51 protein-coding genes and 1 riboswitch (2 of these 52 cut by a window edge) are annotated in these 57,671 nt (G+C 39.2%); of the genes, 28 read left to right on the top strand and 23 right to left on the bottom strand.

Annotated features, from left to right (window positions below):
* The 5 genes from E2H97_RS06670 to E2H97_RS06650 all read left to right on the top strand — a co-directional run.
* Nucleotides 1-283, top strand: partial view of a DUF3360 family protein gene (locus E2H97_RS06670; protein WP_133406419.1) — the 3' end only. 1,247 nt of this gene lie to the left of the window's left edge; only the last 283 of its 1,530 coding nucleotides appear in the window; its start codon lies off the left edge, out of view; its stop codon occupies nt 281-283.
* A gap of 166 nt (nt 284-449) precedes the next feature.
* Nucleotides 450-554: riboswitch (TPP riboswitch) on the top strand.
* Between the two features lie 99 nt (nt 555-653).
* Nucleotides 654-2,786, top strand: a complete 2,133-nt coding sequence (locus tag E2H97_RS06665; RefSeq protein ID WP_133406418.1) for a TonB-dependent receptor — start codon at nt 654-656, stop codon at nt 2,784-2,786.
* A gap of 164 nt (nt 2,787-2,950) precedes the next feature.
* Nucleotides 2,951-3,211, top strand: coding sequence for a hypothetical protein (locus E2H97_RS06660; protein ID WP_133406417.1), 261 nt, complete (start codon nt 2,951-2,953; stop codon nt 3,209-3,211).
* Between the two features lie 94 nt (nt 3,212-3,305).
* Nucleotides 3,306-3,935 (top strand): nicotinamide riboside transporter PnuC, encoded by a 630-nt coding sequence (pnuC, locus tag E2H97_RS06655; protein ID WP_133406416.1) that lies wholly within the window; start codon nt 3,306-3,308, stop codon nt 3,933-3,935.
* Entirely contained in the window at nt 3,935-4,876 is a 942-nt protein-coding gene (locus tag E2H97_RS06650) for a phosphotransferase (RefSeq protein ID WP_133406415.1), read from the top strand. Before pnuC ends, E2H97_RS06650 begins: the two co-directional genes overlap by 1 nt.
* A gap of 218 nt (nt 4,877-5,094) precedes the next feature.
* Here E2H97_RS06650 and E2H97_RS06645 read toward each other — a convergent pair whose 3' ends face one another.
* The 6 genes from E2H97_RS06645 to E2H97_RS06620 form a co-directional block, all read right to left on the bottom strand.
* Entirely contained in the window at nt 5,095-5,676 is a 582-nt protein-coding gene (locus E2H97_RS06645; RefSeq protein ID WP_133406414.1) for a thymidine kinase, read from the bottom strand.
* Between the two features lie 57 nt (nt 5,677-5,733).
* Complete coding sequence (locus E2H97_RS06640) at nt 5,734-7,296, bottom strand: Na+/H+ antiporter NhaC family protein (protein WP_133406413.1); 1,563 nt, start codon at nt 7,294-7,296, stop codon at nt 5,734-5,736.
* Between the two features lie 146 nt (nt 7,297-7,442).
* Nucleotides 7,443-8,366 carry an electron transfer flavoprotein subunit alpha/FixB family protein gene (locus tag E2H97_RS06635; RefSeq protein ID WP_133406412.1) on the bottom strand — a complete coding sequence of 308 codons (924 nt, stop codon included), beginning with the start codon at nt 8,364-8,366 and terminating at the stop codon, nt 7,443-7,445.
* Nucleotides 8,367-9,116, bottom strand: a complete 750-nt coding sequence (locus tag E2H97_RS06630; protein ID WP_133406411.1) for an electron transfer flavoprotein subunit beta/FixA family protein — start codon at nt 9,114-9,116, stop codon at nt 8,367-8,369.
* A 166-nt stretch (nt 9,117-9,282) separates the two neighbouring features.
* Nucleotides 9,283-11,703 (bottom strand): hypothetical protein, encoded by a 2,421-nt coding sequence (locus E2H97_RS06625; protein ID WP_133406410.1) that lies wholly within the window; start codon nt 11,701-11,703, stop codon nt 9,283-9,285.
* A 196-nt stretch (nt 11,704-11,899) separates the two neighbouring features.
* Entirely contained in the window at nt 11,900-14,305 is a 2,406-nt protein-coding gene (locus E2H97_RS06620; protein WP_133406409.1) for a hypothetical protein, read from the bottom strand.
* 289 nt (nt 14,306-14,594) lie between these two features.
* Between E2H97_RS06620 and E2H97_RS06615 the strand changes: the two genes are divergently transcribed.
* From E2H97_RS06615 to tsaA, 5 genes are all read left to right on the top strand, one after another.
* Nucleotides 14,595-14,984: an H-NS histone family protein gene (locus tag E2H97_RS06615; protein WP_133406408.1), complete on the top strand. Its 390-nt coding sequence runs from the start codon at nt 14,595-14,597 to the stop codon at nt 14,982-14,984.
* 341 nt (nt 14,985-15,325) lie between these two features.
* Complete coding sequence (locus tag E2H97_RS06610) at nt 15,326-18,397, top strand: amidohydrolase family protein (RefSeq protein WP_133406407.1); 3,072 nt, start codon at nt 15,326-15,328, stop codon at nt 18,395-18,397.
* Nucleotides 18,398-18,408: 11 nt separating this feature from the next.
* Nucleotides 18,409-19,689, top strand: coding sequence for an amidohydrolase family protein (locus E2H97_RS06605; RefSeq protein ID WP_133406406.1), 1,281 nt, complete (start codon nt 18,409-18,411; stop codon nt 19,687-19,689).
* Between the two features lie 72 nt (nt 19,690-19,761).
* A complete protein-coding gene (gene rcsF / locus E2H97_RS06600) occupies nt 19,762-20,130 on the top strand; it encodes an Rcs stress response system protein RcsF (RefSeq protein WP_170308255.1) in 369 nt (122 codons plus the stop codon).
* A gap of 53 nt (nt 20,131-20,183) precedes the next feature.
* Nucleotides 20,184-20,888, top strand: coding sequence for a tRNA (N6-threonylcarbamoyladenosine(37)-N6)-methyltransferase TrmO (gene tsaA / locus E2H97_RS06595; RefSeq protein ID WP_133406404.1), 705 nt, complete (start codon nt 20,184-20,186; stop codon nt 20,886-20,888).
* Between the two features lie 78 nt (nt 20,889-20,966).
* Here tsaA and E2H97_RS06590 read toward each other — a convergent pair whose 3' ends face one another.
* Complete coding sequence (locus E2H97_RS06590; protein ID WP_133406403.1) at nt 20,967-23,477, bottom strand: ubiquitin carboxyl-terminal hydrolase; 2,511 nt, start codon at nt 23,475-23,477, stop codon at nt 20,967-20,969.
* Between the two features lie 105 nt (nt 23,478-23,582).
* Here E2H97_RS06590 and E2H97_RS06585 point away from each other — a divergent pair, with 105 nt between their 5' ends.
* Nucleotides 23,583-24,191 carry an acyltransferase gene (locus tag E2H97_RS06585; protein ID WP_133406402.1) on the top strand — a complete coding sequence of 203 codons (609 nt, stop codon included), beginning with the start codon at nt 23,583-23,585 and terminating at the stop codon, nt 24,189-24,191.
* 11 nt (nt 24,192-24,202) lie between these two features.
* On the opposite strand, the gene E2H97_RS06580 is transcribed toward E2H97_RS06585, so the two are convergent.
* Nucleotides 24,203-25,795, bottom strand: a complete 1,593-nt coding sequence (locus E2H97_RS06580; protein WP_133406401.1) for an ankyrin repeat domain-containing protein — start codon at nt 25,793-25,795, stop codon at nt 24,203-24,205.
* Between the two features lie 154 nt (nt 25,796-25,949).
* On the opposite strand from E2H97_RS06580, the gene E2H97_RS06575 reads away from it, so the two are divergent.
* Nucleotides 25,950-27,653 (top strand): proline--tRNA ligase, encoded by a 1,704-nt coding sequence (locus E2H97_RS06575; protein WP_133406400.1) that lies wholly within the window; start codon nt 25,950-25,952, stop codon nt 27,651-27,653.
* Between the two features lie 32 nt (nt 27,654-27,685).
* Here the strand turns inward: E2H97_RS06575 and E2H97_RS06570 are convergent, their stop codons facing one another.
* A complete protein-coding gene (locus E2H97_RS06570) occupies nt 27,686-28,255 on the bottom strand; it encodes a hypothetical protein (RefSeq protein WP_133406399.1) in 570 nt (189 codons plus the stop codon).
* Between the two features lie 102 nt (nt 28,256-28,357).
* Here E2H97_RS06570 and E2H97_RS06565 point away from each other — a divergent pair, with 102 nt between their 5' ends.
* The 3 genes from E2H97_RS06565 to E2H97_RS06555 all read left to right on the top strand — a co-directional run bounded on the left by E2H97_RS06565 (nt 28,358) and on the right by E2H97_RS06555 (nt 30,929).
* Complete coding sequence (locus E2H97_RS06565; protein WP_133406398.1) at nt 28,358-29,485, top strand: patatin-like phospholipase family protein; 1,128 nt, start codon at nt 28,358-28,360, stop codon at nt 29,483-29,485.
* Nucleotides 29,486-29,565: 80 nt separating this feature from the next.
* A complete protein-coding gene (locus tag E2H97_RS06560; RefSeq protein WP_133406397.1) occupies nt 29,566-30,435 on the top strand; it encodes a GGDEF domain-containing protein in 870 nt (289 codons plus the stop codon).
* A 194-nt stretch (nt 30,436-30,629) separates the two neighbouring features.
* The gene (locus tag E2H97_RS06555) at nt 30,630-30,929 is read left to right on the top strand and encodes an ArsR/SmtB family transcription factor (protein ID WP_133406396.1); all 300 of its coding nucleotides are present in this window, start codon (nt 30,630-30,632) and stop codon (nt 30,927-30,929) included.
* Between the two features lie 37 nt (nt 30,930-30,966).
* Here the strand turns inward: E2H97_RS06555 and E2H97_RS06550 are convergent, their stop codons facing one another.
* Nucleotides 30,967-32,160 (bottom strand): MFS transporter, encoded by a 1,194-nt coding sequence (locus E2H97_RS06550; RefSeq protein WP_133406395.1) that lies wholly within the window; start codon nt 32,158-32,160, stop codon nt 30,967-30,969.
* Nucleotides 32,161-32,264: 104 nt separating this feature from the next.
* Here E2H97_RS06550 and E2H97_RS06545 point away from each other — a divergent pair, with 104 nt between their 5' ends.
* Entirely contained in the window at nt 32,265-33,038 is a 774-nt protein-coding gene (locus E2H97_RS06545) for an AraC family transcriptional regulator (RefSeq protein ID WP_133406394.1), read from the top strand.
* A gap of 23 nt (nt 33,039-33,061) precedes the next feature.
* Here E2H97_RS06545 and ligA read toward each other — a convergent pair whose 3' ends face one another.
* From ligA to E2H97_RS06530, 3 genes are all read right to left on the bottom strand, one after another.
* Nucleotides 33,062-35,065, bottom strand: coding sequence for an NAD-dependent DNA ligase LigA (gene ligA, locus E2H97_RS06540; RefSeq protein WP_133406393.1), 2,004 nt, complete (start codon nt 35,063-35,065; stop codon nt 33,062-33,064).
* Between the two features lie 68 nt (nt 35,066-35,133).
* Nucleotides 35,134-35,994, bottom strand: a complete 861-nt coding sequence (zipA, locus tag E2H97_RS06535) for a cell division protein ZipA (RefSeq protein WP_133406392.1) — start codon at nt 35,992-35,994, stop codon at nt 35,134-35,136.
* A gap of 67 nt (nt 35,995-36,061) precedes the next feature.
* Nucleotides 36,062-39,457: a chromosome segregation protein SMC gene (locus E2H97_RS06530; protein WP_133406391.1), complete on the bottom strand. Its 3,396-nt coding sequence runs from the start codon at nt 39,455-39,457 to the stop codon at nt 36,062-36,064.
* Between the two features lie 170 nt (nt 39,458-39,627).
* Between E2H97_RS06530 and cysZ the strand changes: the two genes are divergently transcribed.
* The gene (gene cysZ, locus E2H97_RS06525; RefSeq protein ID WP_133406390.1) at nt 39,628-40,398 is read left to right on the top strand and encodes a sulfate transporter CysZ; all 771 of its coding nucleotides are present in this window, start codon (nt 39,628-39,630) and stop codon (nt 40,396-40,398) included.
* 5 nt (nt 40,399-40,403) lie between these two features.
* Here cysZ and E2H97_RS06520 read toward each other — a convergent pair whose 3' ends face one another.
* The gene (locus E2H97_RS06520; RefSeq protein ID WP_133406389.1) at nt 40,404-41,072 is read right to left on the bottom strand and encodes a hypothetical protein; all 669 of its coding nucleotides are present in this window, start codon (nt 41,070-41,072) and stop codon (nt 40,404-40,406) included.
* A 255-nt stretch (nt 41,073-41,327) separates the two neighbouring features.
* Here E2H97_RS06520 and E2H97_RS06515 point away from each other — a divergent pair, with 255 nt between their 5' ends.
* Nucleotides 41,328-42,308, top strand: a complete 981-nt coding sequence (locus E2H97_RS06515; RefSeq protein ID WP_133406388.1) for a helix-turn-helix domain-containing protein — start codon at nt 41,328-41,330, stop codon at nt 42,306-42,308.
* Between the two features lie 67 nt (nt 42,309-42,375).
* Here E2H97_RS06515 and E2H97_RS06510 read toward each other — a convergent pair whose 3' ends face one another.
* Nucleotides 42,376-43,125, bottom strand: a complete 750-nt coding sequence (locus E2H97_RS06510; protein ID WP_133406387.1) for a zinc-dependent metalloprotease family protein — start codon at nt 43,123-43,125, stop codon at nt 42,376-42,378.
* 42 nt (nt 43,126-43,167) lie between these two features.
* On the bottom strand, nt 43,168-43,872 hold the full coding sequence (locus E2H97_RS06505; RefSeq protein ID WP_133406386.1) for a hypothetical protein: 705 nt from the start codon (nt 43,870-43,872) through the stop codon (nt 43,168-43,170).
* A gap of 470 nt (nt 43,873-44,342) precedes the next feature.
* Here E2H97_RS06505 and E2H97_RS06500 point away from each other — a divergent pair, with 470 nt between their 5' ends.
* Nucleotides 44,343-44,954: a YrbL family protein gene (locus E2H97_RS06500; protein ID WP_133406385.1), complete on the top strand. Its 612-nt coding sequence runs from the start codon at nt 44,343-44,345 to the stop codon at nt 44,952-44,954.
* A gap of 195 nt (nt 44,955-45,149) precedes the next feature.
* On the opposite strand, the gene dbpA is transcribed toward E2H97_RS06500, so the two are convergent.
* Together dbpA and E2H97_RS06490 are read right to left on the bottom strand one after the other, a co-directional pair.
* The gene (gene dbpA / locus E2H97_RS06495) at nt 45,150-46,553 is read right to left on the bottom strand and encodes an ATP-dependent RNA helicase DbpA (RefSeq protein ID WP_133406384.1); all 1,404 of its coding nucleotides are present in this window, start codon (nt 46,551-46,553) and stop codon (nt 45,150-45,152) included.
* A gap of 95 nt (nt 46,554-46,648) precedes the next feature.
* Nucleotides 46,649-48,004: a DEAD/DEAH box helicase gene (locus tag E2H97_RS06490; RefSeq protein ID WP_133406383.1), complete on the bottom strand. Its 1,356-nt coding sequence runs from the start codon at nt 48,002-48,004 to the stop codon at nt 46,649-46,651.
* A gap of 371 nt (nt 48,005-48,375) precedes the next feature.
* Here E2H97_RS06490 and E2H97_RS06485 point away from each other — a divergent pair, with 371 nt between their 5' ends.
* From E2H97_RS06485 to E2H97_RS06470, 4 genes are all read left to right on the top strand, one after another.
* Complete coding sequence (locus tag E2H97_RS06485; RefSeq protein WP_133406382.1) at nt 48,376-48,585, top strand: hypothetical protein; 210 nt, start codon at nt 48,376-48,378, stop codon at nt 48,583-48,585.
* A gap of 279 nt (nt 48,586-48,864) precedes the next feature.
* Nucleotides 48,865-51,183 carry a carbohydrate binding family 9 domain-containing protein gene (locus E2H97_RS06480; RefSeq protein WP_133406381.1) on the top strand — a complete coding sequence of 773 codons (2,319 nt, stop codon included), beginning with the start codon at nt 48,865-48,867 and terminating at the stop codon, nt 51,181-51,183.
* Nucleotides 51,184-51,351: 168 nt separating this feature from the next.
* Nucleotides 51,352-51,807 carry a membrane lipoprotein lipid attachment site-containing protein gene (locus E2H97_RS06475; RefSeq protein WP_133406380.1) on the top strand — a complete coding sequence of 152 codons (456 nt, stop codon included), beginning with the start codon at nt 51,352-51,354 and terminating at the stop codon, nt 51,805-51,807.
* A gap of 16 nt (nt 51,808-51,823) precedes the next feature.
* Nucleotides 51,824-52,177: a DUF4870 family protein gene (locus tag E2H97_RS06470; RefSeq protein WP_133406379.1), complete on the top strand. Its 354-nt coding sequence runs from the start codon at nt 51,824-51,826 to the stop codon at nt 52,175-52,177.
* Nucleotides 52,178-52,215: 38 nt separating this feature from the next.
* Here E2H97_RS06470 and E2H97_RS06465 read toward each other — a convergent pair whose 3' ends face one another.
* The 3 genes from E2H97_RS06465 to E2H97_RS06455 are packed head-to-tail and all read right to left on the bottom strand — an operon-like array spanning nt 52,216 to nt 53,799.
* Complete coding sequence (locus tag E2H97_RS06465) at nt 52,216-52,665, bottom strand: flavodoxin (RefSeq protein ID WP_133406378.1); 450 nt, start codon at nt 52,663-52,665, stop codon at nt 52,216-52,218.
* 23 nt (nt 52,666-52,688) lie between these two features.
* On the bottom strand, nt 52,689-53,495 hold the full coding sequence (gene truC / locus E2H97_RS06460; RefSeq protein WP_133406377.1) for a tRNA pseudouridine(65) synthase TruC: 807 nt from the start codon (nt 53,493-53,495) through the stop codon (nt 52,689-52,691).
* A complete protein-coding gene (locus E2H97_RS06455; protein ID WP_133406376.1) occupies nt 53,488-53,799 on the bottom strand; it encodes a YqcC family protein in 312 nt (103 codons plus the stop codon). Before E2H97_RS06455 ends, truC begins: the two co-directional genes overlap by 8 nt.
* A 377-nt stretch (nt 53,800-54,176) precedes the next feature.
* On the opposite strand from E2H97_RS06455, the gene E2H97_RS06450 reads away from it, so the two are divergent.
* The 5 genes from E2H97_RS06450 (at nt 54,177) to E2H97_RS06430 (ending at nt 56,867) form a co-directional block, all read left to right on the top strand.
* Nucleotides 54,177-54,719 (top strand): septation protein A, encoded by a 543-nt coding sequence (locus tag E2H97_RS06450; protein ID WP_133406375.1) that lies wholly within the window; start codon nt 54,177-54,179, stop codon nt 54,717-54,719.
* A 2-nt stretch (nt 54,720-54,721) separates the two neighbouring features.
* A complete protein-coding gene (locus E2H97_RS06445; RefSeq protein ID WP_133406374.1) occupies nt 54,722-55,021 on the top strand; it encodes a YciI family protein in 300 nt (99 codons plus the stop codon).
* The gene (gene xthA, locus E2H97_RS06440; RefSeq protein ID WP_133406373.1) at nt 55,021-55,827 is read left to right on the top strand and encodes an exodeoxyribonuclease III; all 807 of its coding nucleotides are present in this window, start codon (nt 55,021-55,023) and stop codon (nt 55,825-55,827) included. The genes E2H97_RS06445 and xthA overlap by 1 nt, the downstream gene beginning before the upstream one ends.
* Before the next feature lie 157 nt (nt 55,828-55,984).
* Nucleotides 55,985-56,290, top strand: coding sequence for a hypothetical protein (locus tag E2H97_RS06435; RefSeq protein ID WP_133406372.1), 306 nt, complete (start codon nt 55,985-55,987; stop codon nt 56,288-56,290).
* Nucleotides 56,291-56,498: 208 nt separating this feature from the next.
* A complete protein-coding gene (locus tag E2H97_RS06430) occupies nt 56,499-56,867 on the top strand; it encodes a hypothetical protein (RefSeq protein WP_133406371.1) in 369 nt (122 codons plus the stop codon).
* On the opposite strand, the gene E2H97_RS06425 is transcribed toward E2H97_RS06430, so the two are convergent.
* Both E2H97_RS06425 and E2H97_RS06420 read right to left on the bottom strand, forming a co-directional pair.
* Nucleotides 56,860-57,507 carry a class I SAM-dependent methyltransferase gene (locus E2H97_RS06425; protein ID WP_133406370.1) on the bottom strand — a complete coding sequence of 216 codons (648 nt, stop codon included), beginning with the start codon at nt 57,505-57,507 and terminating at the stop codon, nt 56,860-56,862. The genes E2H97_RS06430 and E2H97_RS06425 overlap by 8 nt on opposite strands.
* Before the next feature lie 71 nt (nt 57,508-57,578).
* Nucleotides 57,579-57,671, bottom strand: the end of a protein-coding gene (locus E2H97_RS06420; RefSeq protein WP_133406369.1) for a DNA topoisomerase III. The gene runs 1,845 nt beyond the window's last position; the window shows 93 of its 1,938 coding nt (coding positions 1,846-1,938); the start codon falls outside the window, past its right edge — the gene reads right to left on this strand; it ends in the stop codon at nt 57,579-57,581.

Raw genomic sequence — 57,671 nt, 5'->3', positions numbered from 1 at the left:
TGGTGTATTCTTACCACTACTTGAAGCTGGCTTGCAAATGGTTAAAGACAGCGTCAGCAGTCAAGCTGCTGGCATTTGTATTTTTGCGGCGTTTGTTGCTAACCCAGTGTTAGCATGGGCACTAACCATGCTTTTAGATAACAATGGATTGATTGGTGATAAAGAAAGACCAAAACAACTTTCATTTGCCGACCGTGTTGTTATTCCAACTCTAGCTTTTGTGATTTGCCTTGCAGCTATGCTTGCAGTTGGCATGATTAAAGGTATCCCAGCTATCATTTAATCTTATTGAGCGGTTTTCGGTTGATACCTGAAAGCCGCTTTCCCTTCTAGACATCACTCATTTCAACCAAAACCGTACAATTGCTCACAATTAAACCAATAAAGCTATTTTAATTCATATTTTCGCAACATTTGTCTCATTTTTTATTTTAATTTCCTATATAATTGCCGCCGCCGAGGGGTGTTTGCAGATAAAAGTCTGTGAACTGAGATCAAACCCTTAGAACCTGATCCGGCTTATACCGGCGTAGGAATGGGCTAAATGGCTTTTTAATGCCATGAAAAAATGTCATGACATTCTGTCGTGAACATTTTATTCGCACTTTCATAGCGCTTACCGAATGCCGGATCTCAGATTATTTTGAGGTCCCATGTTAAACCAAGCTTTAAAACAAAAATTATCTCCACTTGCACTGATCATTTCTGCAGCTGTTTGTGGACAAGCTATTGCTGAAACCAAGCAGAATGACGATATCGAAGTTATCAAAGTAACCGCTGATTTCCGCCAACACGACTTACTTACCTTACCAGCTAGTGCAACCATCATTGATGCTAAACAATTAGAAGATGAAGGCGATCAGCACTTTGAAGACGTACTGAATTCTATCGCCAATTTTAACTGGTCTGGTGCGACTTCTCGCCCACGTTACTTCCAAATTCGTGGTGTTGGTGAGCAAGAAGATTATAAAGGTGCTCCGAACTCATCAGTAGGTTATGTCATTGATGATATCGACTTATCTGGTTTAGGCATGGTTTCTAGCATGTACGACCTACAGCAAGTTGAAGTACTTCGTGGCCCTCAAGGTACTCGCTACGGTGCAAATGCACTTGCTGGTCTTATTTACCTAAAAAGTAATGACCCTAGCGATGTTTTTGAACACGGTGCTGAAGTATCAGTAGGTAATGACGATTTACGTACTTTCAGTGGTTTTAGCTCTGGCCCTATTTCTGATTCAGTGCTTTATCGTGTTTCTATTCAGCAACATAATCAAAACGGTTTTAGAAAAAACACCTTCTTAAACCGTGACGATACCAACAAGCGTGATGAATTCTCTGGCAGAATGAAACTACGTTGGTTAATCAACGATGGCACGACTGCTGACTTAACCGTTTTACATGCCAATTTCGACAATGGTTATGACGCTTGGACATTAAATAACAACGGCTTTAAAACCTTAAGTGACAAACCGGGTAAAGACAGCCAACGCACCACAGGTTCAAGCCTTAAAATAAGCCATACTGGTGCTGATGACTTTAACATTACGTCAATTACCTCTTTTTCAGAGAGTAAACATCTACACGCTTATGACAGTGATTGGGCAAACCCTAAATACTGGGAAAGCCGTAAATGTGGTGATAAGCCATGTGAATACAATGCGATTTGGAGCAAAACCGGCAATCGTAAAACTCTGTCACAAGAGTTCCGTTTAACTCCAAAAGAATCGGGACGTATCTTCGCTGGCTCGACTGATTGGTTGGTGGGTGTTTACGCCATGAACCTCAAAGAAGACAACAGTCAATTCGATGTTTATAACGGTGACCGTGGTGGCATCGATTCAGATTATGAAGCGACAAACTATGCTGTTTTCGGTCAATTAGATACTGATTTGGGTAATGGCTATAGCTTATCCAATGGCCTTCGTTTTGAGCGTCGTAATAGCGACTACACAGACAGTAAAAAAGAGGCTTTCTCACCATCTGAAAATATGTGGGGTGGCCATATCTCACTAAGCAAAACGCTTTCTAAGCAACACAGCACTTACATTCGAATTGCTCGTGGCTATAAAGCTGGTGGCTTTAATATGAGCTTGCCAAAAGGCTTTGAAGATAAAAAGCAGTTCGACACTGAAGTGCTATATAACTACGAGCTAGGTTTCAAATCTCGTTGGTTGGATAATTCTCTAAGCACTAATGTTGCGTTGTTCTACATGGATAGACAAGATCAGCAAGTTTCTGCATCACAACAAGATCCTGACCGTCCAGATCGCTTTATCCTTTATACAGAGAATGCGGGTAACTCAAGCAACTATGGTCTAGAGGTTGATGCTAAATGGCAAGCAACGGATAACCTAGAGGTTTATGCAAGCTTAGGTTTATTACGTGCTACTTACGGCGATTACAGCTATAAAGACAAACGCGGTAAAGTTATCGATTTATCGGGTCGTGAGCTTGCACATGCTCCTAAATTTACTAACAGCTTAGGTGCGACTTATCGTGCTGATAATGGTATTTTTGTGAACCTAAATACCAGTGGTAAGAGTAAGTTTTTCTACTCTGACAGTAACGACTCTAAGTCAAAAGGTTACCAAATCTTCAATGCTAGAGTGGGTTATGAAACTGAGGATTGGGGTGTTTACCTTTGGGGACGTAACTTATTTGATAAGAAATACGGCGTTCGTGGTTTCTTCTTTGGTAACGAACCTGACCAAGATTGGGTGAAGAAGCAGTACATTCGCTTTGGTGATCCTAGAGCGTTTGGTATCACCACTAATATTAAGTTCTAATTGAACTCAATATATTAATTTCCGTATTCAGTGATTTGAATTTGATAGGAACTATAGTGCGCTAAGACAACCGTCCGTTACAGGATGTAACGGTCGTGAGTACATGGACGTACGCCTCTGTTGTCGTGCGCACTATAGTTCCTTTATATCAAAGGAACCAAGCCATGAAACTTACAGCTGAAATCAGCATGTATCCGTTTAATGAAAACTACTTAGAGCCTATCCAGTGGTTTATTGAACGCCTACGCAACTATCCAAACATCACTCGTACTACTAACGCTATGGCAACTCAAGTATGTGGTGATTATCAGGAAGTCATGAGTATGCTAGCAACAGAAATGGAAGCAGCACATTCTAAATGGGGCAAAGCCGTATTTGTTTGTAAATTTATCGGCTCGGAACTCGACTTAACCCATAAAGAGTAGTGAACCTGAATTCAGGATAAGCAAACCTCTATAGAATTATGCACTCTCTACATGAAAAATTAATAGATTTCATTATCCAAAACTCAGGTTCAATATGGATTTAATTACAAAAATACAGTCTGAAATGTCTGTAATGACCAATTGGGAAGCACTTGCTGTTATTCTTGCTGTTGCTTACCTAGTATTAGCAATGAGACAGAATATTTGGTGTTGGGCTGCCGCTTTTACTAGCTCACTCATTTATACCATTATCTTTTGGAAAGTCTCCTTGTTAATGGATTCAATCCTGAATTTCTATTACATAGCAATGGCGATTTATGGGTATTGGATGTGGACCCAAGGCGGTGCTGAGCAACATGGCGTAAAAGTTGTCTCTTGGTCTAAGCAAAGGCATTTAGCCATTATTGCCACAACCACAATCGTATCGCTTATCTTAGGGTACTTTATGGCAAACCATACCCATGCCTCGTATCCATACTTAGATACTGCTACAACCTGTTTTGCAGTAGTAACGACTTACTTAGTGGCTAAAAAAGTATTGGAAAACTGGCTCTATTGGTTAGTAATAAACTCAGTATCTATTTACCTCTATATCAATAAAGAGTTGATGCTAACTTCAGTGTTGTTTGGGTTGTATCTTGTACTTTCTGTCATTGGTTATAAGCAATGGCGAGATTCAATGAAACAAAACTCAAGTAGCGATAAAACGGAGTCTTTTGCTTAATGGAGTCTTTTCCCGCAGAAGTAATAAGTGCACTTGAGTATTGTGAACATGATACGAGGCTCTCGATCATTCCGCACATGACTTCAGTCTCTACTCTGACTGCGGGAAAAAGTAACCGTAATTTTTTAATCAATACTCCTACGCAAGATTATGTACTCAGAGTCAATTCTGCTGAATCCAGTTTTATTTGCGATAGAGAAAATGAAATTGAGTGTTGGCGAATAGCAGAGCAAAGTAGTCTTGCGCCAAAGTTGTTTTGGGTAAGTGGAGATAATAACTTCTATTTGAGTGAATATATTCAGCAACCGATAGATAAAGGATATGGATTAAAAGAAGTCCAAAAACTATTGAATGCTCTGAGCACTCTGCCCTTGCCCACAAAAATAATCACTTGCGAACAGCAATGGCAAATCTATCAGCAACAAGTTCAATCTATTACAACTCAGTTGCTACAAACGAATAACTTTGATTTGCTCACTGAATATGAGCAATGGAATAAACTGAAATCAAAACTAGATTCACTACAACCTAACATCAAAGGTTGGGTCGATTTTCTTGAGAGCTTAAACGTAAAACCTCAATTCTGTCACAGGGATTTAAACCCAGAGAATATACTCATCAAAAACGGACAATTAATCTGTATTGATTTTGAATACGCCTGCCAATCACACCCACTTTTTGAACTGGCTTCGTTAATTGAAAACCATGATCTTACTGAAAGTGATAAAAAACTAATCGTTACTGATTATCTAAAATCACATTCAGAATTGAATTTATCAAATAGAGTTGAATTTGAAATCGCCACTAAACTCTTTTGGAGTTTTTATGATTATTGGGTAGTGATTATGGCGGGTCGGGTTCTTATCGAACAGTTGGAAAGTAGTAGCGAAATTACTGAAACGAGTAAACAGTTTAAGGAATATTACTCTCTAGCAAAGTAAAGGGATTACAAAGGCCACCAATAATCCAATGAGAGTAATAGCGTGATAAAACAACCGTCCGTGACAGGATGTCACGGTCGTCAGCACAGGGCCATTCTCGCACATCCATGTGCTTCATGGCATTCAGGCTTCCTGCCTATCAGATGTGCGCTTCGGTTGCTGTTTACGCTATTACTCTGTTGCTATATACAAGCTAATTTATCCAGTTTTTCAAACAATCACTGATCCCAAATAAACTCGCGATAATGCTTACGGCAAACTGATTCATAACTTTCGTTACCGCCAATGGCGACCTGCTCACCTTCTTTCATCACCTTGCCATCACCATCAAGACGAACAACCATGTTAGCTTTACGTCCGCAATGGCAAATAGTTTTGAGCTCAACCAACTTATCTGCCCACGCGAGTAAGTATTGACTGCCGTTAAACAACTCACCTTGAAAGTCAGTTCTCAAGCCGTAACACAAAACCGGAATATCCATATTATCGACAACATGAGTTAACTGCTTTACCTGTTCCTTTGTCAAAAATTGGCTTTCGTCCACTAAAATACAATGGATTTCTTGTTCCTTTAATGCTGATTCAACCAGCTCAACCAAATTCGATTCAGCACCAAAAATACTGGCTTCAGTTTCAAGTCCAATTCTAGATGCCACTTTACCTACACCATATCGATCATCAATTGCCGCAGTTAACACTAAAGTGTTCATTCCGCGCTCACGATAGTTATAAGATGATTGAAGTAAAGAAGTTGATTTACCTGCATTCATTGCAGAGTAATAAAAATACAGCTGAGCCATAGCCAAGGGTCCTTTCTTATTATCGTTGTAAAATGATAACAAGAAACCTTCGGCATATCATGGCTTAGAAGCTTTATATTTCAATATTGCGACCAATCCAATAAATAAAGTACAGCAAGTGACTAATCCCCACATTACTGAGCTCGTTAACCCTAAGACTAAATACCCAAACATACTGATAGTCGCCGCCATTAACGCATAAGGTAATTGAGTGGTGACATGATCAATATGATGACAACTCGCCCCTGTTGAAGACAAAATAGTCGTATCAGAAATGGGAGAGCAATGGTCGCCAAATACAGAGCCTGAAAGCACTGCAGCTAGCATAGGAACCATCATAGATGAATGCGTTCCCATAGACATATCAGCCGCAATAGGAAGCATGATCCCAAAGGTTCCCCAACTCGTACCTGTGGAAAAGGAGGTAATGCCTGCTAATACAAACATTACTGCTGGCAGTAGCGCAAAATGGATATTACCAGAAGCAAGAGTCGCCATATATTTACCCGTTTGCAAGTGTCCTATAACGCCAGAAATTGTCCACGCAAAAATTAATATATAAATGGCAGGCAACATAGATTTAATGCCGTGTAAAATCGCCAATTTGATTTTGTCTGCTGGCATTTTTTGTTTTACTGCCAACCATAACGTCACTATAAGGCCAGTGCTGGAACCGAGAACTAAAGACAAACTCACATTCGTTTTTTCAAAAGCTTTTATTAGACTAAGTGGCAAATGCTCCATTTGTAATTGTTGAACACCTGTCAAAATCATAAAACTCACAGTTGCAAAGACTAAGATTGCAATAGGAATAAACAATCCTGAAACCTTACCATTCTGCTCTTCGGGTAAATCAGCAATGCTGCCTGGTGGTGTGCCCTTGATGGGATCATACAGCTCCCCTCTTTGAGCATTTATTTCATGTTGTTTCATCGAACCTACATCTAAACCGTACATGCATACGCAAAACAAAAGCAGGAGTGAAAAAATGGCGTAAAAATTCATAGGGATCATTTCTACAAAGGTTCCCAAATAACTGACATTATGAAAACCATGCGTCGTTAATATTCCACCAATTAAAGCGATAATATAGGCCCCCCAACTTGATACAGGAGAGATCACACATACTGGCGCAGCTGTTGAATCCAAAAGGTAAGCTAACTTGGCTCTTGAAATGTAATATCTATCTGTTAACGGTCGTGCTACTGAGCCTACCACTAGGCTATTGAAGTAATCATCAATGAAAATCACAATGCCTAAGATCATGGTTAATACTTTCGCATCTCGACGACTTTTAACATGCACTTTGGCCCATTGAGCAAATACTTTCGCACTTCCGCTTACCGTCATTAATGCTGTCATTACACCGAGTAAAATTAAGAAAAGTAAAATATAAATATTCCATGTGCTTAACTGGCCATCACTCCAAAATAGCCCTGTAACAGTATCAGCAATATACTTACCGGCATGCTCTATTGAAAAGTTAGTAACCAATAAAGCGCCTGCAAGAATGCCAGAACCTAAAGAGAGTAAAACTCTTCGGCTAATAATCGCTAGAACAATCGCTAATAAGGGAGGAAAAATTGATAATGGTGAGTCAGCATAGGAAAGTATTGTCATACAGCCTTTCTTACTTTTAGAGCATAAGTAACGCTAGAGCATAACGACAAAATTGGAAGAAAAATAATTAAATTAAGTTAACCGCATAAACAAAAAGTCCTAACTACAAATGCACTTAGGACTTTAGATTCAATCAATTACAGCATTTATAATTTTTCAATCAGCTCTGGTAGAGCCTTAAATAAGTCAGCCTCTAAACCATAATCGGCAACTTGGAAAATTGGCGCTTCAGGATCTTTGTTAATTGCAACAATCACTTTAGAATCCTTCATACCTGCCAAGTGCTGAATTGCACCAGAAATACCAACTGCAATATATAAATCAGGGGCAACAATCTTACCTGTTTGGCCGACTTGCATATCATTCGGTACAAAACCAGCATCAACAGCAGCACGTGATGCACCAACGGCTGCACCTAATTTATCTGCCAGCTGTTCAAGGATAGCGAAGTTCTCGCCACTTCCCATACCACGACCACCAGAAACAATCACACCAGCACTGGTTAGTTCAGGGCGCTCTGATTCGGTTAATTCTTGAGATACAAACTGTGTGCTCGCTTCAATAGCATTTGAAAGAGATACAAGTTCTGCACTTCCTTCACTGGATACTGCATCGAAAGCACTCGCACGAACCGTCATCACTTTTTTACTATCGTGAGACTGAACAGTCGCCATTGCATTGCCCGCATACACTGGACGAACAAACGTATCTTCAGATACTACTTCAACCACTTCTGAAATTTGAGCAACATCTAACAGTGCTGAAACTCTTGGTAAAACATCTTTACCTGTTGTCGTTGCCGTTGCCAAAATGAATTCGTAGTCTGAAGCAATATCTAATATGGCTTTTGAAACGTTTTCAGCTAATTGAGCTTCATAAGTCGCATCATCAAGTAATAATACTTTGCTTACGCCAGTTAAGCTCTGCGCTGCTGTTGCTGCCGTTTGAGCTTGATGGCCCACAACCAATACATGCACATCACCTGGCAATGCATTTGCCGCAGCAACGGTTTTAGCTGTTTCTAGTTTTAAACTTGCATTATCGTGTTCTGCTAATACTAAAATTGCCATTTAGATCACCTTTGCTTCGTTCTGTAGTTTTTTCACCAGCTCTTCAACAGAAGAAACCATAACACCAGCTTCACGAGCCGCAGGCGCATTAACTTTTAATACGGTTTGATGTTCTTTAAGCTCAACACCCAAGTCATCAATTGAAATAACCTCTAACGGTTTACGCTTAGCTTTCATGATATCCGGTAACTTAGCGTATCTTGGCTCATTAAGGCGAAGATCTGTGGTCACTACCGCAGGTAGTGGCATAGATAAAGTTTGTAAACCACCGTCTACTTCACGAGTCACAATCGCTTGGTTATTCTCAACCTTAACTTCAGAAGCAAACGTTGCTTGTGGCATCCCTGTTAAGGCTGCAAACATTTGCCCTGTTTGGTTATTATCGCCATCAATCGATTGTTTACCGAACATAACGAGTTCTGCATTTTCCTTTTCTTGAATCGCTTTAAGGATCTTGGCTAAAGAAAGTGGAACTAATTCAGCATCAGTTTCAACCTGAATACCTCTGTCAGCTCCTAATGCCATAGAAGTACGAATTTGCTCTTGAACCACTTTAGGTCCGATACTCACTACCACGACCTCAGTAGCGATACCAGCTTCTTTCAATCTAACCGCTTCTTCTACTGCAATTTCACAAAACGGGTTAATAGCCATTTTTAAATTAGCGGTTTCTACCTTTGTATTGTCAGCACTGACTCTGACTTTTACATTGGCATCAACGACGCGCTTGACGGGTACCAATACTTTCATGGAGGTTCCTTAATAAAACTTGTTATCTCATAAGGTTTAATGGACTCAACTCTAACTCCAGTTTACGTTCACGTCAACCTTGCAGTAATTAAAAGATCCTGCACCTCGGATGAGTTGATTTATTGAGTAGAAATTATTGGGAGTGACAAATCCAATAAGTTGTCGATTAAGAGCCTTTACAAAACCACTGATTAAACTCTTCACTTGTTCCGGGGTGATGCTTTTTAAAGACATCTTGAAGTTCTAACACTTCTTCCTCTGTAGACATATTCTGTGCAATTTCTTTTAACAGTGAGTACTGCTCTCTATGTAGCAAGGTATAAAGCACTTCAATACCTTTTTCTTTACTCTCTAACATACTTACTTTCATTTGATTTTCACGACAAAGCCTATTACGAAGAGGAGTTATAGAGGGATAAATATTTAAAGGATATAAACTCAACCAAGTATTCAGAAATTGTTCAGGATTCAGTTCAGATAACATTTCTATCGCAATATCCTGATCAATATAAAAAGTTTTTATCAGAGAATGAAATCTTGATTCGTCATATTCCAACATGGCCTTGCCTACACGCTGTAGAACCAATCTAAACTCTCGTAATTTATCGTCATCATTTCCAATGCTCTCCTGCATAAAATGGAGTGAGCTTTCGATAGATGCGCAATTAAAAAGTAACTCCGTCTTCTGAAAATCAGATAGAGACAAGAATTCATCAGGGTTTTTCTCCATTCTCCTCATAATTTTATTTAATTGATCTTGGCTAAGATTACGCACTACCTGATGACACCCTTCATGTGAAGTTTGGCTTTTGATTAATTTTAATGCTATCGCTGGTTCAAGGTTCGATAAAAGTAAGTTCCGAGAGATATAATAAGGATTCTGATGAAATAAAATATACGGCACAGATAGCATTTTCAACCATACGTCATCGGTTAAATAAGGAATTAACTCTTCTAATTCAGCCGCATTCGCTAAATCAGCATTTTCTCCTTTTGTAGGGTACGGATCATCTAAAGTAACAAACTGTTTATTAAGTGCCATTTCCATTACAACCTCTTTAGAAACTGCCACTGAGCAACAATATAAAAACACTGTCATCTTGATTCGGCTGTCATTCAAAACGTGCCAAAGCTGTTTAACCTCTTCTTTAGTGATATTTAGTAATCCTTGAAAAAAATGTCTTGATTCTTCACTTCTGGATATTCGAGTAGCAACCATCCTGATGCTCGCATCAATATATTGTGGAGGATTTGTAAGATAAACGCGCCTAGCGCAGCTATCTAGAGATTGCTGATATTCTATAGATGCTTTTAGTAACTCTCCCAGATCCAGATCTTTTATATGAACATAAAAAGTTTCAAGTTGTGAATCTTCCAACTTATACAATACGCAGGTTATCAAAAGCGCTTTGAGATATTCATCATTAATCACGCCATTTATTAAATCAGCCAGTGCAGAATTAGGCTCTTTACCCGAAGGGTGTTTAGATAAAATGATTTGTAAAAAACCGGTAACCACCTCTTGACTTACAGACTTTAAGTCAGCAAGTAATGCCTCTTTTTTACCGAGCAGCAGGGTTAATCTTAAGATGGGGTCTATGTTGTCGAATTCTTCTTCAGGAACACATTGTCCTGCTATCAGTAAGGTTGGTAAAGAACTGGCTAATAATGACTTTTGAAAATTTGGAATCGTATTAAAGCTTCGATAATAAGCAGAATCACTCACTACTTTTATAACAAATTTTAAGCACTCTGGTTCCAGTTTATCCAGAACACCGTCCCAGAGCTCAGAGGTGTGAAGTGATTCTTGTATTAATTGGTTAATAAAACATTGAGCAACCCCAACATCACTTTGATCGTATGCGCTTTCAACACTAACAAGTGTGTACGCTTCACTAGTCTCAGTTTCACTAAGCAGGAGCTCACTTGTAGGTTTTCTGAGGAGTTGTTCATTAGCCAAAACGTTAAGCACTTCCGCTTTCTTTGCTAATGATAAAGACTTAAATACTTCTCTAAATTGCTCAAGCGGAAGTCTTAAATAAAACTCAGCTCTCATGTGGGCAGGTTGTTCATCCCATATAGAAAGCTCTATGAGTTGGCATAATTCATTCGCAGTAAACCATTCAGGCTCAGTATCTTTCTCGTGTTTTTTTCCGTTCAATATTTGTGAAAGGATCTCTTTCCTTAGCTTTACAGGAACTTTCTTTTCAAAAGTGCAAAGTTTTATACAGCGGCTTAGCTTTAGTTCCCCAAGGATTTCTGCTCGCACTTCATCAGGCTTAGTTATTACGGTTATTGAAAATAAATCTTCTGGCAAAGACGGTGAAGTAATGACATATAGCTCTGCAAGCCTAGCCGTTTTTGCTTTTACTTTCTTCGAGTACCCTTGTTCTCCCTTTTGCTCACAAAAAACATGAACTTTTGACTCATGAGCCTCAACAACTAAGGAAAAATGGTACTTTCTACCAGAAGGAGATGATATAAAACTGGCTTCAACACGTTTTCCATTTGCTAAGCCACTTAATGAGAGGTTATGCAAAGTATCTAAAGTTAAGGCCTGAACGGGAAATGAAGCTTCAGCAGTCATGTTTATACCATCGAGTTAATAAGGGTTAAGCGTTTAGTCCTTTTAAAAATATTCGAACTTCCAACGTGACTCGATGATTATCCATTATTTATGCACAAACGTCTTGAATGTATATTTTTATTAATATTAAGTTTTTGGTACATCAACTATAGAGGCGTGATATTTAAGAGACTTTTTTGGTATTTTTATGAATTACTTAATGTGATTTACAAAAATAGCTATTTAGAGCTTCACTTTCATTAGGGTGATACTGCTTAAAAGCGGTTTGAAGGTCTGTCACTTCTTCTTGTGTAAAATGCTCTTGTGCTAATTCACTCAAAAGTGATTGAGTTTCATTGTGCAAAAGGCTGTATAGAATTTCTACGGCCTTTTCTTTATTGCTTAACATACTGCGTTGAAATTTAGCTTCATGACACAGTCTTTCTCGCAGAGGGATCCTAGAACTTTCTTTGTCAAAAGAACTTAGATTTAACCATGTATCTAAAAGCTGGTCAGACGAAAAATCCTCTAACATTTCGACTGCAATATCTAAATACAGCCTGATTCTAGATATCATGGTATAAAACCTTGTAGGTTCAGTCTCAACCATTTTCTTAGCCAAGCGTTGCAAATCAGCGTCAAATAATTTCAGTTGGTCTGGGGTATCCTGTAACTTCGATTTAAAAGTAGAAAGGTCTCTTCCTATTTTTTCGCAATGATAAAACAACTCAATCTTTGCACAATCACGTACTAGTTTGAATATCGTTGGATTTTTTTGTAGACGCCAAATCATACTGCTTAGTTGAGCCTCTGTTAGATTATCTAAAACTTTGTTACAACCACATTGAGTTTCTTGATCCATGAGTAACTCTAAAGCTTCATCTCCCTTTAAATGAGACAAGAGTGGTTCAGAAGATACATCACTTTTTGGCTGTTGAAATAAATACTGTGAATGAGACAGCATCTGCATCCAAATATCACTTGTTAAATAAGGAACAAGACTTATAAGTTCAGTGGGCCTATGAATGTATAAACGATAACTGCCATGGCGATTACGCGCTTCCGAATCTTCACAAGTGCAAGCAGTAGCAAAATCGGTAACGATTTCTTTTGATACAGTAACTGGACAGCAATATAAATAAGTGGTCAGCTTGTGTTTATCACGAACCATCCATCTACATTGTGCCATCGCTTCTTCTTTATCTACTTTTAACCCCTCCATAAATAACTTTCTGGCTTCAGGTCTCTTATTAAATCGCAGCATCACAAGCCTTGTTAAATCAACAAGTCCTTTATTCATCTCAACAGAAGCTTTAAATAAGTCTAGTAACTCGGCATCGTCCAAATGATTTGCAAACACATCTCTTTGAACATCGAAGAAATAGAGCGAAATGCTCTCCAAAAAAATCGTCTTAAGTCTCTGATCACTAACAACTCTTCTTACTAAGCTCCTGATTGCTGGATCACCCATTTCAGAAACCTTACACTTACCTAAGGTCCCCCTTAAAAAGTTAATGATTATTTGCTCGTCAGCATGATCTAAAGCAGCGAATAAGTGTTGTTCTTGATCTAGAAGTGCCGCTAAGCGTAATTCTGGTTCTAGCTTGTTAAAAGCTAGATCGGTTATTTCTGCCCCTACAATGCTTAATACTCTAAAAGAGCTCGCTAGTAATAACTGCTGCATATTCGGAAGTTTCTCTATGCCGAACTCATATACTTTACTTAGTACATAGCTCAATTCAGGTGAAGCTAGCTCCTCAAAAACACCATTCCAGAGTTCAGGAATGTTTTGAGACTCACCAATTAACTCAAGAAGAAGTTCATTGTTTGGTTCAACCTTTGGTTCTTCATCCTCTACGTCAAGAAAAGCACAATCTTCAAAATTAGCCACAGCTTCTGCTTGTGCTTGATCAGCGTATATTGCCGTATATGTAGAGCCTTTAATCAATAAATTAAGGATTTCCACCTTCTGTGGGAGCGAAGCCAATTTAAACAACGCTTTTAACTCGTTATTGCGTAGCCTAGAATAAAAACGAAGCCTTATATACTTAGGCTGTTCATCCCAACACTTGAACTTCATTAGCTGTATGATATCGTCAATATTTACACACTCTTTTGGAAGCAGCTGTGCGTTTGTCAGGCTTAATTCAGGAGCTTCGTTATCAATTCTATTTTTCAATAGGATTTGTTTAAGTAGTTTCGGCTTTAAATCGGCATCTACATCATCTGATAAAACAAGTTCAACGCATCGATTTAACTCTAACATTTGTATAATTTCTACTTGCTCTAGATCTTCAAGTGATGGTGATTTTAAGGCTTTTAAAAATAAAACCTTTGGTATCGAAGAAGCTGAAATAACATAAATTTTCGCCTGTCTTTTGGCGGCTTTTAAATCTTTTGGCTGAAATTGAATCCACTCCGTTTTTATGTGCTTGCAGCTAACATCAATTTCACCATTTAAAACTTGAATGTGTACTTCATAAAGATATTCTTTTCTTACACTCACTCCATTAAAAGTTAACCTAGCCTTAATACCGCTTTTTTGTTCAATATTTTTATAATCCAAGGTATGTAAAACATCTAAGGAGCGAGTTTGTGAAGGTAAAAGTGATGCACTTGCCATAGGGACACCAATTATTCAGTATTAATAAAATAAAACTCTAAATCCGTTTTCTAAAAATTGTCCCTGAAAAATTTGATTATTGCTCAACTTAAACCGTATATCCATTTATCTTCATGCTTTTTATCTAATTATGACTCTTGTTTAATATTGGATTATTCTTACGTTAATCTTTCAACTTTTAACCTATAACTTACCTTTCTAAATTTTGACACTTTTTTGATTGATCTATTACTTTCAGTTCATTATTATTTCATTCAAATATTTAAATTATTGAATAGGAATGTTTGCAATGAATGATTTTTTAGAAATCTTAACTCATGGTCGCCGTTTTAAAGCTGCAGTAAAAGAGCTTTCGGTTGAAGAATTAAAAGAATTAGCGGTTAAATTAGATAAGATTATTGTTGAGCGTGAACAACAAGAAGAAGAGCTAAAAAAAGCAAACGCTGTAAGAGACGCTGAAATTGAAAAGATTCGCCAACAAATGGAAGCCATTGGCTTATCTGTAGAAGATCTAGGTGCGGTTAAAGCTGCACCTAAAAAACGCGCTCCTCGTCCACCTAAGTATGAAATCACGGTTGATGGTCAATTAATTCAATGGACTGGTCAAGGTCGCATGCCAACCGTATTTAAAAACGAAGTTGATAAAGGTCGCAAACTTGATGAGTTTTTAATTAAATAACGCTATTTAATTAAAGTAAGCCCGACGATAAGTTCGGGCTTTTTCTATGGATTCAATTTAAACCTCATTTTCAAAACTATTAAAAATCACATCTATATGCCGCCTGAATTATTTTAAAGCAACTCCTAAATAAGAATAATATCAATTGCAAATTTAGCTTTTGTTCTTATATATCACATTTAATTGATACAACGAGTTCAAGTGACAAAAGTTCGAAAACCAATTTCAAATTCAATATCTAAATGACGTAAATTGATAATAAAAAGTTACAAAAAAACTTCTTTTCCCTATTGCCTTTGCAGTATCCTAACGCTACCTATAACAAAACATCACATGGAAAAATGATAAATATTAACAAAGTGATAAGCGCTAGTGCGTTAGTTGTTCTGTCATCATCCAGTTTCGCCAGTGTACTTACACCGAATGCGAACAATAAACTTACGGCTTTAACTCACGCCAATATTATTGTTGCCCCTGGTGAAGTTATTGAAAACGCAACCTTATTGGTTGAAAACGATCGTATTAAAGCTATCATAAAAGATAATGACTTTCCAAAGTCTGCTTTAGAAATCGATCTCACTGGATATACCATCTACCCAGGTTTTATCGATCCTTACACTCAATATGGGATTGATTATAGCTACCCTGAAACCAAGAAAACCAAGCCGATTTACCACAATGACCGTATCGGCGGTAATGCTTCAAATGATGCAATTCATGCTGAAAAAGAATGGTTCAACTACATAAAGCCAAGTAATAAAAGTGCGAAAACTTGGATTAACAATGGCTTTACCAGTGTTCAATCTGCGAAATTAGACGGGATTTTTCGTGGTCGTGGGGTAAGTCTGTCCTTGGATAAGGATATTCCTAACAAAGTGATCTATCAGGCTCGTGGTCACCAATTTATGTCTTTCAATAAAGGCAGCTCAAAACAGGACTACCCAGGTTCACTTATGGGTAGTATTGCCCTTATTCGTCAAACACTGTCGGATGCAAAATGGTACAACGAAAATTACAAGAAGCCGGGAACGATATCTCAACCCAATGAAATCGAATTTAATGCCGCATTTGAAAAGCTAGCAAACTTAGGCAAGCAACAAGTTATTTTTGAAACCGATAACCTTAATAACCAATTACGTGCTGCTCGTGAATTAGCTGAGTTTAATTTAACTCCAACCATTGTTGGTACTGGTAGCGAATACAGTCGAATTGATGAAATCAAGGCATTAAATTATTCGATCATCTTACCGCTAAAGTTCCCTGATGCGCCTAATGTTGCAGACAGCGATGCAGCAAAAGATGTAGAGCTAGCAGAACTAAGGCATTGGGAACGTGCCGCTTCAAACCCAGCCGCTTTGGCAAAAGCTGATATTCCATTTGCTTTTACAATGTCTGGCAGCAATAAAAAAGGCTTTTTGAAAGAGCTTCGTAAAGCGATTAAAGCTGGTTTATCAAAGCAAGATGCGCTCGCGGCACTGACCACTAACCCTGCTGAAATGGCTAATATCTCTGATATCGCAGGCAAGCTTAAACCAGGCTACAAAGCTGATTTTGTGATTTCAAAAGGCGATTTGTTCGAAAACGGTAAAATTTATAGCGTTTGGTTGCAAGGTAATGAAACTCAACTGCTTGATCGTAGTTACGACAAGCTTATAGGCGATTACCAGCTCACACTTAATCAAATCGACTTTGACTTTGGCTTAGAGAAAAGCAAAAAGTTAGATGCAACGCTTGCAAGCGGTGAGCAACAAGTTGACTTAGATAAGCTTAAGTACAACGACGAGCGACTCACCTTCATTGCCGATCTCAGTGAAGCGGGTTATCAAGGCGTTACTCGTTTTGTTTTATGGTTAGACGGCAATGAACTAACGGGACGTATGGAAACCGCGGATGGTACGCAGCATCCTGTTACCGCTAAGCGTATAAAGCTTGAAAAAGGCAGTGACTCGAAACCAACAGAAATAGTTAAAGATAAAAAAGCCAAAGCAAGTTATGTCAGTAAGCTGACTTATCCAAATGTAGCTTACGGTCTTGATTCATTACCAACACAAGAAACCGTTTTAATCAAAAACGTTACTGTATGGACATCAGAAAAATCAGGGATTCTTAAAAATACTGATGTAATAATTGAAGACGGCAAAATTGAAGAAATTGGTCAGGGATTAAACGCTCCAAGAAATGCGACTGTCATTGATGGTACAGGCAAACACCTTACCGCAGGTATTGTTGATGAACACTCGCACATTGCGGTAAATGGCGGTGTTAACGAAGCAACTCATGCCGTGACTTCAGAAGTTCGCATTGGTGACGTTCTCAATCCTAACGACATCAACATTTATCGTGCTCTTGCTGGTGGTGTAACAACTGTGCAGCTACTTCATGGCAGTGCCAACCCTATTGGCGGTCAAGCACAAACTATTAAACTTCGTTGGGGCGATACTGCTGAGCAATTAAAGTTTAAAGAAGCTAATCCAAGCATAAAGTTCGCTTTGGGTGAAAACGTAAAACAAACTCACTGGGGTGATAAGTTCTCTCGTCGTTTCCCTAAGAGCCGCATGGGTGTTGATGCCCTCTTCCGTGAAACCATGGATGCAACACTTGAGTACGAAAAAGCGCAAAAGGATTACGACGATTTACGTCGCAGCTCTAAACGTAAAATTGTTGCTCCAAGAAAGGACTATCGCCTCGAAGCCATTAGCCAAGTTATAAATGGTAAGCGCGATGTTCACATTCACTCTTATGTTGCATCTGAAATTCTTATGTTCTTAAAAGTGGCTGATACTTACGGCTTTACCGTAAAAGCCTTCACTCATATTCTTGAAGGTTATAAAGTTGCTGATGAAATGGCAAAGCATGGTACAACCGCTTCTACCTTCTCTGATTGGTGGGCATACAAATTCGAAGTGTATGACGCGATACCACAAAACACCTGCTTGATGACGAAAAAAGGTGTACTTACAAGTGTTAACTCAGACGATAGAGAAATGATGCGCCGTCTTAACCAAGAAGCCGCCAAGTCAATGTTTTACTGTGATATGAGCGAAATTGATGCATGGAACATGGTGACTATCAACCCAGCTAAACAACTCGGTGTTGATAAATACGTTGGCTCTATCAAAGAAGGTAAACAAGCAGATTTAGCTTTATGGAGTCACAATCCACTTTCAGTTTATGCTAAAGCAGAAAAAGTATGGGTTGATGGCAAACGCTACTTTGATATCGAAAAGGATAAACAAAAGCAGCAACAAGTTGCCGATGAGCGCCAAGCTCTCATTCAAAAGATCTTAACCAGCGGCACCAAAATGAAGCCGAAGTCAGCGGCACCATTGTTTAAAGAACCTGAATGGCACTGTGACACACTATTCCATGCTTGGGATAGCAAACACAAACACAACCATAATCACAGCCACTAAGGAGAAGAACAATGAAAAAGAATTTTTTAGCCATCAGCTTATTGTCAGTGGCAGGGTTATTTTCAACAGCGACGTTAGCCAGCGACATCGTGCCAGCTGAACAACAAAAACAAGCTATTTTGATCCAAAACGCGACCATTCACACAGCTGCAAATGGTGTGATTGAAAATGGTGATATGCTGTTTGATAACGGTCGTATTGTAGAAATCGGCCAAGATTTGACATCGAACTCGGCACAAATCATCGACCTTACAGGTAAGCACGTTTACCCGGGATTAATTGCACTCAGCACCAGCTTAGGCTTGGTAGAAGTGAATGCCGTAAAAGAAAGTGTCGATAATCGAGAAGTCGGTTTTGTTAATCCTCAGCTATCCCCTGCTGTTGCTTACAACGCAGACTCAGAAATCATTCCGACCGTTCGTCGTAATGGAGTCACTTATGCGCAAGTGATCCCAAGTGGTAACGGTATTGCCGGCCAATCTATTGTTGTTAACTTGGATTCATGGAATGTTGATGACGCTCTGGTCAAAACAGGCTTAGAAATGAACTTGTATTGGCCATCTATTCGTTGGGCTTCATCAAATCCAAAAATTTACAAGCAACAATTGGACAACCAAAATAAGCAAATAAAAGAAGTCTATCAAGCCTTTGAGGATGGATACCGCTACTTTTTGGCTTCCAAAGCTGGTGATGACGTTGAGGGCAATAAAGCCTTAGCGAGTATGCTCCCGCTGTTTGAAGGCAAAGGGCAGCTCTATGTTCATGCCAATAAACAGAAGCAAATTGAACAAGCCATTGCTATTGCTAGAAAGTACAAATTCAAGCTTGTTATTGTGGGTGGTTATGATGCTTGGCGAGTAGCAACTTCAATCAATGAAATTGGCGCTAAAGTCATTTACACCAATGTGTTTGGCTTGCCTCAACGCAATGATGATCCGGTAGACCAAGCGTTTAAAGTCCCTAGCTTGCTTAAACAAGCTGGTGTTCCTTTTGCTTTAGCTATCAAAGCTGATTGGAATACTCGCAACCTTCCGTTTGCAGCAGGGCAAACCGTCAGTCATGGTTTGAGCAAAGAAGAAGCACTCAAAGCGATTACTGCAGACGCCGCTGATATTCTTAACCTAAAAGATATCGGCTCGTTGCAAAAAGGCTATAAGGCGAGCTTTGTGATCACACAAGGTGATTTGCTTGACCAAGCTGAAGGTAAAGTTGAACAGCTGTACATTGATGGTCGTAAAGTTGATTTGAATAATCGCCATAATCAGCTTTATCAAAAGTACTTGAAGCGATAGGATATCGTTTCATCTTTATAAATCATGCCCGTAATTTCGGGCATGATGTGTTTTTATGCCCATGAGGTTAATATGAAAAAACTCATCTTCTTCTTTCCCCTTTTTCTCACTGGGTGTTCGGGGAATTACGCCTTCCATAGTAATATCGACAAAGAGACCATCAAAGATTATTTTAAAGCAGCAGATGTAAAGCTGTTTGACAAAAATCATCCTGCTCCAGCTGACTTTCAGACAATTAAAATTGTGAATGGTGAAGCTTGTCAAATGTCTAGCGATGATAAAATCGCAACAGAAGCTGATGCGAGAACCGATGCTCGTCGTAAAGCTGCCGACTTAGGTGCGAATGGATTTATCGTAGAGCATTGCGTTAATCTTTCAACGCCAACTCCAGAATGCCTTACCCAAGTTATGTGCAGTGGTAAAGCGATTAAAATTAAATAATCACGGTTACCCCTTCCAAAACTAAATCAATTCATTGGAGCTAAGGCTAAAAATTGTTTACGCAAACCATAGAAGCAGTCGGTATTTGTAAAACCCCTTACCAACAAAAATTTGGCATTCCCAGACAACCCGGCTTAGTTGAAGCGAAGGGGCAGATACGACTTACTGGAGAATATAACCACCTCGATTTTGTTCAAGGCATTGAGCAATACTCTCACCTTTGGCTGTTATTCAGTTTTCACGAAAACCTTGAGCAAGGCTTTAAAGCTAAAGTTCGCCCCCCTCGCCTTGGCGGTAACGAAAAAATTGGTGTATTTGCCACTCGATCAACCTTTCGTCCAAACGGTATTGGTCAATCGGTAGTAAAGCTTGAAGGGGTAAGGTTTGAGTCAAACCAAGTCATTATTGATATTTCAGGTATGGATTTGGTTGATGGTACGCCAATTCTGGATATCAAACCTTATTTACCATTTTCAGACAGTTTACCTGATGCTCAGGCAGGTATGGCACAAGAATCGCCAGAGTTATGTGAAATAGTCTTCAATGATTCGTGTTTAACTCAGTTAAGTCAAATGTATAAAGGTGAAGAACTAAAACGATTAATTGAACAAGTCCTCGCTCAAGACCCTCGTCCTGCATATAAGAAAAATAAGCCTGATGATAAGCAATATTTTATTACTCTAGATAAGTTTAATATTGGTTGGCAAGTGATTGAGCAATGTATTGTCGTTTTCTCAATAGAGTTAATTAAAGCGTAATTTATATCGCCAAATGGACGTCTTTATCTATTAAATTTCTACGGCCAGCGGTGTTTAGAGCTGATGTTACAGTCTGTATTATTCAGCCGTGACCCGCTTTAAGGAAAATAAATAGCCACTCAACCTCTTCTGCTCGCAAAACTCTTTAAGTGATTGCGCTGAACCAGTAATGTCTCTCGCCTGATAATAATCTTGCCAATCTACAGCAACCTCGTCATCAAGAAACACTGCACTGCCATCAGGATTAAATTTTAAAGCGGTAAAGTGACCGGATACGATGTTATCGCCTGCGTGACAGGATATGCCTACGACTTGATACTCAATATCCTGTGGTTGTGAATCATTACCTATAAACATAGAGACCTTAACCTTACGACCACTTTCAAGTAAAGAATGTATCACCTCTAATCCAGCATCCTTTTTACGAGGCTTTCCACTTTTTCTGTCAACTACCATACAAGTAGGTTTTTCAGTGAGGCCTTCAAATAATTTAAGCTGAACCATGAATTGATTTGGCGGAGATGACTCTGCATAGAATTTAAATTGTTTACTGGTAATGACATCTTCGGCTGTCATTTTATGTTGTTCAAGTACGCTATGTTCCCAGCGCTTGTTTTCAGTTTTCCTCATTTTTTCTTCTTTACAATATTGTTTTAAGTAACTGTCTAAAGTCACCTCATCTCCCTCTAAAGGAAGATTCACCGTAGCTAAAGGCGAAGGTGTATTGGCACGACTTTGTGCTAAATATCTTCGACCATCTGAAGAATGTAAATGAGTAACTTCCACTGTCTCAATATGATTCCCTGGAGCAACTTTAAGCCCCATAATATCCATGACTTCATTCAAAAACTCTTGAGGATCTTGTTGACGTATTTTGGCGTACCTTAATTGTCCAAAGTCAGGAGTCAGCAGATACTGAGATATAAACCTTCCAGTTGCTTCCGCAAAGTGATAATAAGCCTCTAAAAAGTCTTGTTGCTGCTGTGCAGGAGACACAATTTCAGTAGGAACGGTGACATCCATCTGGAGTCTTTCCAGTAGTTTTACAAACTCACTTTTAAAGTTCATTAATGCATTAAGCTTGGCGTTAATATCAACATCAGGGTACTCAGGCAGAATGATCGGCTTAGAAACAAGTTCCTCTTCTGACATCTCACAAATGTTCTTTGTCCAACGATCTATATATTCAGCTCTTTCAAGTTGAATGACTTCTTCTCGTCTTTCAAGCTCCTCGATACATAAAACTTTGGGTACACTGCTAAAGTCAATGGGAGGTAATGCAGTTAATACAATATCTTTGACAGCAGCAGAAGGTATTCCATGTTTTAGCTCTTCAAGGATCTCAGTTGATTTCAAGTGGATACCTAGCAACTGTAAGCCACTATTCATAAAACAGGTATTTCCCCAGTTATACAAGCCTGCCGCCTTGGGTTTTACCCCTCTCGCAATGACTTTACTTGCCTCGGATGTTTTTGGAACGATGTTTATTTTGCCAGTAATTTGAGTGTAAGTAGACTTGGCGACGATGTCCAATGTGTTTATAGCGTTACCAATTTGGTTTATTGATAAATCAAAATAAGGTGCATCAAGAGCCAAACCAAAATATTCATCCAGTAAATCTTCAGGCTGAACTGGCTGAACCTTTTGATAAATGGCCAACCAGTGTGCTAATTGCTGCTCCGAATATAGAGAAACATCGACTCTGGAAAATAAAGCATCAAAGTGCTCCTTAGACTTAACTAATCCACCTTGCATCAATTTTTCTTTAAGAACCTGCTTCGTCATATTGACAGGAGTTCGAGGATCGGGTAGCTGTTCTGAATAAACTACTTCTGGATGTTTTAGCTGTACGGTAGGCTGGCGAAGAGGAGGAGTACTTACTTTAGGCTTTTGATTCTGCTTTTCTTTATCTTTTTTTCGTGCCACTGGAGTTTCACTTTTCTTGGCTGCTCCTTTGGTTTTCAAGCCACCCTTAGCTTTTGGGGAGGATGCCTGAACTTGATTTAATGTTTCAACCGAATACTTTGGCTCAAAAATAGAAATATCTTGATTCATAAGTTCCCATGTACCCGCTACATTTAAATCATCGGTTGTGGGGACATAAAAATCAGAATCTAATGCTAAAGTTAAATCTGACTCTTGTAGAGGCTCTTGTGATTTGACTCCAGCAGCACAAGGTGAAGCTTGAGGAGGGTTTAATTCAACCTTAACATGTTTAAACCTTTGAACATCGCTACCGTTTTGGTTTTTTAGCACCAATGTATAACCATCATTTTTCCCATAACGACGATAAAACTCTAATTCTAACTTGAGTCTTCCATCACACCGTTGGTTTACTTGTGCTATCGCTTGTTCAGCAACGTCTTTGGTTTCGGCTTCAAGAGCTGCTTGAAAAGCTTGTGACAACTTTATACGAAGCTCCTTTTCCTCAAACTCTTTCGGTAATGCAGGCTTTATATCTGGTGTCCATATCTGCGCAAAGGATTGGACATCTTCAGTTAGGTTCTTATCGTTATTTTGAGCAAAGTCATCGACGGTAGCATCGTATGAATGACTCACGAGATCAGTTTTCTTTCCTAAGGGATCCAAGATAGTACCTAACCACCAGTTAATAATATAAAAAGAATAGCAAAGCCTGTTGATAGTTCAGGTATAATCGCAAGGATACCCATTTTCAATCTCTCGATTTAAGTTATGCCTATAGATTACCAAGCTCAGCACAAGAAACGCCTCTCGTATATGCCTTGGCTGTATTTTTCTCTAAAAGAAAAACACCTTAAATGGGCTAAACCTTGGCAAGATGAAATCCAGCAGCAATTTATGCAGCTTGAAACCATCGAAATTGGTGATAACTGTTTTGTTGCACCAGAAGCTAATTTATTTGCTGAGCCCGGCCGTACTATCAGCATGAAAAACTCTTGCATGATTGCCGCTGACAGCTTTATTCATGGCCCCATCAAAATGGGAAATGAAGTGGCTATTAATCATGGCTGTTCAATTGATGGAAGCAAAGCTGGTATCAGCATCGGAGACAAAACTCGTATAGCCAACAATGTTACGATTTACGCGTTTAATCATGGTATGTCACCTTCCGCCGATATCTATCAACAAGCGGTTACGTCAAAAGGCATCGTCATCGGCAAAGACGTTTGGATTGGTGCCCAAGCAGGTATTGTTGATGGTATTACCATTGGTGACCATGCAGTGATTGGAATGGGAGCTGTAGTCACTAAAAATGTGCCTGATTTTGCAATCGTTGCCGGAAATCCCGCCAAAATTATTGGGGACAGGAGGGAGAGATAGCTAAAACTCACTCAGAGTTTTTTAACATCCATCCAATCCTGTTCTTCACCGTCTAATTCTGTGACTTGAATACTATTTCTATCAATAACCGCTATCACATCTTGTTTTCTAGCTAGTTGAAACGGCGTTTTACCTGTATTGTTAGTGATTGTAGTATCAGCGCCTGCAGCTAATAACTTCTTAACCATTGGAGCATTGCCAGCTGTACAAGCTCGGTGAAGCCTTGTGTTTCCAGCTTTCCCAGGCTTATCCAACTCATCTTTAGCAGCCTGAAAGTCTTTAACTAACCGCTCAATTAACCTCGTGCTTAATCGAGACAATGCGACGTCTACAATAATCTCCATCTGCTCTGGTTGCTGTAACCAAGGGCAACTTTCAACAAATTTCACAATAAGCGTCACTGAGTGACAGTTAGCTAACGCTTTAATATCATCAACACTTCGAGTACGAGAACCAGTCCAAAACGTACTAGTATAAAAAAGCTTTTGTAGATCTGAACCATAAGTGAGCATTTCATTTAACAAGGGGGCATCAAGAGCAGAGTCGTAGCCACGTAAGAAATAATTAAAAAACGAATAACTTCTAGAATCTCTATACACTTTATCTGCTGCCATCTCACATTTAAGCAATGCTCTGAACATCACAATGTTTTTATTCCCACGAAGAATCATATTAACTAATGGAGTTTGACCAGGTTCTGAAACCGGAAAAGTTTGGGCATGTTTATGTTCTACCAGTATCCTAACTTTCTCTGCATTGTTAAACCCAACCTGCTGAGTGATCACTAGAGCATACAAAACTGCACTTAGATATTGCGCCTCATATTTTAAGTAAGCTATCAATAGCTCATGATTAGATTCAGTTACAAAGTCCTGAAAGCTGGGGCTATTTTGATGAGAGAACAGATCAATTATAACTAGATTTCTAAAGTTACGGCTTGCACAATCATCCCCTTCAGGGCCTAAATTTACATCTGCATTATTGGCGACTAATGCCCCTGCTATCCCCGTATGCCGTAAACTACAGCTTAATGAAAAAGCGGTTGTTTTACGGTTATTTCTAGCATTGACGTCTATGTTTTCTGATTTTAATAGCAACTGAACTGTGCCTAGATGTTTTGAGCCAACCGCACACATCAAAGGTGTAGTGTTGTACTTATCGCAAAAATTAACATCTGCTCTTTGAGCAAGTAACAGTTTTACTAGCTCAACATTTCCTGCTCGACAAGCCAAATGTAATGCTGTTTCACCATGTTTATTGGTGCAATTTATATCAATGCCTTGCTCTATAAAGGTTTTAACATTATTTATGTCCCCACTCGCAACAGCCTTAAGAAAGTTATCCCCTTTATTTAACTGGGTAATGATAAAGTTCTTACTTATTTGTGAGCGTTCCAACATAGCTGTAGACTCGGAATCTTGCTGATGAAACTCTTCCGCTACATATCTTCCTTTTCTTTTTTCACAATCAAATTCAAGTAATGAATCGTCTTTCAGACGAACTGAAATTTTCTTTCCATGATGAGCTTTAAAACTTTCAGCAGCAGCAGTAATCCATACTGTTTTTTCTACTAAACCAGATGTATCTCCACTAGCAGTTGCCATGTTTTTCTCTTTTAAATTGCACGAATGACAAGTTTAGTCGAAGGTATGCGGAAACAGCAGATACATGAATCAAGATTAATCTCGATTCTTTAAGTGACAACAGAAGTCTAAATGTTAAAATAGCGCCCATTTCAACTTCTAATGGACAACGGGAATGCGAGTCAGCAAATACCTGCTTTCAACACAAAAAGAAACACCTGCTAATGCAGAAGTGATAAGCCACCAGCTAATGCTTCGTGCTGGTCTAATTCGTCTAAATGCCTCTGGTTTATACAGCTGGCTACCGACAGGTTTAAAAGTACTTCGTAAAGTCGAAGCCATCGTTCGCGACGAAATGGAAAAAGCAGGTGCGCAAGAAGTGTTAATGCCCATGGTTCAGCCTGCTGATCTTTGGCAAGAGAGCGGTCGTTGGGTTGAATATGGTCCTGAACTATTACGCCTTCAAGACCGCCATAACCGAGACTTCGTATTAGGTCCAACTCATGAAGAAGTGATCACAGACATTGTTCGTAAAGAAGTGAGCTCATACAAGCAGCTTCCAATGAACCTTTATCAAATTCAAACTAAATTCCGTGATGAAGTTCGCCCTCGTTTTGGTGTAATGCGTGGTCGTGAATTCTTAATGAAAGACGCCTACTCTTTCCACCTAGACCAAGAAACCATGGATGATACATATCAATCTATGCACAATGCGTATAGCAATATTCTATCTCGCATGGGACTAGAATTCCGTCCAGTATTGGCTGATTCTGGTTCTATCGGTGGTGCTATGTCGCATGAATTCCATGTACTGGCTCAAAGTGGTGAAGACTTAATTGCATATTCTGTTGATGGTGAATATGCCGCCAACATTGAGCGCGCTGAAGCCCCTATGCCAACTGAAGAGCGCGGTGCACCAACTCAAGAAATGACCTTAGTTGATACACCTAATGCGAAAACCATTGCAGAACTCGTTGAGCAATTCGATTTAGACATTAAAAAAACTGTTAAGACTTTGATTGTTAAAGGCGCAGAAGAAGACACGCCTTATGTTGCTTTACTGGTTCGTGGCGATCACGAGCTTAATGAAATCAAAGCAGAAAAAGTGCCTCAAGTTGCTTCTCCACTTGAATTTGCGACAGAAGAAGAAATTAGGTCCGTTATCGGTGCGGGCCCAGGCTCTCTAGGTCCTGTAAATCTAGAGCTACCTATCGTAATCGACCACAGTGTTGCAGTTATGAGTGACTTTGGCGCTGGTGCTAATATTGATGATAAACATTACTTTGGCATTAACTGGGAACGCGATCTTCCTCTTGCACAAGCCGCTGATATTCGTGATGTGGTTGAAGGTGAACAAGCGCCTGATGGTGGTAAATACGGTTTTGCTCGCGGTATTGAAGTGGGTCATATTTTCCAGCTGGGTACTAAATACTCTGAAGCGATGAACGCAACTGTCCTTAATGAGCAAGGTAAATCACAAATTCTACTTATGGGCTGCTATGGTGTGGGTGTTAGCCGAATTGTGGCGGCTGCGATTGAGCAAAACCACGATGACCGCGGCATTATTTGGCCTGATGCTATTGCACCGTTCAAGGTTGGTATTTTACCAATGAACATGCATAAGTCTCATCGCGTTAAAGACATTGCAGAAAAGCTATACCAAGATCTAACCGAACTTGGCATTGATGTGATGTTTGATGATCGTAAAGAACGTCCAGGTGTGATGTTTGCCGATATGGAACTTGTTGGCGTGCCTCACACTATCGTAATTGGTGATCGCAATATTGATAATGGCGTTTTGGAATACAAAAACCGTAAAACCGGTGAGAAGCAAGACGTACCTATGGATGATGTGCTCAGCTTTTTAAAAGGGCTGTAATAAACTCATCATACGGGGGAGTAACTCTCCCCCTATTCCTCAGAGTCGTTATACTCAATTGGAATAGGCTCCTTTATGCTCATAGAACTATCAAGTATCGTTTCTTTAACGGCTTCTTTATAATCAACTAAATCGCCAATTTCACCTTCAGTCACTTCACTTGCGATTTCTACATCAACATTAATCATATGCTCACTCTCAGGATCAGCCCATTTCAATTCCACATCAAACTCTTTTTGGGCAGCTAATCTTTTAACAATATACCTTTTTAAAAGATCGCTAGTTGTAGCCTTGGGGGTAAATGGCACGATTCTGTAGCAAAAGTTTTGGATTGATTCCAATGCTCTTAATCGCGGATCATCAGGATGAATTGATACAATTTTTTTCCCGACAAAAGTGACAACATAGTCAAAAAACAAATCCTCTTCTTCAATTTCTAATTTTAAAACGCCAGTAATAGGAATAGTCATAATCCCGCCTATTCCCCCTTCAGCTCTTTCAGCTAAACTCGTTCCATTTTCAAAAACAACTCTAGGCAATTTACGAATAGGGGTATTCAGTGAGCAGAGTCGAGGAGAAACTTTACTAGCACCTATAGCCATATATCAAACTTAACTTCATCTTTTACTTTGAAATTAGTATAGCTCTGCTACATTAAACCTATGAAGGTTATGAATTAACATTTTTTTAATATAAAAAATTTTATGAATAAAAACATTGCATTAGTTTTGGGTGGCGGTGGCGCTAGAGCGGCTTATCAAGTCGGTGTTCTCAAAGCAATAGTTGAAGACTATCCACGCAATCATAGTATACCTTTTGATATTCTTTCTGGTTCTTCAGCAGGAGCCATCAATGCCACATCTATTGCAACTCATGCCTCTTGTTTTCATCTTGGAGTTAAAAAACTCAGCTATGTATGGGGAAATTTTAAAACTGAAAAAGTCTACAAGACCTCATTTTCTGGAGTTATGTCTCACTTTGCAAAAATGCTACTAAAAAGCCTGCAAGCCCGTACCATCAATCCAGAGCCAGGAAGCTTACTTAACAATGAGCCATTAAGAATATTATTAAATGAAGTTATGGACTTTAAACGTGTAGATAGAAATATCGACAGGGGCGCATTAAAAGCCTTAAGTATTGATGTTTCTAGTTATAACGACAATAAGTCTTACTCATTTTTTCAGGCAAACAATTCGATTGAAAACTGGACTCGGCTACGACGTGTCGGAAAAAGAACCCAGCTATATACCGCTCACCTTTTAGCTAGCTCTGCTATTCCTATGGTGTTCCCTTCTGTGCGCATTAATCAAAGCTTTTATGGAGATGGCTCTATACACCAAGTTTCGCCTTTATCTTCCCCTATCCATTTAGGAGCAGATAAATTATTGATCATTAATTTGGGATTTTCCTCAGAAGAAAAAGCCAATTCTTTGACGACACATCCCAGCATATCTTCTATTGCAGGTCATCTGCTAGATACCATCTTTTCTGACACTCTCAACAGTGATCTTGAGCGTATTGAACACATTAATGAGACAATAAGGCTGATGGCTGAAGATAAAAAAAATCAATACTCATTAAAACCAATAGAAACCTTAGTCATCAAGCCAAGCCAAGATTTATCGGACATCGCAGTTAAATACTACCAACGTATGCCTTTAGCTATCAGGCTTATGCTGAGGTTTTTTGGTATTAATCGATATTCTCAATCCAGCATCATTTCGTATTTGTTGTTTGAAAGCGAATACACCAAAGAGCTCATGGAACTAGGATATCAAGATGGCAAAGCACAAATTAATCAAATCAGAAAGTTTCTAAACAAGTCACAGTAACTTCCCATCGCTTGAGATATGGCATAAATACTGCTTTCCAAACAGTATCGTCAAAAAATATTCGCGTTGCCGGAGTAACTATGGATTTTGGGTTAGCAGCAGACTATCAATCTCAGCAAATGATTTTTTCTCCACAAGTTCGTTTGGAGAAAGATAATACGCCTGATTTGATTGAGATTTTGCAATCACTTCATGCCAGCTTAGAACCACGGCAAGTTTTTGCCAACTATGGCAAAGCCGTTGAACAATTCTTACCTATTGTAGGGATGAACCTGCAATTGCCTGAACACCACTTTCATTATGGTGTGAATCAGGGGCAAATATTTAAAAGACATTTTCAGTTCCAGCAACAAGCTGCTGAAGTTAATTACCGACTGACTTCAACATTAACTCCAAAACAATTATCGCTGTTACTTCAATTTGAAGAATTGCTTAAGCAACCTCTAGAAAACGCGTTAAAACACCACGACATTTCGAATCAAGCATTGCTTGATTCACTAACCAACCTTGGTAACCGTCGCTACTATGAGAAAGTACTTGCAACAAGGATTGCTTGCTTTAACCGTACCGGTGATCCATTAAGTTTGGTTATTTTGGATTTAGACAAGCTAAAATATATCAATGACACTTTTGGCCACCAGTTTGGTGACGTTGTATTGGCAGAATTTGCAAAACTCTTAAAAAATACTGTGCGTGATACCGACCACACATTCAGAGTTGGTGGGGACGAGTTTATTATTTTGGTGCACGGTAACGAAAAAGCCGCACAAATACTGTTGCATCGTTTAGAACAAAACCTAGAACAACAGCCATTACTTAAACAGTTCGAATTAGGCTTTAGTGCTGGCTCGAGTGAGTTAACTCACAGTCTTTCTGCGAGTGATTTATACGCTAAGGCTGACAAATCAATGTACGACGTAAAAATGAAAAAAAGGAAGCAAAGCAATTAATTGCAATATCTTCAAATTATTTGGCTCGAGTCTCTATGCGCTTCGAGCCAGTTCTATCTCTGAATCATTGCCTTACCAAATCTTGTCTTTCTTTTATCAGATATAAAATATCTACTTCCAGCATTTATTTAGTAGGGGCTAGTGTTAGAAAAAATATCCCTTATAATTATCATTTAGTTCAAATAGGGGAAGATATGAATCCAGAAGATATGCAAGCTAATGCTGAACAAGCCGCAGCCCTTCTCAAGACAATGAGCCATCCAGCTCGATTACAAGTATTATGTCTTCTTACCGAAAAAGAAGTGAATGCCGGTGAGCTTTTAAGTCATACGACCTTAAGTCAGTCTGCATTTTCTCAGCATTTATCTGTACTCAAACAACACAATTTAGTAAAAGCGCGCAAATCAGCGCAACAAGTGTTTTATTCAATTGCAGATGATCGTGTTCATGCGATAGTCAAAACTTTGCATGAAATATTCTGCGAAAAAGAGTAGTTGCTTAAATCCTCCTCTGTGATTACAAATTTAAATATCAGATAAATTTCAATTTTGTTGGCGTACTCGCACTAGAACAACTTATGAGTAATATTACCGTCAGCATTGAGATGAATGAAAAACAAAACAGCAAATAGAACAAGCTTGTAAAGTGATCATTAGGATTAAAGCTTGTCGCCAATAACCAATAGGCTACAGGTGAACTTCCCAGTGAAAGAGTGTACTTCACACCATAAAACAATGCTCGCCATCGCTTTTGTGCGTATTTACCAATAATAAAATCATTAATGGGTAACTGCGCCATATTGAAAAACAGACAAACACCAAGGGTATAAAGCGAAAAGCCAAAAACAGAGATCAAGCCTAGTGTAAGAACCTGAAAAATTACGACGATAAACAGCAATTTTTCTGCTGCTATACGATGTAATAACTCTCCAATAAGTAACTGTGCTATCGAAGCGACAACTAAAATCAACGTTGCCATTCCCCCAACCGCAACTAAAGAAGCTGTACTAAAACTACTCTCTACCCTGAGTATTTTAGGAAGTCCAGTTGTTAAGCTATTAAATACTAAGCCACCGCAGCTTGCCGTGATCAATATACAGGTAAATATCCATCGCATTTTCGTTAAAGGTAAATCCAATTGCGAAGCATGGGATTGTTTCTGATACTCGACATTGCACCGCGTATGTGAAATATAAAATAAGCCTGCTAATAAGCACAAAGTCCCCGGCAAATATAAAGCCCAGCGCCAATCTAAATTACTTGCTATCAAGCTAGTCGCAAATGCCGCAACCGCCATCCCTAAATTTCCGAATACGCCATTGATAGCCAGTACACGCCCAGCTTTATTTGATGCGCCATAAATTATAGATAAACCCACAGGGTGATAAATAGCTGAAAATAAACCGATAAAACCAATACTTATTGTAAGCTGAAAAGAATTTTGGCTCAGACCCGCAGCAAAACAAGCAAGTGCAGATCCGAAGAAAAACACCAACATCATTTTCCCACGTCCAAATTTGTCTGATAACCAGCCTGACGGCAGGACACCAACACCGTACATCAGCGCACTTAAAGAACCGAGTTTGAGTAATTCTGAATAACTCATATGCCACGGTTTAATGAGAAATAAAGCTAATGTAGGATAAATCAGTACTAAATAATGCGTTAAAAAATGCCCTACATTTAACAATGAAATTAATCTGATCTGTTTTGAGTTTGTGTTCATTCAACCACCTCAAAAAGCTAATGGATTTGAAATAAGCTTAGTAAGGAAAAATTCTTGACTATAGTTACTATTAAGACAAAAAACAGTTATAAACGGACAAATTAATGATAAAAAATAACGATGACTATTCGTTTTCTTTAATGTCCTTACCTGAAACTCTGGAAATCAAGGGCGTAACTTACAGCCCAAGCCAGAAAGTCAGTTGGCATCAACACCCAGAAGCTCAACTCTTATATGCATCTTCTGGTGTAATAAGGCTATTAACTGAAAACTGCTGCTGGATCGCCCCGCCACTACGAGCGGTTTGGATACCAGCAAACGCACGGCATCAACTAGAAATTGTAAAAACGGCAAAAGTGAAAAGCTTTAAAATTACCGCCCCAGATTTCTTAGAACAATTACCTAGACAAAGCCAAGTCATTGCCATTTCACCTTTAGTACGCGAAATTATTCTGTATCTTCATTCGAGTCATTGGCCAGAAAATCACCCTCATAGTTTAAAGTTGATATCTGTCCTTGTGGAGCAACTGCAAGTCATGGTTACAGAACCGCTTCAATACCCTCGTTCTGATGACCCTAAAATTCAAACTATTTTGAATAAAATAGAACAAACACCAGAAGATACAACAAGCCTAGAACAGTGGGCTGCTCAATTGCATACCACAGAGAAAACACTATCAAGGCGATTTAATAAAGAAATGAAAATGGGATTTCGACAATGTCGAATTCAAATAAGATTGCTCAAAGCCGTAGAATTATTGGCTCAAAACAAATCCGTGATAGAGGTAAGTTACTCTCTAGGCTTTAGCAATGAGAGTAACTTTATTAAATCATTTAAAGCGGCGTTTGGAGTAACCCCTAAACAATATTTTAAGTGATTACAATCAGGGCCAACTGAATATTAGTTATTCAGAAATGCAAGCAACCCTTCTTCATCAAGTACTTTAATTCCAAGTTCTTGAGCTTTAGCCAGTTTGGAACCTGCCGCATCACCAGCCACAACACAATCAGTTTTTTTAGAAACGCTGCCTGCTACTTTAGCACCTAGTAACTGCAATTTTGCTTTCGCTTCACTACGCCCCATTTGTGTCAAGGTACCGGTAAGTACCCATGTTTGACCTTTAAGCGGTTGCTCATCTTCAGCAACCTCTTCAACCTCAGACCAATGAATTCCCGCGGCTAAAAGCGCTTCGACGACTTCAAGATTATGGGGTTGTGCGAAAAAGTGTTCAATGTGCTTAGCCACAATCACACCTACATCTTCAACCTCAATCAAAGTATCAGCACTGGCTGCTTTTATTGCATCTAGGGTTTTAAAGTGAGCGGCTAAATTTGCTGCTGTGGCTTCACCTACTTCACGAATGCCAAGCGAATATAAGAACTTAGCTAAGGTTGTTTTCTTAGCGGCTTCAAGTGCATTGACCAAATTGGTGGCTGACTTCATACCCATGCGATCCAACATAGTAATAGCAGAGGCAGATAAACCGAATAAATCGGCTGGTGTTTGAACTAACTCTTTATCGATCAACTGTTCGACGACCTTATCGCCCATGCCGTCGATATCTATCGCTTTGCGGGAGGCAAAGTGTTTGATGGCTTCTTTACGTTGAGCGCCACAGAACAAACCGCCAGTACAACGAGCGACGGCTTCACCTTCCACTCGTTCTACATCAGACTCACAAATGGGACATTGTGGTGGAAACACTATCTCTTGAGCTGATTCAGGACGTTTCTCAGCAACAACTGCTACCACTTGAGGAATAACATCACCGGCACGACGAATAATCACTGTGTCGCCAACCTTCACACCAAGGCGGTCAATTTCGTCTGCATTATGCAATGTCGCATTAGAAACAGTCACACCACCAACAAACACTGGCTTAAGTCGCGCAACAGGCGTTAATGCGCCTGTTCTGCCAACTTGAAAGTCCACACCTTCAAGCAAAGTCATTTCTTCTTGTGCAGGGAATTTATAAGCAATCGCCCAACGCGGTGCTTTAGCCACAAATCCCAGTTGTTTTTGTTGCTCGATGCTATTGGTTTTGATCACCACGCCATCGATTTCATAATCCAATGCATCTCGACGATTCAAAATATCAGCGTAGTAAGCATCAACGTCAGATAATGTCGGGCATACCTTAACTTCGCTTGAAACAGGAAGCCCCCAAGATTTAAGTTGTTGTAATTGAGCATAGTGATCTTTAGCCAATGCCCAAGACTCAGGCTCCACCACTCCCAAAGCATAAGCATAAAAATCCAGTTTACGACTGGCGGTAATACGGCTGTCTAGCTGACGTAGACTCCCAGCTGCTGCATTTCGAGGGTTAACGAAGACTTTGTCACCTTTTGCTTTTGCAGCTTCATTCACAGAATCAAAAGCGGCTTTAGGCATAAAGGCTTCACCACGGATCTCAACCAGCTCAGGAAATTCACCGCGCAGCCTTAATGGAATAGAACGAATGGTTTTTACATTCTCGGTTATGTCTTCGCCTACATTACCGTCACCGCGAGTAGCCGCTCGCTCTAAAATACCGTTGCGATACAAAATGCTTACGGCTAAACCATCGAGTTTAGGCTCGCAGCAATATTCGATTTGACCAACCTTATCAGAATTACGCTTATCAAAACTCTGCATGTCTTCGCCATTAAACGCATTATCAAGGCTCAACATAGGCTTAAGGTGAGTCACTTGCTCGAATTTATCCAATGGCCTGCCACCCACTCGTTGAGTAGGAGAATCAGGCAAAATAAACTCTGGATGTTGCTGCTCTAACGCTTTAAGTTCATGCAATAAACGATCGTATTCAGCATCAGGGATCGTTGGGGCGTCATCAACGTAATAGTTGATGTTATGTTGATGCAAACTTGCAGAAAGTGCTTCGATTTGTTGTTTAATATCAGTCATGATTTGTCTCAGTTTTAGAGCAATAAGGCCGCAAATGCGGCCCTATTTCATAATTTGCTTGCTGGTATTCAGGCTTTAATACGACGGATATAATCTTGTTTTTTGTCATCGTTCCAAGGTAGGCGTTCTCCATCTCGTAACTCTGCGCCGAGATCGTCAGCCAACTGTTCGGCAGAATTAAGCATGGTTGAGAAGTTGCGTAAAGCATCACCATGACAAGGCAAACGCATGAACAGCACTATACCTGGTGTAGAAAATTGCTCCATATTATCTGGATCAAATGTACCTGGATTAACCATATTGGCAATCGAAAATAATACGTTTCCTGTACCTGCTGGATTTTCATGGCGATGGAAAATGTTCATGTCACCATATTTAAAGTTAACAGTAAGCATGCTAGGTAATAACTCTGCCCCTCTTAACTCTTCGCCTTCTTTTGCGACTACATGTAAAACAAGCACATCATAAGGATCAGGAAGTTCTTGAGGCTCTTCTTCCACTTGCTTAGCTTCGGAAACATTTTCGACAGTAGGAATGGCTTCCTCTTCATCAAATAAACCAGCTTGTTTGGGTTCAAGCCCTAAATCTAGTTGCTCTTCTGATGCGGTTTCTAGTTGAGGTTCAATAACAGGTTCAACACGTTTGTTTTCAGGTTCAGGAGACAATATTGGTTCTTGCTTAGCTTCTTGTTCGATAGCCTGAGAACTCGTTTTAGGCTCAGAGGTTTTGACCACCCGAACCTCACTGATACCATGTTCATCAAAACCTTCTGAATCAACTTTTGGTGAATGCTTCTTCTGCGCTCTAGGCATTCTTTTGTCTTTGATATTGTTTCCTTGTTGACGGCGAATGGACCAAATTCCATGTACCAAAACGGCCAAGATCGCAACTCCACCCAATATTGCAAAAACTAATTGCAGGTCTTCCATCCGTTACCCTACCGTAAACTAAAAATGAATCAAAAAGCAGTTATGTAACTTTAATATAACTGCAAAACTAACTGGCATCTGCCATTGCAACAGCTTCATCAATATCAACCGCTACGATTCGAGATACCCCGGCTTCGTGCATTGTGACACCAATAAGCTGCTCAGCCATTTCCATGGTTATTTTGTTATGACTGATAAATATAAATTGTACTGTTTGCGCCATTTCTTGTAGCAAGCGACAGAATCGCTCAACGTTTGCATCATCCAGTGGCGCATCCACTTCATCCAACATACAAAACGGTGCTGGGTTTAATCTGAAGATCGCAAACACTAATGATAAAGCGGTTAAGGCTTTTTCTCCACCTGAAAGTAAATGAATACTGCTATTCTTTTTACCCGGCGGTCTTGCCATGATGGTGACACCTGTTTCTAGCAGATCATCATCCGTCAATGCCAAGTATGCACTTCCCCCACCGAAGACTTTAGGGAAAAGCATTTGCAAATCATCATTTACTTTTTCAAACGTCGTTTTAAAACGAGTACGGGTTTCGCGATCAATCTTACGAATCGCCGACTCTAAACTTTCCAGCGCTTGGGTTAAATCTTCGTTTTGAGCATCAAGATACACTTTTCGCTCTTTTTGTTGTTCGTACTCTTCAATGGCCGCTAAGTTAATAGCGCCTAAGCGTCGAATTTGATTACGAACTTTGTCCAGTTTTTGCTGCCATTCATCCACATTAGCTTCTGCACTAATAGATTGAATCACGCTTTCTAACTGAATTTGCTCTTCATTAAGCTGTTGCTGCAAGCTATTGGCTTGCCCCTTTAACCCTTCGCGGTGTAACTTTAACTCGCTGATCTTCTGAGTCAAGACCTCACATTGTACAACCGCTTGTTTTTGACTACTTATTAGCCCATCAAGCTTAGCCTGTATTTCAGCTTGATAATTTCGGCATTTATCCAGCTCTTTTTGTTGTTGCTGCTGAACTTGTAGCTTTTGTTGTAATTGATCTTGCAGTGACTGAATATCAAAATCTGACTGTGTTGGTGTCTCACCACCAGTAAGCTCAATAATTTGTTTGTCTAAGTTTTGTTTACTGCTTGCTAATTGAACTTGTTGTTGCTCAACCAAAGCGAGTTTCATCGTATTTTTCTGAGATTGAAGTGCTAGCTGCTCTTTTTGTTGCTGATATTGAGAGAGCTGGGCTTGTAAATCAGCTAATTGAGTATCGAGTTTTTGCTGCTTGTCTTCTACTACTTGAATATTAGATTGCGCTTTTTCGACCAAATCATTTTGCTGATCATGCTTTTCATCTAAAGCTTCGATAGATGATTGTAATTGGCTTTGCTGAACTTTCAGCTCATTAAGCTGAGACTCAAGCAGCTGCCGTTGAGCTTTATTCTGTTCAAGACGCTGTTGCTCAGCACTGTATTGTGATTGCTGACGAGTTAACTCTAATTGTGCTTGTTGTAATTGTTGCTGAAGTTTCTCAATTTCAGCTTGAAACTGTTGATTTTGCGACTGATGCTGCTGACATTCACTTTGTAACTGCTCTAGTGATGTTGTCTGCTGTTGCACCTCAACTTCCACCGCTTCTTTTTCAGCCTTAAAGGATAATTGCGAGTTCGGCTGCTGAGCTTGGCTCAATATAAATCCACGCCCAATCAAATATCCATCTTTGGTGAGGACACACTGCTCATCCATTAAATCTTCAAGGTAAGTGCTTGCTTGCTCTTTGTCGTCAGCAAGCAATAAGCTATCGAGCCACGGTGCAAGGTTCAAAGGGCTTTTCGCTAACATTTCATGTTGAAAGCCGCCTTGTATTGCCACAAATCCCGTTTCATCAGAAAACTCTGGAACTACTTTTGCCGTCAGCAAATCACCTAATACCAACTCCAACGCTTTTTCCCATCCTGAAGCCGCTTCAATCACTTGCCAAACTTGCTGATGTTCTTGTTGTTGCTCCACCAGCCAAGAATCAATAAACGACAAGCGTGATTGACTTGCTGCTTGTTGCTGCTTCAACTCCTGTCGCTGTCCATCCGCCTGTGTATAGGCTTGTTGACTGTCTTTATAACCTTGTTTTGATGCCTGAAGCTTATCTTCAAGTAGCTTAATATGCTTTTCAGATTCCTTCAGCTTGTCAGCATCTAACTCATTTTGTTGGGTTTCATTTAATGAACTCAGTTGAGCGTTGATTTGCTCTTGATTTTGCTCAGATTGAGACAACTGTTGCTTAGCATGAGCTAATTGGCTGCTGGCAAGTTGCAATTCCATTTTTGCATTGTGCAATTCTTGCTTTAACGCTTGATGCTGATATTGGTCCTCTTGCTGGTTTTCTTTTTGCAGTTCTAGTTGCTCAGACAAGGCTTCAACTCGCTCGTCTAATTCCTCTAACTGAGGTTGCTCGGCAGCCTGTTGCTGTTTTAAGGTTTTATGCTCAACTGCCAGTTGGTCGAATTGTTCAGTAAGCTCTTTTAGCTGTTGCGATAGCCCCGTTAAACGTTGCTGTTGATGCTGCTCTAATTGCTGCTGATGGCTGATTTGCTGCTCAAGTTTCGCACGCTCAGTATTATTATGATAAAACTCGGCAACCGTTTTTTGCTCGGCATCGACGGCATCATTCAACTGAACCGTTAACTGAGTTTGCTTAGATTCAAAACTTTTGAGTTCAGATTGATGTTTAACAAGCTCTAAATCCAACTCTGACAATTGCTTGGTAATATCATCAATTTGCTGATGAAATTCACTGTAACGCATCACCAGCAATTCAGCGTGGGTTTGACGCTCAGTTTGTTTTAACTCTCTATACTTTATTGCCGCTTGAGACTGGGAAGCGAGTTTATCCAGTTGGGTTGATAGCTCAATGCGAATATCTTCTAGACGTTCTAGGTTTTCACGAGTGTGTCGAATGCGGTTTTCGGTATCACGGCGACGCTCTTTATAACGAGAAATGCCCGCCGCTTCTTCAATAAAGACTCGTAAATCTTGTGGTTTAGACTCAATCAAACGGGAAATCATGCCTTGTTCAATAATGGCATAACTTCTCGGGCCTAATCCGGTACCCATGAACAAATCGGTAATGTCTTTGCGGCGACACTTTTGCCCGTTGAGATAATAGAAAGAATCGCCATCACGGGTGACTTGACGCTTAACAGAAATTTCTTGATAACTGGCATACTGTCCTGCAAGGCGTCCATCTTGGTTATCAAAGGTCAACTCAACACTGGCTACGGATACAGGATTGCGCGCATTAGAGCCACTAAATATAACGTCTGTCATCGCACCACCACGCAAATGCTTAGCGCTACTTTCACCCAACACCCATCGAACCGCATCAATCACGTTAGACTTACCACAACCATTCGGTCCGATAATGCCTGTTAATGCTTTTTCAAAGGGGATTTTTGTTGGATCAACAAACGACTTAAATCCAGCCAATTTTATTTGTTTAAGTTTCATTTAGGCTGTGTGGGGTTCCGTATTCAATCTTATCCGCAGGTCAATTGATTACTTTAGCAAAGCAAGACGCATTTTGTAACGTTTTTTACATACTCAATTACCTTTGAAGCTTGTCATTCATCCAAGACTTATTCAAAATTATTTTATTCGTATTCTAAAGGGCTTAACTTATGAGTTCTCAGCATTCTCCACGTAAAAGTGGTGTGAATTATTTTATTGATGGTTTATCACTTATCCGCCAACCGGGGTTAAGAAGTTTTGTATTTATTCCTCTCACCATCAATATCCTACTTTTTTCCACGGCGTTTTATTTTGCTTTTGGTCAACTGCAAGTGCTCTTTGATTGGCTCGATAGCCAACTACCTGAAATCCTCAGCTGGTTACACTTCTTATTGTGGCCTTTAGCCATCGTTACTATGTTGATCAGCATGTCGTTTATATTCAGCTCCGTTATGAATTGGATAGCGGCTCCATTTAATGGATTATTAGCGGAAAAGGTTGAGCAAAAGTTAACAGGAAAACCACTCTATACAGGTGGAACTAAAGATCTCATCAAAGATTTGCCCCGCATTCTCGGTCGAGAATGGAAAAAGCTTAAATACTATTTACCGAGGGCGATTTTGGTCTTATTACTGTTTTTTGTCCCTGTGCTTGGACAAACCGTTTTCCCAATCGTTTGGTTTCTTTTCAGCGCTTGGATGATGGCCATTCAGTATTGCGACTACCCGTTCGATAATCACAAAGTGAAGTTTGATGATATGAAGTTTGCGTTAAAGAACACTAAAGGCACCAGTTTCAGTTTCGGTGCAACAGTGGCATTAGTGTCGATGATACCAATCGTAAACTTTATTGTTATGCCAGTAGCGATTTGCGGTGCAACCGCCATGTGGGTAGATAAATATCGCGAGGCATATCGTAATTCAGCCATTGCACCTGATTAAAGCGCTCATTTAATCTCTGTGTATTTGCTACCATCTTTACTGTAGAAGCCTTGAAGAGTCATCCATACTACGGCAACGCCATCGTCGATAATAGTCTGTGGCGTGCTGTTTGGACGGCTCACAGTGTAACGAGCAATCAAAGTCCTTTGTAATGAGTCAGCATCGTTTATACATTCGATGCATTGCTCTGGCACTAACTGCCTACTCTCAAAATAATGAGTTATTGTTTGATAATCTAATTCGCATTCAACTCTTTCAGCTCTGTAAACCAAAGCTCCATTCAAGCAAAGTAGTGGCGGTATATAGTCTTGCCCTTGACCATCACGTCCTCCTCTAATAATGGGTAAAGCCAAATATAATTGCCCAACTTTGGTGTTATTCTGCTTTAAGTTAAAACGAGAAAAACCTCTATCATCAGCCGATAAAAACTGTGACATCCCCGCTCGAAGTTTTTGGCATTGTGGAATAGTTTCAAAATCAGCTTGGGGGATTCGGTGAATTCCAGCAACGTTATAAGAATCTAAAAATTTAGATTCTTCCATTCTGTAATGAGTTTCACCAATCACCACATCCACTTTTTTATTACTTGGTAATTGCCCACCTCTAGACTGTTTTATGTAAGCCTCATAGCTCTCTTGGCCTAAACTGCTGATGTCTTGAATACTGATAATCAATCACCTTTAAAAAATGAAACTGTTAGACTAGAAAAAATCTTTAGATACAGCCAACTACATAATCAAAATTTAATATTCGGTATAACTTTAGCTTATTCCTAAAATACCTCCTAACTGCTTGAATAACTCCATGTATTTAAATTAAAAATAATAAAAAGCAACTGCTGGTTGACAAAACTCCAACATCACTTGATAGTTTGCAACCAGATGATTTTCTATGCTTTCCACTCATCTATGGACGAAAGGACAAATAAAATGATTTTGGCGGAAAAAATAATTCAATTAAGAAAACGTCTTGGTTGGTCGCAGGAAGAGTTAGCAGACAAAATGAATGTTTCTAGACAATCTGTTTCTAAGTGGGAAAGTACTCAGAGCATTCCTGATTTAAACAAGATTTTAATGCTGGCTGAGATCTTTGGTGTTACCACAGATTATTTATTAAAAGATGAGCATGAAACGATTGATAAGGATACTCTCTCCGACCAAGAACATAGTAATCAAATTGGATTAGAGCAGGCTAACAATTATGTCGAGAGCAAAGTAGCCATATCCGAATTAAACGCCAAAGGGGCGATTTTGTGTATCTGCTCCCCCATTCCGTTATTTTTCTTATTAGCACTTGAAAATACAGGAATATTCGGGGTATCAGATAAACTCGCGCCTGCGATTGGTATCGTTAGCGTACTACTTATTGTCGCTTTAAGCGTCAACTTTTTCGTTAAAACCAATCAATACGATGAGAATATTGAAATCATTGATAAGGAGCCATTTGAATTAGCCTATGGGGTACATAGCGCTATTAATCAGCAATTGAAGCAATATCGCCCCACTTACAATTCAAAAACTGCGTTAGGTTCATTCTTTTTTATTGCCTGTTCAGTGCCTTTACTGTTAACCAGCATCCTAATTGACAGTGACATTTTGCCTTTATTGATGCTAATCGTTTTACTATTGATGATTTCCAGTGGCGTTTATATTGTTAGCCCTTCTTCAGCAAAATTTGACGCTTACAACCGTATTTTGCAAGAAGGTTGCGGAAAGTCTCAAAAAAGTAAAAGAACAAAACGTGCTGAAAAAATTGCCGCATTTTATTGGCCATTATTAACCGCCATTTTTCTTGGTTGGAGCTTTTGGTCGCAGAATTGGAAGATAACTTGGATAGTTTGGCCTGTAGGTGCCGTTTTATTTATCGCCTTGGTTGGTTTAGTTGAGTTATTTGAGAAAGACGAAGATTAACCTCTAGCACACCGGAAAAAGGGAGCAATGGCTCCCTGCTTCATTCCCTCAATTTGATAACTAACCTCTAAAAGAAGTTAGCGACATCGTCCTTAACGTACCACAGTGTTTTATTAGAATACGACTGACCAGCTACCCCACAAGCTTGACCATTACATCCATTCCAATATGGATCTGAGAAGTAATCTAAACGAACGGCTGAACCAAAGGCCTGAGGATAAGCCATAATGGTTGAGAAATTATTCTGAACACCATGACCCACACCGTCAGCATAAACGCCACCTCTACTGCCTTGACGTACAGAGTGGCCTAAGCCCATGTTGTGACCTAATTCATGGATAAAGGTTGCGGCACCACAATCAACCGCTGTCACACTAAACATGCGATCTTTCATCTGTGGATACAAGTTCCCATTTTGGCCTTGACCAACCCATCCAATACCACAAACATAACCACCTTGAACATTTTGTCTCTTACCTAACAACACAACCATATCTGCACGCACATTGGCACGAGCATCTTTCACGCCTTGGTTATTGGTTACTAGATTAAGGTGTTCTTCTGATGGCACTAAATTCGAGGTTGAAGATGCTTGAGATTGACGACCCACTAATCTCAACTCAATATCTAACCCGTTATTACGATAAATACGATTTGAATTCGAAATATATTGATTGATCTTAGTATCAATATTCGTAACCGCATCTGCCGCAGGCTGTGTATATAAAATCATTACATCGATTGTTTCTGCATTAACTGCTGTTGAAGCAAGCAGCACTGAGACCCCTAATGCAGATTTTTTTATAGATTTGTGCATTGTTTTCTCCATTTTATTTTTGGTATTGACGAGGGAATTCTTTTACTGGTCAAGGCTAAATGTGGTGTCTTTTTTATGCTCGACCTTGCCTTTTGGGATTAATGCATCGCTATGTGCCTTAGAGTGTTGGGATTCAAGATCAGTCCGAGAAGCTATCCAAGCGTACTTTCCTGAACCTTCCAAAATGTAAGTATCATTTTGGGTTGCCAAGTTTCCATATACAGCTTCCTCTCCCATAGTAATAACCGCACTATATAAACGTCCGGCACCGGGAATGTTGGCTTCGATAGTTTTATCACCATTTGAGTGAGACTGAATAAAATCGACTTCACCTGTATAGCTTCCGCCCATTTGAGGAATGTAAAGATCAATATAATCCCCTACTTCTAATGCTTTGAGCTCCTCTATATCTAGCTCGATATAGTGCTCTTTGGTGAGGTCGGCAGGTAATTTTCCTTGCGCCTTTAGAACCTGTTCAGCTTCTGCAGAATCAACCCAAACAACGGTATCTTTTTCATTTGCGTTTACCGTTTTTTCTTTTGAAGGAGAGCCCTGCTTAAACATATCAACACCAGTCGATAAGCCATTTTCAATCTTAGGGATCTGTCTGCGTTCGATTTGAACCAAAGGAGAAGGAGTTTCAAAGCTATCTGAAGGTTTCTTAATTTCTTGTTGTAAGAATTGAGTTATTCCCATTCCAATGAGAATCAAAACCGCGATAGTAATCCCCAGAACTTTCTTGTTCATATAACACCCTAGTTGTGGCTGAAATGATTAAAAAACAGATGTTACAAGAATGTTAATTCAGGGTAAAAATACCAATTTAGAATATGCTTATATCATATTGAATTATAAGACTTTTATTACATATCGGACTAGTCAAACCATTGGCAAAGGTCAAAAAAACAACACAACTTTAAATGATAAATAATTGATATTGAAGAGAAAGTAAATTGAGTGAAAGATCAATAAATTAAGCAGCAGATGAGAAGATATGCCCGACTAGCTCTATCGGTTATATTTAACTTCAACTCTGTGGCTATCTAGATCCACGTACCATTAAAAATCAAATCAACCAACACAAAATGTTCAGAATGAGACACCGCTCATAATTCAATTAATCAATAGCTAAATCTGGTAATAAAGTTATCACTTTTAGAAATGATTAATTTATTATTCGCGATCTGGATGATCTATTTTAATAAGGAAATACAAGATTGTTGATAATCAACGAATCTCTTTATATCGCCAAAGGGACTCATAGATGCTGCTATATTCACCCTCACGATGATAATTTATGCATTAAAATCCCTCTGAATAAGCAAGGCAAGCAAAGTAAGAATATTCAGAAGGCACTGAATAGAGAGCATAAATATTACAAAAGGTTAAGCAGTAGAAATATTTCTTGGAAACACCTTAGTGAGTATAAAGGTGATATTGATACTAACTTGGGGAAAGGCAGTATTTATCAACTTATAAAAGATGATAATGGTCTAGTTTCAAAAAGCTTAGAATACTATTTACAAAATCCAAGTTTAATTAAAGATTACGAAGAAAATTTCGTAAAGCAGCTGGACTGTTTATATGAGTACATGTCTTCAAATAAAATTTTAACGACATCATTACTTCCGAGAAACATTGCAGTTCAAAAAACCGACTGCCACCTGAAATTGTGGATTATTGATGACATCGGAAACTCAGAGTTTATTCCGATTTCAGAAGTTACATCAAGGTTGATAAGAAAGAAAATTAAGCGTAAATGGAATGAAATGGTTGAGCTAATAAATACACATTATCCGAATACCCTTAAGGTAGAAGTAAAACCTTAGGGATTTATTATTCAACTGCTATATGCTATATGCTAAATCTAAGCCCAAGGTAGGCATCGCCTTTAGAGTAAAAGCCACCACTAAATGCATTCAAACTATTTCATAAAATTACGACATACTGAGTGCAATTATTTAAACTTAGCTTTACCGGATGATTAGTCATTCCAGTAAAGCTTGTTTTTAGCTCGCCAAAAATCAAATCAACCAAGCTCTGAAATTACGCCCTTTCATTTTTCCGTTGGTAATTTTACGCAAAGCTTTTTTGGCAATTTTGTTTTCGACAGCAACAAATGCACGAATATCAGTAATATGAATCTTACCGATTTGATCACCTGTCAATTCTTGATTAGCAGTCAATGCGCCTAAAATATCTCCCGGCCTTAATTTTTGTTTTTTACCACCATCAATTTGAATAGTTTTCATAGCAGGCTGAGGTGGCTGTGCATGCAGTAAGCTCATTGGTGGCAGTGGTTCACTGACAATTTCACGCCCTAAATCGTCTTCAATCAATGAAATGATGTAACCATGCTCGGTATAAAAAGTGTAAGCGCTCCCTTTGCTACCAGCACGACCTGTACGACCAATGCGGTGGGTATGTACTTCGTGATCAAAGGCAAGATGATAGTTAAAAACGGCATCCAAAGCATCAATATCTAACCCACGAGCCGCGACATCAGTAGCCACTAAAATGTTGATGCTTTTATTGGCAAAACGTAGCAAAACACGATCACGATCTCTTTGCTCTAAATCACCGTGTAAAGCAGCGGCACTAAAGCCCAAACTTTCTAGCTCGTCGGCAACTTGTTGAGTTTCACGCTTGGTATTACAAAAAACTACCGCACTTTCTGGTTGTTGCTGCAATATGAGTAGACGCAATGCTTCCATACGTTGCTGATTATCTTTTAACTGATAGAAATGCTGTTCAATGCTTGAATTATCATGAACCTCTTTAACCGTAACACGATGCGGTGAGTGCATAATGCTCTCAGTCATCGCCTTTATCTGTTTCGGAAACGTAGCACTGAATAATAGTGTCTGCTTAGTAAACGGTAATTCAGCCAGAATATCTTCTACTGCATCTTGAAAACCCATTTCCAACATTCGGTCAGCTTCATCAAGGATCAGCATTTCAACGTTGCTCAAATCTAATCGATTTCGGCTTAAGTGATCCGTAATTCGCCCCGGAGTACCAACAATGATGTGAGCGCCATGCTCTAACGAACCAATTTGTGGCCCCATTGGTACGCCACCACACAAAGTAAGTACTTTGATATTATGGATCCCACGGGCTAAAGTTCTGATCTCTTTCGCAACTTGATCTGCCAGCTCACGGGTTGGGCACAACACCAATGACTGAATACGAAAACGCTTTACATCCAATTTGTTAAGCAAACCCAAACCGAACGCTGCTGTTTTACCTGACCCCGTTTTTGCCTGACCAATCACATCTTCTCCTGCAAGGATCAAAGGTAAACTTTGCTCTTGAATAGAGGTCATGCTTTGGTAATTCATGGTATGAAGATTATCTAAGAGCCCTTTTTTTAAAGGTAATGATGAAAAAGCAGCGTTAGATGGTTTGGTTTTGGCAGACTGACTCAAGGTGATGTCCTACTGTGGAGATAAAGATAAAAACCTAGGCTGAAATTCTATCATTTGTTTCTGATGAACTTCAGCCAAAGTTAAAAATAAAAGTATTATTGCGGCTTAGCGTTTCTGACTCGACGGCGTGGTGTATTCTTTTTAGCCGCAGGCTTATCCGTTCTTTTTGATGAGGGCTTACGAGTTTGTTTTTTTATTGACGGCTTTTGAGTAGACGACTTATCGCTCGAACCGTCTTTTGCTGTATTCACTTGCTTTGGCTTTTTCGGTTTTTTTATTTTCTTCTTTTTACCATCTAATACCGTTACCGGTAGTTCATTTACGGGTTCATATCCTTCTTGAACTCTTCGTTCTATTAATTGGTTGGTAAGACGTTCTACTGCTCTTAACTCTTTTAATTCATCAGCACAAACCAAAGACACTGCTTGACCCTTTGAGCCAGCACGCCCTGTTCGACCAATTCTATGTACATAATCTTCAGCAACATTAGGTAAGTCAAAGTTTACAACTTGCGGTAATTGGTCAATATCTAAACCTCGCGCGGCAATATCGGTCGCAACTAAAGCTCTCACCTTGCCAGATTTAAAATCAGCCAGTGCATTAATTCGTGCATTTTGACTTTTATTACCATGAATCGCACTGGCTAGAATGCCTTTACCTTCTAAATGACGTGTTAAGCGATTTGCCCCGTGCTTGGTCTTGGTAAAAATCAGTACTTGCTTCCAGTTATTGGCTTTAATGAGTTTGGTTACCAGTGCCGTTTTTTTACTTTTATCTACAGGGTATAACCATTGCTCAACGCTTTTGGCTGTCGCGTTTTTAGGCGTAACTGAAATTTCTACGGGATTATTTACAAGCCCTTTGGCTAATTTACGAATATCATCAGAAAAAGTAGCTGAAAATAATAAGTTCTGACGTTGCTTAGGCAGTATGGCAAGGATCTTTTTAATGTCGTGGATAAAGCCCATATCTAACATTCTATCGGCTTCATCTAACACTAAAATTTCAAGTTGCTTAAAATTAACCGCGTTTTGATTATAGAGATCCAACAATCGGCCTGGTGTTGCAACGAGAACATCAACACCTTTGCGCAGCTTTAGCATTTGCGGATTAATTTTAACGCCACCGAATACGACCGTTGAACGCAAAGGAAGATTACAGCTATAGGTTTGAACACTATTACCCACTTGAGCAGCCAGCTCTCTTGTCGGCGTCAAAATAAGCGCACGAACCTGGTTAGCCCGCACTCGTTGACCACCTGATAACCTTTCTAAAATAGGTAATGTGAAACCTGCCGTTTTGCCCGTTCCAGTTTGAGCTGCTGCCATTACATCTTTGCCATCCAAGACAGCAGGTATTGCATGGCTTTGAATAGGTGAAGGTGAATCGTATCCTTGTTTTTTTACAGCTTCGAGGATAGGGGCTGATAAACCTAGAGAGGCAAAACTCATGAAATAATCTCTTCTTTGTGGCAGCGTTCTGTCTACATCAACGGAACGAGGGGGCGGCAGCTTACAACAAATTACACAAAGGTGCTAATACCAAAGCCAAAGCAATTCCTGCATATTCGTTATGGTGTTAAAGTCACCTCATTAGTTTAGAAATATGCATAAAGACATCATCAACATAATATATAAATGAATAACTTTAATTTATAACAAAAAATTATTTTAAAAAAACACCTATCAGGAGTAGAAGAACTTATTAATTTTTTATCAACACTTATAAAATAAAGACTATAAATATCAAAGATTAAATGCTGTGCTGCGTAACTCTATGTAACTAAAGTATTGAAAGAAAAATCAGTGAGGAGCAAGTTCATATGCAAGCAGAAGTTACTAATACGAGAGCCAATGATTTTATAAGTTATCTACAGAGTACCTATAAAGCAACTTACTCTGAAGGCACAAATTATCACTACGTCAATGGCGAGCTTTGGGTAGTAAAAAACATAGATGGATATTTTCTAAGCTCAAACAAGTCTGCACGACAAGCTTTTAGAGACTTTGCAGCACATATGACCAATCGATAGCTATTCAAACGCACAGCCTTTAACCGCAAGAAAAACTTCTTAGTACATAAAAATACCTTGTGCGCTTATACCCTGCATTTATAAACCAAAAACTGACTTAAAATACTCGACAGAAGTTTCAATTTAATACTCTAAAAGCGTATTAAATATTGAAATATTTCTCCAATACAAACTTTGTAACAATTAACCTAATACATAATTCCCTTGCCAATAGATCCCCATCACAAACAGTGTAAAATTCACAATCAAATAAAATAACATTTACAAAGGCACAAAACTTTGAATAACCGTCTTCTTGCAGGGCTTACGGCATTATCTGCATGCATTTCAAATTTTGCGATTGCAGGTGATAAAAATAATGCTCATCTTGTTATCCCTACGTTATCATCACCAGCCAAAATTGATGGTGTATTAGATGAATCACAATGGCAACAAGCAGCCGTTACAACGCTTAATTATGAAGTTCGCCCTGCTGAAAACCAGCCTGCCCCTGTAGAGACTGAAGCCCGTATTTTTGCTACTGATACTTCAATTTTTGTTTCTTTTATTGCACGAGATCATAACCCTTCTGAAATTCGCGCTAACGTTCGTGCTCGTGACAAAATATTTGGTGACGATCTTGTTGGCTTAAAATTCGATACTTTCAACGACTCACGCCTTGCCTATAACTTTTTTGTGAACCCTTATGGCGCACAAAGTGACTCGATTGAAAATGAGTTAACGGGACAAGAAAGTGATGCTTGGGATGGCATTTGGTATAGCGCTGCAACGCAAGTTGAAGATGGTTATCGTGTAGAAATCGAATTGCCACTTTCTCTGTTTAACTTTGATGATAGTCTTGATAAACAACAATGGGGATTTGAGTTTGTTCGTTACTATCCAAGAGACAACAATCACCGTTTATCGTCTTTACCTCAAGACCGAAACAATAGCTGCCTTCTATGTCAATTAGGTGTAGCAGAAGGGCTAACCAATGCTAAACAAAGCAGTGGATTACAAATCACTCCATCGTTGGTTGGTGCCCGTTTTCAAGAGCGTAACGCACATCCCAAAACAGATTGGCAAAATAGTAACGATATAGAGATTGGAACGGATATTCGTTGGGCAATTACGCCATCCACACTGTTAAACGCCACGATTAATCCGGACTTTTCCCAAGTTGAAGCGGATGCTGGACAGCTAAACATAAACACCACTTTCACTTTATTCGTGAATGAAAAGCGCCCATTCTTTTTAGATAATAAAGACTATTTTGATACTCAAAAAAACTTCTTACATACTCGAAATATCGCTGCGCCAGATTATGGTGTGAAACTAACCAGTAAAGTAGACCAACACACAGCTGGACTTCTGGTTGCCCAAGACAGCGTTACTAATTTTATTGTCCCAGGAAACTTGGGAAGTAAAGTCGTTTCATTAAATGAAGACAGCATGAATATCGCGGGTCGTTATCGCTACGATGTATCTGAAAACCTATCGATCGGAACCTTGCTCACGATTAAAGATTCAGAGGAATATCATAACTATCTTTTAAGTGGTGACGTTAAGTACCAACCTACAGAAAAAGACACCTTTAAAATACAATTTGCTGGATCGCAGACTCAATACCCAACAAATTTAAGAGAACGTTTCAGATGTAACAAAAGCGAAGTGTTTAATGGCTTTGATAGCTGTGAAGCTCATCTTCGCTCTTCAATTGACGGAAACTTCACTGGTAACTTTTATCGATTCAGCTATAACCACAACCGACGAAATTGGTCTGCTTTCGCGATATACGAAAATATCAGTGATGACTTTCGCGCCGATCTCGGTTTTATGACCCGTGCTGATTATAATAAATTGGTTGTGGGTGGTGACTATAAGTGGTTCTTAGACGATAACTTCTTCCATACCATTCGTCTTCACGGTGATTGGGATATCACTCACTCAGAAAGTGGTGAATTGCTAGAACGTGAATCCCAAGCTTTCATCGACTTTGACGGTGACTTCCAAAGTCGTTTGAAGTTCGGTGTTGTTTCCCGCACAGCTGTTGGTTTACGTAAGAATAATTCTACCTTAAAAATTAAAGGTAATACCGACTATTTCGATGAAACCGATTTGTTCTTTAGAGGTCAATTTGATCCTAATTCAGACATGACTTTAGGCTTGACCCTCATGTATGAAAAAGAAATCGATTATGCTAACAATCAACTTGGTAAAAAATTACGATTGAACCCTGATTTTGCTTGGGACATTACTGACAGGCTTTCTATTGATGTTGAATATGAAAACACACGCTTTAACGTAGAGGGCGGTCGCTTATTTACTGCAAACTTGCTTGATTTCCGCTTAAACTGGCAATTTACCGTTGAAAGCTTCTTAAGAGTATCAAGCATATACAAGCACATTAAACGCGACCCAAATTTGTACAAATATTCTGAGCGTCATGCTAAATTCAGTAACATCAACAATGAAGTATTATATGGATATAAACTCAATCCTTTGAGCGTATTCTATCTAGGTTATTCCGATGGCCACATCGCTAATGATGATGTTGATTCGTTACTTCAAACCGACCGCCGTTTATTTATGAAGATCAGCTATGCCTTTGTAATGTAATGCCTTTACTAAGAGAGCTTCGGCTCTCTTTTTTATTGATATTTCAAAGACTATCCCTTAACTTATACTCGTGATACCTGAATAAGCCCTGAAAGTTGCATCTTCAAGTATCACGAGTATACATCCACCTCTTTTATAGCTTTTAAAAATATTTAAAAAGGAAGTTTAATGAAAAAGCTAATCATTGCTTTATGTACTTTATTCTTAGTAACCGCTTGCAACTTTGAGAGCGAAGTAAAATCAATTCAAGCTGCAAGTGCTTCTGAAAAAATGTGGGCTTATATTGAATTTAGCGTTCCCCAGACCAAAGGAAAAAACCAACCTTATTTTTATTATGCTGAAATCAGCAAGCAAGCTTTTCAAAAAATATCAAACAATGACACTCCAACAGGATTCATTTTGTTAGAGAAAGTGAAATACTGGAATAATGACGATCTCATTGAGGCCTATAAAGATAAAGAGAATACTGGAGATTTAGCCTTTAGAATTGAACACATTATTCGAATAAACCCAATCAACTTTGAGCCTGTTGTAGGTCAAGGTTATGAGCAATTTGAAGAAACAGCCCAAGAAGTAAAAGAACCAGAAAACTTAGAAGCACAAACGACTAAAACAAACGAATAGAACCAAGGAGCCTACTATGTCAACGATTGACCCAAACACCCCATTATCCTCTTACGATTCAGCCGCTAAGCAAAATGCGCTTATTGCCTATATTTTCATGGGGATCGGTTTATTTACAGGAATATTTTGGTTTGTAGGGTTTGTATGGGCGCTAATTAAAAAATCGGATGCTCAAAATAGTATCTTTGCCGACCACTACTCAAACATTATCTCAGTATTTATTTGGGGCCTAGTGTTCACTGTAATCGGTGTTATCACGGTATTTTTTGTTATCGGTTGGTTTATTTTACTCGCGGTATTTATTTGGACTATTTATCGACTTGTAAAAGGCGCAGTCAATCTTACCTCAAACAAGTCTTTCAGAGGATAAGAAACCAGCGCCCCTTATAAACCATAGGCTAGCAAGCGCTAGCCTGTTGCATTGATAAACCCTTTCAACCATTCTTGAGCCTCAATTTCCGGCTCCATCGTTTCAATTGCATCAATTTCGATTCGTTCTACAACAGCTTTCGCACCTAATTCTTCTAGTAATGCATCGACTTGCTTAATCGCACCGCAGTAAGTCTCGTAGCTTGAGTCTCCTAAACCAATCAAACCATATTTTAAATTCGGTAAGTAAGGCGCGGTCGAACGAATAGATTCAAACCAAGGGAGTATATTATCAGGGAGATCACCCTGCCCTGTCGTTGAAGTAACTACTAAAAGCAATTCATTTTCAGGAGGAACAAAATCAACATTTTCATCTGGCGCCAATAAATTTGCTTGATAGCCTTGTTCTTGCAATTCAGCGGCGAGAGTTTCAGCCACATATTGTGCACTTCCGTATACGGTTCCAAATAAGATGTTGACCTTTTTCACTATGTGCTCCTCAAGTAATGAATTTACCCTACAATATCCATTTTAGGTTCGGTTAACAAGGCTTCATCATGCCAGCCAAGTTGTGCAAAAACTTGTAACCATTCACTTTCTAGTTCAGCTTCTATTTCAATTCTTTCATTGGAAACAGGATGAGTGAATACCAACTTTTTCGCAATCAACCACAAACGGTTTACCTTAGAAAACTCTCTAAAGAATTTATTCTGCTTGCCATCGCCATGTGTTGTATCACCTAAGATTGGATGGCGAAAATGCGCCATATGACGGCGAAGCTGGTGTTTACGTCCCGTATGAGGTTGCATTTTGATCAAAGCATAACGACTGGTAGGATAACGTCCAGATTGATAGGGAATTTCAGCATTTAACATTGGCCAGTAATCAGTTACCGCTGATTGCGCTTCTTTGTCTTTGTCGGCAAATTTATCCGCAATATCATCAAGCTCTTCTTTTAACGCATAATCCATTCGATCAGCTTGGTTTACATGACCTCGAACTAATGCAAGGTAGTACTTTTCAATACTGTGCTCTTCAAACTGTTTGCAAAGTTTATTTGCGACTTCACTGCTTTTTGCAAACAATAAAACGCCTGAGGTCGGTCGATCCAAGCGATGAACAGGAAATACATGACAACCTACAAGATCTCGTGTCATTTGCATCGCAAAGAACTTCTCTTTTCTAGACAAGTAAGTTCGATGTACAAGCAGTCCTGCTGGTTTGTGAATAGCCACTAAATGTTCATCTTCAAATAAGATCTCAATATGTGGTGGAGTTTCTTCTAATTCCACTTCTTCAAAGTGTATAACATCAGTCATTGAATAACTTATCCGTTGCTTTTAACAATTCAATTAATGGTTGCAGTTGTGTCTGTTGTCCCCAAACATGTTCTGCCATAGGAGAGATCGACATTGAACTTGGTAGCGCTTGTTCTGAGTCAATTAAGAATTGAATTTTAGGAATAAATATAAATTGTAGCCATTGTTCAAATGGCATCACATCATAAGCAAAAGGTGTTGTGCTACTAAGCTGTTCACTCGATGGAGTTTGTACTGACCACAAATCATACTGCTTAAGATGATGTTCTATTAAATTCAGATTTTGTTGGATTGATTGAGTCATTAAAGGTGTAATTAGCAAAACTTAAACGACATTTTAATCTAAAATGGCAACCGTTGTTAGGGCTCAATACTCGTGATACCTGAAGATACAACTTTCAGGGCTTTCAGCATTTTTATGACTCAAGACGCTAAAGGGTGAAAAAATAGTGTACTAATTTAAACTTTGACAACAAAGAAAAATCAATGCTGAAGCCTACCTGTGCGAGTTTAATTGCCACCAAGGCTTCGTTACTTAGCCTTGAAATAGACTACTATTCCTTCTACTAAGTGCCTTGCCTAACTGGCAATTAATTCTCGCTGAAATCCTACATCTTCAGGTATCACGAGCATAGTCACCATGTTACACTCTTTGCCATTGTTCATTTCATTTAACTCAGCATGAAACAAATACTCGAATTTTTACCTCTAATCATTTTTTTCTTGGTTTATAAATTTTTTGATATTTATGTCGCAACTGGCGCTTTAATCGCTGCAACACTTATCCAGCTTATCGTCACTTACCTTCTTTATAAAAAAATAGAAAAGATGCTACTGGTCACTTTTGCGATGGTGGCGATTTTCGGCACCCTGACCATCGTTTTCCACGACGATAATTTTATTAAATGGAAAGTGACTCTCATCTACATGCTATTCGCTGGCCTATTAATCGGCAGCCAACTGATGAATCGCTCTGTCATCAAGTCTATGCTAGGTAAAGAAATCGAAGCACCTGAAAAAATTTGGCGTAACTTAACCTTTTATTGGGCTGCCTTTTTTGCTGTATGTGCAGCCATAAATATCTATATTGCGTACAATTTTTCACTTGAAACTTGGGTCAACTTTAAAGTCTTTGGTTTAACCATTCTAAGTATTATCAACCTTGTGGGTACGATTGCTTACCTTTACCCTCACCTCCCACAAGAAGAAAAAGATAAGGAATAATTATGTGGTACATGATTTCATCTCAAGATGTTGAAAATAGCCTTGAGTTAAGAAAATCGGCTCGTGCTGGACATATTGAACGTTTAAAGCAACTTTCAGCAGAAGGTCGGTTGATGATTGCAGGCCCTCATCCAGCGATTGATAATGAAGAACCGGGCGAAGCAGGCTTTACTGGCTCGTTAGTCGTTGCTGAGTTTGCATCTTTAGAAGACGCTCAGGCGTGGGCGGATGCTGATCCTTATGTTGCCGCAGGTGTATATCAACACGTTACCGTTAAACCTTTTAAGCGAGTATTGCCTTAATGAAAATCGTATCTTTCAATATCAACGGACTGAGAGCCAGACTTCACCAACTACAAGCACTGATTGATACTCAGCAGCCAGATATCATTGGTCTTCAAGAAACTAAAGTACATGATGAAGCTTTCCCATTAGAAGCGGTTGAGGCCATGGGTTACCAAGTGCATTACCACGGTGGTAAAGCGCACTATGGCGTTGCAATGCTTTCGAAAAAAGCGCCTATTCACGTTCAAAAAGGCTTCCCTACTGATGAAGAAGACGCACAGCGTCGAATGATCATCGGCAAGTTTGAACAAGATAACGGTCGCACTCTTACCGTTCTTAATGGTTACTTTCCTCAAGGGGAAAACATTGAGCACGAAACCAAGTTCCCAGCGAAACGTAAATTCTATAAAGATCTGATGACTTACCTTAATGAGCATCATTCAAATGATGAAGACATCGCGATAATTGGTGATATTAATATTTCTCCGATTGATTTAGACATTGGTATTGGTGATGTGAATGCCAAGCGTTGGTTAAAAACAGGGAAATGCAGCTTCCAACCTGAAGAACGTGAATGGCTACAAACTTTGCTTGATTGGGGGCTGATTGATACTTTCCGCCAGCTGCATCCAACTCGTGAAGGTCGTTATTCGTGGTTTGATTATCGAAGTAAAGGCTTTGTTGATAATCGTGGCTTACGAATTGATGTAGTTTTGGCTACTCCATCACTAGCTGAAAGATTGGTTGAGTCAGATGTCGATTACGAACTAAGAGGTATCGAAAAACCATCTGATCATGCACCAATTTGGAGTACTTTTAAATAATTACATTTCGCCCCTGCGAGAGAGCGTTCCAATTAGATTTTTGATTGGGAACACCCTCTAGCCATTCAGGGGCAAATTCACGCTTTATTCAACTTAAATTCAATAACTCTATGGTAGGGTTTCTTGGCGCTAGCCCGTTATAAACAGTATCTATGTTATGTCTTTAGTTGAAGCAAATGCAGAAGTTACTAAAACTCAAATAGTAATTAGCGAACAAACTTCCAATACCAAGCGGCGCTGTAAAATTTGTGGTTATGAAGTTAAACGTCCGGAGTATTTTTATACTGGAATTGGCTTTTGTATAGGCTCTACGATTTGCTGCTTTTTCTGTCATATTCCTTGTTGTTTGGTAATGGGAACAGGCGCAGCCATTACCTCTTGTGTTGCTTGTGCAGCTTCGACTCGGGAGTCGGCGCCGAAAGAGCAAAAAATGTATCGTTTTCATAATAAGTTAGAGTCATAGGTGTCAGTCGCTACGGTTAAGTGGAAAACAATTAACAACCGAGGAATAAGGTAACTTTCCTAAGCGCACATGAACCTGATTAATCCCTCCATCATCCTAATTGTACTTTCAAAGGCAAGTTCGCTTCATAATTCATCCTATATTCACCTTAAGTTAACTATCCCTGCGTTACACTCAACTAAGCGAAATCAAAAAAAGTGTAAAGATTATGTCTGCATCTGCTGCAGTAACGGGAAGTGCAACCGACATACAGGCCCCACAACCCGAACAAATGCAAAGAAATGATAAAGAAGAGTATGAAGAATTGTGTGGCTATAAAATTAAGCAGCCTAAGCTCTTCAGTATTGGCGTTGGAACAGGAATTACCGCCCTTTTTTGCTGTTGTATGGCAAAAAACCCATTGTGTTGGGCTGGTGGCTTAGCTGCTGCTATTGTCTCAGGAACAGCATTTGAAGGTGCAAGACATGCCGATACACCTAAATCAGTAGAGCACTTTCATAATCAAACTGAGCCTGCCCCCTCAAATGCAAGCACAGAAACTAAGCCAACTCCTCTCGAAAACGAGAAATCTAACTAACCTTTCTTGCATATAGAAACATATCTATTGCTTGTAACTGATTTGCTTGAGGAGGCATCATTTTTCGCTTCACTTCAATCAGTTCCAATCCATTGGATTGAAGCTGAGCGAAGCAAAACGGATAAGAATGATAGTGTATATAAACTTGATCTCCAGTTGAAGATGTTTGGTAGCCATTATCAAAAGAACTGCCTTCCATAGTGCTAAAGTACAAAATACCATTAGGATTAAGTAAACCTGAGATATCTGAAATTAATTTAGCAACATCTTCTTCATCTAAATACGGCGCATTAAAGCCACAAATAATCGCATCAAACTTTTGATCAATTTTGCTGATTTCACGAGAATCAAGAACTTCAAAACTCCCGTTTTCAACATTTCCTGTTGCGAGTTCAATCATGGCAGATGATAAGTCAGTGCCATGAATTTGATAGTCTGGACGCTTCTTTAGTAAATAACTTGAAATATTGGCAGGACCACAGCCAATATCTAAAATTTTTGCATTTGGGGTTGTGACTAAATCACAAATGGCATCATAAGTATCAAAGTAATGTTCAAAATCCATGTATTTATCTTGATATTGCTTAGCCAGTTTATTAAATGTGGCCACTGAGGTTTGATACTTATCCATTAATGTCATTTCGTCCCATCAGGATTCTGAAAAGGCGTTTTTATACCAAGGTGTATGCCTTCATACAATATCAATTGTTGTTAACTTGATCTTTTTGCTTTTCGAGGAGTGTTTTTCTTTCTGTAAAAACGCTTTTTACTTTGTGTTGATTTGATCCCTTGAAGTGCTGTAGG

Origin of the sequence: Parashewanella tropica (assembly GCF_004358445.1) — a bacterium.
GTDB lineage: Bacteria > Pseudomonadota > Gammaproteobacteria > Enterobacterales > Shewanellaceae > Parashewanella > Parashewanella tropica.
Note: the sequence above shows the minus strand (reverse complement) of the source record. Positions and strands in the feature narration are given on the sequence as shown.

Bases quoted from the DNA above. Each gene is read 5' to 3' on its own strand.
- E2H97_RS06665 (WP_133406418.1), top strand. From the start codon at position 654: ATGTTAAACCAAGCTTTAAAACAAAAATTATCTCCACTTGCACTGATC.
- E2H97_RS06660 (WP_133406417.1), top strand. From the start codon at position 2,951: ATGAAACTTACAGCTGAAATCAGCATGTATCCGTTTAATGAAAACTAC.
- pnuC (WP_133406416.1), top strand. From the start codon at position 3,306: ATGGATTTAATTACAAAAATACAGTCTGAAATGTCTGTAATGACCAAT.
- E2H97_RS06650 (WP_133406415.1), top strand. From the start codon at position 3,935: ATGGAGTCTTTTCCCGCAGAAGTAATAAGTGCACTTGAGTATTGTGAA.
- E2H97_RS06645 (WP_133406414.1), bottom strand. From the start codon at position 5,676: ATGGCTCAGCTGTATTTTTATTACTCTGCAATGAATGCAGGTAAATCA.
- E2H97_RS06640 (WP_133406413.1), bottom strand. From the start codon at position 7,296: ATGACAATACTTTCCTATGCTGACTCACCATTATCAATTTTTCCTCCC.
- E2H97_RS06635 (WP_133406412.1), bottom strand. From the start codon at position 8,366: ATGGCAATTTTAGTATTAGCAGAACACGATAATGCAAGTTTAAAACTA.
- E2H97_RS06630 (WP_133406411.1), bottom strand. From the start codon at position 9,116: ATGAAAGTATTGGTACCCGTCAAGCGCGTCGTTGATGCCAATGTAAAA.
- E2H97_RS06625 (WP_133406410.1), bottom strand. From the start codon at position 11,703: ATGACTGCTGAAGCTTCATTTCCCGTTCAGGCCTTAACTTTAGATACT.
- E2H97_RS06620 (WP_133406409.1), bottom strand. From the start codon at position 14,305: ATGGCAAGTGCATCACTTTTACCTTCACAAACTCGCTCCTTAGATGTT.
- E2H97_RS06615 (WP_133406408.1), top strand. From the start codon at position 14,595: ATGAATGATTTTTTAGAAATCTTAACTCATGGTCGCCGTTTTAAAGCT.
- E2H97_RS06610 (WP_133406407.1), top strand. From the start codon at position 15,326: ATGATAAATATTAACAAAGTGATAAGCGCTAGTGCGTTAGTTGTTCTG.
- E2H97_RS06605 (WP_133406406.1), top strand. From the start codon at position 18,409: ATGAAAAAGAATTTTTTAGCCATCAGCTTATTGTCAGTGGCAGGGTTA.
- rcsF (WP_170308255.1), top strand. From the start codon at position 19,762: ATGAAAAAACTCATCTTCTTCTTTCCCCTTTTTCTCACTGGGTGTTCG.
- E2H97_RS06585 (WP_133406402.1), top strand. From the start codon at position 23,583: ATGCCTATAGATTACCAAGCTCAGCACAAGAAACGCCTCTCGTATATG.
- E2H97_RS06580 (WP_133406401.1), bottom strand. From the start codon at position 25,795: ATGGCAACTGCTAGTGGAGATACATCTGGTTTAGTAGAAAAAACAGTA.
- E2H97_RS06575 (WP_133406400.1), top strand. From the start codon at position 25,950: ATGCGAGTCAGCAAATACCTGCTTTCAACACAAAAAGAAACACCTGCT.
- E2H97_RS06570 (WP_133406399.1), bottom strand. From the start codon at position 28,255: ATGGCTATAGGTGCTAGTAAAGTTTCTCCTCGACTCTGCTCACTGAAT.
- E2H97_RS06565 (WP_133406398.1), top strand. From the start codon at position 28,358: ATGAATAAAAACATTGCATTAGTTTTGGGTGGCGGTGGCGCTAGAGCG.
- E2H97_RS06560 (WP_133406397.1), top strand. From the start codon at position 29,566: ATGGATTTTGGGTTAGCAGCAGACTATCAATCTCAGCAAATGATTTTT.
- E2H97_RS06555 (WP_133406396.1), top strand. From the start codon at position 30,630: ATGAATCCAGAAGATATGCAAGCTAATGCTGAACAAGCCGCAGCCCTT.
- E2H97_RS06550 (WP_133406395.1), bottom strand. From the start codon at position 32,160: ATGAACACAAACTCAAAACAGATCAGATTAATTTCATTGTTAAATGTA.
- E2H97_RS06545 (WP_133406394.1), top strand. From the start codon at position 32,265: ATGATAAAAAATAACGATGACTATTCGTTTTCTTTAATGTCCTTACCT.
- ligA (WP_133406393.1), bottom strand. From the start codon at position 35,065: ATGACTGATATTAAACAACAAATCGAAGCACTTTCTGCAAGTTTGCAT.
- zipA (WP_133406392.1), bottom strand. From the start codon at position 35,994: ATGGAAGACCTGCAATTAGTTTTTGCAATATTGGGTGGAGTTGCGATC.
- E2H97_RS06530 (WP_133406391.1), bottom strand. From the start codon at position 39,457: ATGAAACTTAAACAAATAAAATTGGCTGGATTTAAGTCGTTTGTTGAT.
- cysZ (WP_133406390.1), top strand. From the start codon at position 39,628: ATGAGTTCTCAGCATTCTCCACGTAAAAGTGGTGTGAATTATTTTATT.
- E2H97_RS06515 (WP_133406388.1), top strand. From the start codon at position 41,328: ATGATTTTGGCGGAAAAAATAATTCAATTAAGAAAACGTCTTGGTTGG.
- E2H97_RS06510 (WP_133406387.1), bottom strand. From the start codon at position 43,125: ATGCACAAATCTATAAAAAAATCTGCATTAGGGGTCTCAGTGCTGCTT.
- E2H97_RS06505 (WP_133406386.1), bottom strand. From the start codon at position 43,872: ATGAACAAGAAAGTTCTGGGGATTACTATCGCGGTTTTGATTCTCATT.
- E2H97_RS06490 (WP_133406383.1), bottom strand. From the start codon at position 48,004: ATGAGTTTTGCCTCTCTAGGTTTATCAGCCCCTATCCTCGAAGCTGTA.
- E2H97_RS06485 (WP_133406382.1), top strand. From the start codon at position 48,376: ATGCAAGCAGAAGTTACTAATACGAGAGCCAATGATTTTATAAGTTAT.
- E2H97_RS06475 (WP_133406380.1), top strand. From the start codon at position 51,352: ATGAAAAAGCTAATCATTGCTTTATGTACTTTATTCTTAGTAACCGCT.
- E2H97_RS06470 (WP_133406379.1), top strand. From the start codon at position 51,824: ATGTCAACGATTGACCCAAACACCCCATTATCCTCTTACGATTCAGCC.
- truC (WP_133406377.1), bottom strand. From the start codon at position 53,495: ATGACTGATGTTATACACTTTGAAGAAGTGGAATTAGAAGAAACTCCA.
- E2H97_RS06455 (WP_133406376.1), bottom strand. From the start codon at position 53,799: ATGACTCAATCAATCCAACAAAATCTGAATTTAATAGAACATCATCTT.
- E2H97_RS06450 (WP_133406375.1), top strand. From the start codon at position 54,177: ATGAAACAAATACTCGAATTTTTACCTCTAATCATTTTTTTCTTGGTT.
- E2H97_RS06445 (WP_133406374.1), top strand. From the start codon at position 54,722: ATGTGGTACATGATTTCATCTCAAGATGTTGAAAATAGCCTTGAGTTA.
- xthA (WP_133406373.1), top strand. From the start codon at position 55,021: ATGAAAATCGTATCTTTCAATATCAACGGACTGAGAGCCAGACTTCAC.
- E2H97_RS06435 (WP_133406372.1), top strand. From the start codon at position 55,985: ATGTCTTTAGTTGAAGCAAATGCAGAAGTTACTAAAACTCAAATAGTA.
- E2H97_RS06430 (WP_133406371.1), top strand. From the start codon at position 56,499: ATGTCTGCATCTGCTGCAGTAACGGGAAGTGCAACCGACATACAGGCC.
- E2H97_RS06425 (WP_133406370.1), bottom strand. From the start codon at position 57,507: ATGACATTAATGGATAAGTATCAAACCTCAGTGGCCACATTTAATAAA.